Source organism: Methermicoccus shengliensis DSM 18856, from assembly GCF_000711905.1.
In the GTDB taxonomy this organism is placed as follows: Archaea; Halobacteriota; Methanosarcinia; order DSM-18856; family Methermicoccaceae; genus Methermicoccus; species Methermicoccus shengliensis.
In genome coordinates, this window is the sequence record NZ_JONQ01000012.1 from 1 (window position 1) to 55,871 (window position 55,871).

At 55.2% G+C, this 55,871-nt stretch carries 61 protein-coding genes (1 of these 61 running past the window's edge); 46 read left to right on the top strand and 15 right to left on the bottom strand.

The annotated features are described in order from the left end of the window. From BP07_RS04730 to BP07_RS08780, 3 genes are all read right to left on the bottom strand, one after another. Positions 1-833: S-layer protein domain-containing protein (locus tag BP07_RS04730; RefSeq protein WP_042686418.1), on the bottom strand; the 833-nt coding region annotated here is incomplete at its 3' end. Positions 834-1,314: 481 nt separating this feature from the next. Then, the gene (locus tag BP07_RS04735) at positions 1,315-2,340 is read right to left on the bottom strand and encodes a methionine synthase (protein ID WP_042686420.1); all 1,026 of its coding nucleotides are present in this window, start codon (positions 2,338-2,340) and stop codon (positions 1,315-1,317) included. Continuing rightward, the gene (locus BP07_RS08780; RefSeq protein ID WP_157203086.1) at positions 2,322-2,462 is read right to left on the bottom strand and encodes a hypothetical protein; all 141 of its coding nucleotides are present in this window, start codon (positions 2,460-2,462) and stop codon (positions 2,322-2,324) included. The genes BP07_RS04735 and BP07_RS08780 overlap by 19 nt, the downstream gene beginning before the upstream one ends. 64 nt (positions 2,463-2,526) lie before the next feature. On the opposite strand from BP07_RS08780, the gene cofH reads away from it, so the two are divergent. The 4 genes from cofH (at position 2,527) to BP07_RS04755 (ending at position 5,776) form a co-directional block, all read left to right on the top strand. Further along, the gene (gene cofH / locus BP07_RS04740; RefSeq protein ID WP_052353257.1) at positions 2,527-3,630 is read left to right on the top strand and encodes a 5-amino-6-(D-ribitylamino)uracil--L-tyrosine 4-hydroxyphenyl transferase CofH; all 1,104 of its coding nucleotides are present in this window, start codon (positions 2,527-2,529) and stop codon (positions 3,628-3,630) included. Positions 3,631-3,692: 62 nt separating this feature from the next. Next, positions 3,693-4,079: a hypothetical protein gene (locus BP07_RS04745; protein WP_157203087.1), complete on the top strand. Its 387-nt coding sequence runs from the start codon at positions 3,693-3,695 to the stop codon at positions 4,077-4,079. After that, positions 4,076-4,612 (top strand): hypothetical protein, encoded by a 537-nt coding sequence (locus BP07_RS04750; RefSeq protein WP_042686424.1) that lies wholly within the window; start codon positions 4,076-4,078, stop codon positions 4,610-4,612. Before BP07_RS04745 ends, BP07_RS04750 begins: the two co-directional genes overlap by 4 nt. 165 nt (positions 4,613-4,777) lie before the next feature. Further along, entirely contained in the window at positions 4,778-5,776 is a 999-nt protein-coding gene (locus BP07_RS04755) for a glycosyltransferase family protein (RefSeq protein WP_211247055.1), read from the top strand. On the opposite strand, the gene BP07_RS04760 is transcribed toward BP07_RS04755, so the two are convergent. Beyond that, positions 5,760-6,794: a glycoside hydrolase family 130 protein gene (locus BP07_RS04760; RefSeq protein WP_042686428.1), complete on the bottom strand. Its 1,035-nt coding sequence runs from the start codon at positions 6,792-6,794 to the stop codon at positions 5,760-5,762. The two genes, BP07_RS04755 and BP07_RS04760, sit on opposite strands and share 17 nt — an antisense overlap. A 53-nt stretch (positions 6,795-6,847) precedes the next feature. Here BP07_RS04760 and BP07_RS04765 point away from each other — a divergent pair, with 53 nt between their 5' ends. Further along, positions 6,848-8,191 (top strand): mannose-1-phosphate guanylyltransferase/mannose-6-phosphate isomerase, encoded by a 1,344-nt coding sequence (locus tag BP07_RS04765; RefSeq protein ID WP_245597050.1) that lies wholly within the window; start codon positions 6,848-6,850, stop codon positions 8,189-8,191. 263 nt (positions 8,192-8,454) lie between these two features. On the opposite strand, the gene hemC is transcribed toward BP07_RS04765, so the two are convergent. Both hemC and BP07_RS08785 read right to left on the bottom strand, forming a co-directional pair. After that, on the bottom strand, positions 8,455-9,390 hold the full coding sequence (gene hemC / locus BP07_RS04770) for a hydroxymethylbilane synthase (RefSeq protein WP_042686433.1): 936 nt from the start codon (positions 9,388-9,390) through the stop codon (positions 8,455-8,457). Positions 9,391-9,429: 39 nt separating this feature from the next. Then, positions 9,430-9,573, bottom strand: coding sequence for a hypothetical protein (locus tag BP07_RS08785; protein ID WP_157203088.1), 144 nt, complete (start codon positions 9,571-9,573; stop codon positions 9,430-9,432). Between the two features lie 84 nt (positions 9,574-9,657). Here BP07_RS08785 and BP07_RS04775 point away from each other — a divergent pair, with 84 nt between their 5' ends. From BP07_RS04775 to BP07_RS04820, 11 genes are all read left to right on the top strand, one after another. Beyond that, positions 9,658-10,551 (top strand): DNA integrity scanning protein DisA nucleotide-binding domain protein, encoded by an 894-nt coding sequence (locus tag BP07_RS04775; RefSeq protein WP_042686435.1) that lies wholly within the window; start codon positions 9,658-9,660, stop codon positions 10,549-10,551. After that, complete coding sequence (locus BP07_RS08790; protein ID WP_157203089.1) at positions 10,548-10,712, top strand: hypothetical protein; 165 nt, start codon at positions 10,548-10,550, stop codon at positions 10,710-10,712. The genes BP07_RS04775 and BP07_RS08790 overlap by 4 nt, the downstream gene beginning before the upstream one ends. Before the next feature lie 9 nt (positions 10,713-10,721). After that, a complete protein-coding gene (locus BP07_RS04780; protein WP_042686437.1) occupies positions 10,722-12,311 on the top strand; it encodes an ABC1 kinase family protein in 1,590 nt (529 codons plus the stop codon). A 47-nt stretch (positions 12,312-12,358) separates the two neighbouring features. Further along, positions 12,359-12,775, top strand: coding sequence for a 6,7-dimethyl-8-ribityllumazine synthase (gene ribH / locus BP07_RS04785; protein ID WP_042686439.1), 417 nt, complete (start codon positions 12,359-12,361; stop codon positions 12,773-12,775). Next, on the top strand, positions 12,776-13,933 hold the full coding sequence (locus BP07_RS04790) for a pyridoxal phosphate-dependent aminotransferase (RefSeq protein ID WP_042686441.1): 1,158 nt from the start codon (positions 12,776-12,778) through the stop codon (positions 13,931-13,933). Further along, positions 13,930-14,403, top strand: a complete 474-nt coding sequence (locus BP07_RS04795) for a metallophosphoesterase (RefSeq protein WP_042686443.1) — start codon at positions 13,930-13,932, stop codon at positions 14,401-14,403. The genes BP07_RS04790 and BP07_RS04795 overlap by 4 nt, the downstream gene beginning before the upstream one ends. 51 nt (positions 14,404-14,454) lie before the next feature. Then, positions 14,455-15,405 (top strand): nucleoside recognition domain-containing protein, encoded by a 951-nt coding sequence (locus BP07_RS04800; RefSeq protein WP_042686446.1) that lies wholly within the window; start codon positions 14,455-14,457, stop codon positions 15,403-15,405. A gap of 143 nt (positions 15,406-15,548) precedes the next feature. Continuing rightward, entirely contained in the window at positions 15,549-17,270 is a 1,722-nt protein-coding gene (argS, locus tag BP07_RS04805; protein ID WP_245597051.1) for an arginine--tRNA ligase, read from the top strand. Between the two features lie 79 nt (positions 17,271-17,349). After that, a complete protein-coding gene (locus tag BP07_RS04810; RefSeq protein ID WP_042686448.1) occupies positions 17,350-17,826 on the top strand; it encodes an Hsp20/alpha crystallin family protein in 477 nt (158 codons plus the stop codon). A 396-nt stretch (positions 17,827-18,222) separates the two neighbouring features. After that, positions 18,223-18,423 (top strand): hypothetical protein, encoded by a 201-nt coding sequence (locus tag BP07_RS04815; protein WP_042686449.1) that lies wholly within the window; start codon positions 18,223-18,225, stop codon positions 18,421-18,423. A 16-nt stretch (positions 18,424-18,439) separates the two neighbouring features. Beyond that, positions 18,440-19,249 carry a metallophosphoesterase gene (locus BP07_RS04820; protein WP_042686452.1) on the top strand — a complete coding sequence of 270 codons (810 nt, stop codon included), beginning with the start codon at positions 18,440-18,442 and terminating at the stop codon, positions 19,247-19,249. A gap of 20 nt (positions 19,250-19,269) precedes the next feature. Here BP07_RS04820 and BP07_RS04825 read toward each other — a convergent pair whose 3' ends face one another. Genes BP07_RS04825 through BP07_RS04835 form a run of 3 tightly spaced genes read right to left on the bottom strand, consistent with a single transcriptional unit; the run spans position 19,270 to position 24,502 of the window. Then, positions 19,270-20,280 (bottom strand): methyltransferase domain-containing protein, encoded by a 1,011-nt coding sequence (locus BP07_RS04825; RefSeq protein ID WP_042686454.1) that lies wholly within the window; start codon positions 20,278-20,280, stop codon positions 19,270-19,272. A gap of 1 nt (position 20,281) precedes the next feature. Next, positions 20,282-20,860 (bottom strand): Kae1-associated kinase Bud32, encoded by a 579-nt coding sequence (locus tag BP07_RS04830; protein ID WP_042686456.1) that lies wholly within the window; start codon positions 20,858-20,860, stop codon positions 20,282-20,284. A gap of 15 nt (positions 20,861-20,875) precedes the next feature. Next, entirely contained in the window at positions 20,876-24,502 is a 3,627-nt protein-coding gene (locus BP07_RS04835) for an LAGLIDADG family homing endonuclease (protein WP_042686457.1), read from the bottom strand. 158 nt (positions 24,503-24,660) lie between these two features. Here BP07_RS04835 and BP07_RS04840 point away from each other — a divergent pair, with 158 nt between their 5' ends. Genes BP07_RS04840 through BP07_RS04905 form a run of 14 tightly spaced genes read left to right on the top strand, consistent with a single transcriptional unit; the run spans position 24,661 to position 35,336 of the window. Further along, positions 24,661-25,092 carry an NADH-quinone oxidoreductase subunit A gene (locus BP07_RS04840; RefSeq protein ID WP_245597052.1) on the top strand — a complete coding sequence of 144 codons (432 nt, stop codon included), beginning with the start codon at positions 24,661-24,663 and terminating at the stop codon, positions 25,090-25,092. After that, a complete protein-coding gene (locus BP07_RS04845) occupies positions 25,089-25,613 on the top strand; it encodes an NADH-quinone oxidoreductase subunit B (protein ID WP_052353258.1) in 525 nt (174 codons plus the stop codon). Before BP07_RS04840 ends, BP07_RS04845 begins: the two co-directional genes overlap by 4 nt. 11 nt (positions 25,614-25,624) lie before the next feature. Then, positions 25,625-26,269 (top strand): NADH-quinone oxidoreductase subunit C, encoded by a 645-nt coding sequence (locus tag BP07_RS04850; RefSeq protein WP_052353259.1) that lies wholly within the window; start codon positions 25,625-25,627, stop codon positions 26,267-26,269. After that, positions 26,269-27,378, top strand: a complete 1,110-nt coding sequence (locus tag BP07_RS04855; protein ID WP_338045900.1) for an NADH-quinone oxidoreductase subunit D-related protein — start codon at positions 26,269-26,271, stop codon at positions 27,376-27,378. Before BP07_RS04850 ends, BP07_RS04855 begins: the two co-directional genes overlap by 1 nt. A gap of 9 nt (positions 27,379-27,387) precedes the next feature. After that, the gene (gene fpoH / locus BP07_RS04860) at positions 27,388-28,473 is read left to right on the top strand and encodes a F420H2 dehydrogenase subunit FpoH (protein WP_042686464.1); all 1,086 of its coding nucleotides are present in this window, start codon (positions 27,388-27,390) and stop codon (positions 28,471-28,473) included. An 11-nt stretch (positions 28,474-28,484) separates the two neighbouring features. Continuing rightward, a complete protein-coding gene (locus tag BP07_RS04865) occupies positions 28,485-29,030 on the top strand; it encodes a 4Fe-4S binding protein (RefSeq protein ID WP_042686466.1) in 546 nt (181 codons plus the stop codon). Next, positions 29,027-29,302 (top strand): NADH-quinone oxidoreductase subunit J, encoded by a 276-nt coding sequence (locus BP07_RS09135; RefSeq protein ID WP_042686468.1) that lies wholly within the window; start codon positions 29,027-29,029, stop codon positions 29,300-29,302. Before BP07_RS04865 ends, BP07_RS09135 begins: the two co-directional genes overlap by 4 nt. Continuing rightward, positions 29,295-29,594, top strand: a complete 300-nt coding sequence (locus tag BP07_RS09140; protein ID WP_052353260.1) for an NADH-quinone oxidoreductase subunit J — start codon at positions 29,295-29,297, stop codon at positions 29,592-29,594. The genes BP07_RS09135 and BP07_RS09140 overlap by 8 nt, the downstream gene beginning before the upstream one ends. Next, positions 29,591-29,893, top strand: a complete 303-nt coding sequence (nuoK, locus tag BP07_RS04880; protein WP_042686470.1) for an NADH-quinone oxidoreductase subunit NuoK — start codon at positions 29,591-29,593, stop codon at positions 29,891-29,893. The genes BP07_RS09140 and nuoK overlap by 4 nt, the downstream gene beginning before the upstream one ends. A gap of 1 nt (position 29,894) precedes the next feature. Further along, complete coding sequence (gene nuoL / locus BP07_RS04885; protein WP_042686472.1) at positions 29,895-31,871, top strand: NADH-quinone oxidoreductase subunit L; 1,977 nt, start codon at positions 29,895-29,897, stop codon at positions 31,869-31,871. After that, on the top strand, positions 31,871-33,310 hold the full coding sequence (locus BP07_RS04890; protein ID WP_245597053.1) for a complex I subunit 4 family protein: 1,440 nt from the start codon (positions 31,871-31,873) through the stop codon (positions 33,308-33,310). Before nuoL ends, BP07_RS04890 begins: the two co-directional genes overlap by 1 nt. After that, positions 33,307-34,779 (top strand): NADH-quinone oxidoreductase subunit N, encoded by a 1,473-nt coding sequence (locus BP07_RS04895; protein ID WP_042686474.1) that lies wholly within the window; start codon positions 33,307-33,309, stop codon positions 34,777-34,779. Before BP07_RS04890 ends, BP07_RS04895 begins: the two co-directional genes overlap by 4 nt. Positions 34,780-34,788: 9 nt before the next feature. Then, the gene (gene fpoO, locus BP07_RS04900; protein WP_042686475.1) at positions 34,789-35,133 is read left to right on the top strand and encodes a F420H2 dehydrogenase subunit FpoO; all 345 of its coding nucleotides are present in this window, start codon (positions 34,789-34,791) and stop codon (positions 35,131-35,133) included. Further along, positions 35,130-35,336: a hypothetical protein gene (locus BP07_RS04905; protein WP_042686477.1), complete on the top strand. Its 207-nt coding sequence runs from the start codon at positions 35,130-35,132 to the stop codon at positions 35,334-35,336. The genes fpoO and BP07_RS04905 overlap by 4 nt, the downstream gene beginning before the upstream one ends. A gap of 30 nt (positions 35,337-35,366) precedes the next feature. Here the strand turns inward: BP07_RS04905 and BP07_RS04910 are convergent, their stop codons facing one another. Beyond that, positions 35,367-36,386 (bottom strand): PAS domain-containing protein, encoded by a 1,020-nt coding sequence (locus BP07_RS04910; protein WP_084174117.1) that lies wholly within the window; start codon positions 36,384-36,386, stop codon positions 35,367-35,369. A gap of 174 nt (positions 36,387-36,560) precedes the next feature. Between BP07_RS04910 and BP07_RS04915 the strand changes: the two genes are divergently transcribed. Further along, a complete protein-coding gene (locus BP07_RS04915; protein ID WP_042686480.1) occupies positions 36,561-38,036 on the top strand; it encodes a DUF2193 domain-containing protein in 1,476 nt (491 codons plus the stop codon). A 68-nt stretch (positions 38,037-38,104) separates the two neighbouring features. Beyond that, positions 38,105-38,854 carry an MIP/aquaporin family protein gene (locus BP07_RS04920; protein WP_042686483.1) on the top strand — a complete coding sequence of 250 codons (750 nt, stop codon included), beginning with the start codon at positions 38,105-38,107 and terminating at the stop codon, positions 38,852-38,854. A gap of 261 nt (positions 38,855-39,115) precedes the next feature. On the opposite strand, the gene BP07_RS04925 is transcribed toward BP07_RS04920, so the two are convergent. After that, positions 39,116-41,389: a DEAD/DEAH box helicase gene (locus BP07_RS04925; protein ID WP_042686485.1), complete on the bottom strand. Its 2,274-nt coding sequence runs from the start codon at positions 41,387-41,389 to the stop codon at positions 39,116-39,118. Between the two features lie 153 nt (positions 41,390-41,542). Between BP07_RS04925 and BP07_RS04930 the strand changes: the two genes are divergently transcribed. The 11 genes from BP07_RS04930 (at position 41,543) to BP07_RS04980 (ending at position 49,532) form a co-directional block, all read left to right on the top strand. Beyond that, positions 41,543-42,973, top strand: a complete 1,431-nt coding sequence (locus BP07_RS04930; protein WP_042686487.1) for a nitrite/sulfite reductase — start codon at positions 41,543-41,545, stop codon at positions 42,971-42,973. Then, positions 42,974-43,228, top strand: coding sequence for a sulfurtransferase TusA family protein (locus BP07_RS04935; protein ID WP_052353261.1), 255 nt, complete (start codon positions 42,974-42,976; stop codon positions 43,226-43,228). Beyond that, positions 43,215-44,834: an FAD-binding protein gene (locus BP07_RS04940; protein WP_052353262.1), complete on the top strand. Its 1,620-nt coding sequence runs from the start codon at positions 43,215-43,217 to the stop codon at positions 44,832-44,834. Before BP07_RS04935 ends, BP07_RS04940 begins: the two co-directional genes overlap by 14 nt. Beyond that, positions 44,834-45,130, top strand: coding sequence for a 4Fe-4S binding protein (locus BP07_RS04945; RefSeq protein WP_042686489.1), 297 nt, complete (start codon positions 44,834-44,836; stop codon positions 45,128-45,130). Before BP07_RS04940 ends, BP07_RS04945 begins: the two co-directional genes overlap by 1 nt. Continuing rightward, the gene (gene sat, locus BP07_RS04950; RefSeq protein WP_052353263.1) at positions 45,127-46,329 is read left to right on the top strand and encodes a sulfate adenylyltransferase; all 1,203 of its coding nucleotides are present in this window, start codon (positions 45,127-45,129) and stop codon (positions 46,327-46,329) included. The genes BP07_RS04945 and sat overlap by 4 nt, the downstream gene beginning before the upstream one ends. Beyond that, a complete protein-coding gene (locus BP07_RS04955) occupies positions 46,313-46,543 on the top strand; it encodes a sulfurtransferase TusA family protein (protein WP_211247056.1) in 231 nt (76 codons plus the stop codon). Before sat ends, BP07_RS04955 begins: the two co-directional genes overlap by 17 nt. A gap of 4 nt (positions 46,544-46,547) precedes the next feature. Beyond that, a complete protein-coding gene (locus BP07_RS04960; RefSeq protein ID WP_042686492.1) occupies positions 46,548-46,958 on the top strand; it encodes a DsrE/DsrF/DrsH-like family protein in 411 nt (136 codons plus the stop codon). A 63-nt stretch (positions 46,959-47,021) separates the two neighbouring features. Beyond that, positions 47,022-48,239: a threonine synthase gene (gene thrC / locus BP07_RS04965; protein ID WP_042686494.1), complete on the top strand. Its 1,218-nt coding sequence runs from the start codon at positions 47,022-47,024 to the stop codon at positions 48,237-48,239. Beyond that, the gene (locus tag BP07_RS04970; protein WP_169736246.1) at positions 48,227-48,502 is read left to right on the top strand and encodes a ubiquitin-like small modifier protein 1; all 276 of its coding nucleotides are present in this window, start codon (positions 48,227-48,229) and stop codon (positions 48,500-48,502) included. Before thrC ends, BP07_RS04970 begins: the two co-directional genes overlap by 13 nt. A 2-nt stretch (positions 48,503-48,504) precedes the next feature. Continuing rightward, the gene (locus BP07_RS04975) at positions 48,505-49,305 is read left to right on the top strand and encodes a HesA/MoeB/ThiF family protein (RefSeq protein ID WP_042686497.1); all 801 of its coding nucleotides are present in this window, start codon (positions 48,505-48,507) and stop codon (positions 49,303-49,305) included. Next, entirely contained in the window at positions 49,302-49,532 is a 231-nt protein-coding gene (locus BP07_RS04980) for a sulfurtransferase TusA family protein (RefSeq protein WP_042686498.1), read from the top strand. Before BP07_RS04975 ends, BP07_RS04980 begins: the two co-directional genes overlap by 4 nt. Here the strand turns inward: BP07_RS04980 and BP07_RS08380 are convergent. From BP07_RS08380 to BP07_RS04995, 3 genes are read right to left on the bottom strand one after another with little or no spacing between them, the layout of a single operon-like run. Further along, positions 49,497-50,540 carry a DUF169 domain-containing protein gene (locus tag BP07_RS08380; protein ID WP_052353265.1) on the bottom strand — a complete coding sequence of 348 codons (1,044 nt, stop codon included), beginning with the start codon at positions 50,538-50,540 and terminating at the stop codon, positions 49,497-49,499. The two genes, BP07_RS04980 and BP07_RS08380, sit on opposite strands and share 36 nt — an antisense overlap. After that, a complete protein-coding gene (pscS, locus tag BP07_RS04990) occupies positions 50,489-51,676 on the bottom strand; it encodes an O-phospho-L-seryl-tRNA:Cys-tRNA synthase (RefSeq protein ID WP_052353266.1) in 1,188 nt (395 codons plus the stop codon). Before pscS ends, BP07_RS08380 begins: the two co-directional genes overlap by 52 nt. Before the next feature lie 4 nt (positions 51,677-51,680). Then, a complete protein-coding gene (locus BP07_RS04995; protein ID WP_084174119.1) occupies positions 51,681-51,929 on the bottom strand; it encodes a thioredoxin family protein in 249 nt (82 codons plus the stop codon). Positions 51,930-52,105: 176 nt separating this feature from the next. Here BP07_RS04995 and BP07_RS05000 point away from each other — a divergent pair, with 176 nt between their 5' ends. Continuing rightward, positions 52,106-52,903 (top strand): sulfite exporter TauE/SafE family protein, encoded by a 798-nt coding sequence (locus BP07_RS05000; RefSeq protein WP_042686502.1) that lies wholly within the window; start codon positions 52,106-52,108, stop codon positions 52,901-52,903. Positions 52,904-52,931: 28 nt separating this feature from the next. On the opposite strand, the gene BP07_RS08795 is transcribed toward BP07_RS05000, so the two are convergent. Then, positions 52,932-53,081, bottom strand: coding sequence for a hypothetical protein (locus BP07_RS08795; protein WP_157203092.1), 150 nt, complete (start codon positions 53,079-53,081; stop codon positions 52,932-52,934). A 232-nt stretch (positions 53,082-53,313) separates the two neighbouring features. Between BP07_RS08795 and BP07_RS05005 the strand changes: the two genes are divergently transcribed. Continuing rightward, entirely contained in the window at positions 53,314-54,534 is a 1,221-nt protein-coding gene (locus BP07_RS05005; protein WP_245597058.1) for an inositol-3-phosphate synthase, read from the top strand. Between the two features lie 15 nt (positions 54,535-54,549). After that, positions 54,550-55,871, top strand: the 5' portion of a protein-coding gene (locus BP07_RS09145) for an NTP transferase domain-containing protein (RefSeq protein ID WP_042686504.1). Its footprint extends 19 nt past the window's final position; only the first 1,322 of its 1,341 coding nucleotides appear in the window; it begins with the start codon at positions 54,550-54,552; its stop codon lies off the right edge, out of view.

The window sequence follows — 55,871 nt, forward strand, 5'->3', positions numbered from 1 at the left end:
GCAAGAGTTGCGCCCACGAATGGGTCGGTGGCTCCAACGCTAAAGCCAGCCACGTCGAAGTTGCCAAAGGTGTCCTCGCTCTCAATCTTCAGCACATTGTCGCTCCTGAGGAACACGTACTTGAGCTGCACGATGTTGGACTCCACGCCCCTGAACACTGCATCCACGTAGCAGTAGAATATTGCGCGGTCATCGCTGTCCTCATAGACGTACGTCTTGCTCATCGGTGTCGCTCCCGTGGAGGTGTCTATGATGCCAGAGTCCACCTCAACGCCATTCTTCTTGAGCTGCAGCCACACCTTGTTGCCGTCGAGGTCTATCTGCTGTGGCACGAGGCTCCAGCCCTCACCGAGCTCCCACTCCTCGCCAGTGGAGAGAGTCTTCTTGTCAGAGGCACCGAACTCTATGAGGAGCTTGGCAAGCTCGTCAGGGTTGCCATCGAGGGCGATGTACTCATCGCCAAAGAGGCCCATCTTGTAGTAGTTCGCCAGGTCGGCATCCTCAGGCTTGAAGGGAGCTCCGAACGCCTTGCCAATCTCTGACTGGACCTTCTGGGGCTTGCTCACATAGTACATGTCGCCCTTGGCGATGGTGTCGTCGAGATCGAGCCTGTTGTCACCCTGGTTGTTGTCGATGTATACCAGCTCGCTCGACTTGCCGTCATCCACGTCATACCAGAATGCGGCAAAGTCGTCGGCTGTGATTGCGACATCACCAGTTGGGTTGGAGTATACGCTGCTGCGTATCTTGAGTTCTGTTGCCGCACTTGCCGCGGATGCTACCCCTACGAGTAGCAACGCTGCCACAAGTACGAGTGTAATCTTCTTTATCATGTCTTATCCTCCTCCTTAGCTTCGGGATGATGATGTGCCCTCTCCGTCCCCCAAGGGCGCGTGCCCTCTGGGACGGCAGCATTGGCATCTGGCAACCAACTTTCGTTGATTGTCGAATGCCATTTCACCCTCTCAATCCACAAAGCTGGATTACTGTTCCCCCTATTACAAACTCCCTTTTTAAATCTTTTGTGGTCGAAACGCCCAATAGAACCATGGAGAGCGTGATTTGCCATTCCAGATGACGTGCACGTAGCCCCCATCGACAATTAGCCACAATCGACAATTCAGTGAACTACCCCGCCCCCACCGACGGAGCTTCGTGGGGAGTTTGCTCTTTACGAGCCTCATCCTCACAGGCCTGTTCACACCGCCACTAGCCACTACTCCCTACCAGAGGTTCGGGAGCTACTTTAGCTACTTTACTTAGCATGTTCACTGCTCCGTTAACATCAGTTGCCACCGTCTTCGGGTAGTTCACTCACTCTGTATTGCGCCATACATCCACCGCCCTTCGGACATTGGACAGCAGGGCTGCGGCAATCCTCTGGGAGGGCCATGCACCAAGCCCGCAGTCTGGCCCAACATAGCGTATCCTGTCGCCAAACATGCGGTGGGCACGCTCGAGCCTTGACAGAATTACCTCTGGTGTCTCCAGCTCACTTACGAGCTTTTCGAGCAGCTCTGGCACCTTCCACACATTCGCCCCATATCTCTCGCTGAGCTGTGCGGCCATGGAATGAATATCTGTTCTGGCAATCCCCACCCTGAGGTATGTGTCCGTGTGCTCCAACACCGCGCGGTCAATCATCTCGAGGCTGGAGGGGTCAGAGGCGCACTCCACTCCCACCACGTCCACAGAGGACATGCAGCCAAGCTCATAGTAGAGGGGGGAATGAAGATGTATCTGCACATCAGCCCTGCATCCCTTCACAGCCCTGTCCAGTGCATCGAGGATGTCGTCCTCTGCGAGCATTATGCTGGGATTGAGCCCGAGGCTGGGCTCATCGAGGCTCACCACCTTCACGTCCAGACGATGAGCAGTACACGCATGCCTTATGAATGCCGAGATGCTTCTTGCCAGCTGGAGCAGCACGTCGGGGTAGTTCGATGGGCCAAACAGGGCAAGGTATAGCTCCACTGGCCCCGTGATGCACACCCTCACTCCAAGGGTTTTGCCCTGCTCCCTCCTCCATCTTCGAGCCACCCGCTCCACTGCCTCAAGCTCCAGTATGGCGGCGCTCTCATCATTCACCGCGAGAGGCTCGGTGCACTTCGAGGGGTCCTCTATGATATCGAGAAACATCCTGTTCATGTCCCTGAACTGGGGGTATGTGGGTACCTCCACGCCCGCACACACCTTCATCCACATCGCCTGCTCCACGACGTCGAGATAGCGCTGCACTGCAGCTGGGTCATCGGTGTTCACATCCACCCTGCTCATCCCCTCGGGCAGGGGAAAGCTTCCCACATCATCGAACAGGGGAGTCAGAAGGGCTTCATCCATGCTCCCATCTCCTCTTCACTCGCCCTCTGATACACATGCGCATTGCCATTGGCGTCTGCCTCCATGGCTGTCCATATCGGGCAGTGATCAGACCTCGTCCTGCGAGCCACCACAGCCACCACACATACATACCTCTCGACAGTTAAGCTTATGTGTGAGTAGGTCGCCCAGTATTAAAAGCGTTCAATGCCACAATCACGCAGTATACTGGATGAAATCCCCCCACTGGATGAAATCCCCCCACTGGATGAAATCCCCTCACGCACCCACATCAGCGTAGGCGATGCCCTCAAGCTGGCTGACCTCGATTTGTTCACCCTTGCCACCACTGCCGACCACCTGCGAGAGAGGGCGTGTGGGGATGTGGTGAGCTTCGTGGTCAACCGCAACATCAACTTTACCAACGTGTGCGTGGGGGAGTGCGCGTTCTGCGCCTTCTGCAAGCTACCCCCCTTCGAACTCACGTTAGAGCAGATACTCGAAAAGGTGGAGGAGGCGAGCAGGATGGGCGCCACCGAGATATGCATTCAGGGCGGGCTCCACCCCAGGATGGGCACAGAGGACTACTGCGAGATTCTCGAGACCATAAGGAGCCACTATCCCCGCATGCACCTGCACGCCTTCTCACCCATGGAGGTGGTGCACGGTGCCAAAAACAGCGGCATCACGATACGGGAGGCGCTGACCGAGCTCAGGAGGAGCGGCCTTGGCTCCATGCCAGGAACCGCTGCCGAGATTTTGGTGGATGAGGTCAGAAGGAGGATATGTCCCAAGAAGCTTTCCACAGCGCAGTGGGTGGATGTGATCACCACTGCCCACGCCCTCTCCATACCCACCACCGCCACGATGATGTATGGGCACGTGGAAAGCTGGAGGGATAGGATAGAACACATCCTTCTCATACGCAATATTCAGCAAAAAACCCATGGGTTCACCGAATTCGTGCCCCTGCCCTTCATGCCCCACAACAGCCCGCTTGGCGAGCGGGTGAGGTTTGCCACTGGGGGCGTGGAGGACCTGAAGGTGTACTCCATCGCCAGAATACTGCTGTTCGGGCTCGTGAACAACATACAGGCGAGCTGGGTCAAGCTCGGACACAAGCTGGCGCAGGTGGCACTGCTGTGCGGAGCAAACGACCTCGGGGGCACGCTCATGGAGGAGAGCATATCGAGCAGTGCTGGAGGAACTGCTGGTCAGTACACCTCTCCAGAGCACCTCAGAAAGCTGATAACAGAGATAGGGAGGGTGCCAAGGGAGAGAGACACACTGTATAGGCTGATAGGGGACTGAACATTTTACTGTCTGGTCGCTGAAGCACGCGGAGACGCACAGGAAAAATGGGAGGAAACAGGTTGGCACGCACTAACGCCGTTCAAATCGTGCTCTCAGTACTGCTGGCAGTCCTCGTGGTGGCAACGGTGCACTATGGAGTGTCGTTTCTGGTGGAGACCCTTGTGAAAGGACACAACGTGGAGGCGTACGCCCTCAGAGACTACACGGCAGCCCTCTCACTCGTGGCTGGAGGGGCGCTGATATCGGTGGGCGTGCAGCTCTACAGAGGGACTAAGGTCATGGGCTTGGGGCTTGCCATGCCCGGACTGTTCCTCGTGGCATCCTCCCTCCTCACGCTGCTAATGGGAAGGCCAGTCCTGCTCAAGCTGGCCACCCTCACAACCGCCACCCTCATCCTCGCCTACCTCATATACCGCTACCGCCACGTGCTGGAGGGAGAAGAGTGAAGGGGGGCGTGCTCATCACGGTCGTGGTTGCCGCCCTGCTGTGGGGGGCGATAGTATGGGCGATGGTGCACGAGGTGAACGAGATGGATGCCAGCCTCGCCCTCGCCAAGGAGCAGCTTGAGAACCGCCTCGAGGGGTTTACCGTTGATTACACATCGGTGCGCCCCTCTCAGGAAGGATACGAGGTAGGCGTATCCGGGCATGTGCTCAGGAACGGCACCTATGTGAGCGTCCACTTCAGCGCGACTGTGGATTCTGGAGTGAGCTGGACGAACGAGAGCAGGGCACTGCTCATCGCCCTCGCCTCGGAGGAGCTGTGGGCAGAGCTGGACGAGGGCGACTATTATGTTCATGCAACGAAGGTGGGCGATGAGTGGGTGGTGGAGGTGGAGAGCACAGGAGTCGGGCAGAAGAGTGTGAGGATAGTGGTAGACATCGAGAAAGGCGAGGTGGAAGAGATCGGGGTGGTGAGCGCCCAGGAACGCTCCAAGTATCCCATCCCCGTCATTCCAGAGCCCGTCCCCGTCTCCTGAGCCGTGGGCGTTCACCCAAAGCTTCACTTCGAGCTCATACACCCTTCGGGACGGTCAGAAGTTTCGAAACATTTAAGCTTTTGAATAGTGTTTGAACCCTCAGGAAGTGATGAGATGTATTCCATCGGCATAATCTCGAGATGGAACGCTACCTGTGGAGTGTCAATGCACGCACAGCTCATATGTAACGAATTCCTGAAAATGGGGCACAGAGTTAAGGTGTTTGCTCCATACGTTCAGTCTGCAAATCGCTGGTGGCACCACAAAATAATAAAGAAAGATGAGGACTTCGTCATTCGATGTTACAGTGAGCTCGATCCTGAGACGAAGAGTGGTGGCAGTATCGAGGAAGACGAAGTGCTCTCAGAGGGACTCGATGTTCTCATAGTAGAATCCTACGCCAGCCTGCCCTATGATGACATTGAGAGGCTCGTTCGCAGAATTGAGGCAAAGACAATCGCAGTAATCCACGAAGGATGCAGGGATGACATACGGTACACTCTCGATGCGTTCGATGCCATCGTTGTCTTCGACGAGCGCTATCAAAGAGAGGTCGTGTACGGCTATGAGGAGAAGACGAGGGTAATCCCCTATCCCTGCCATCCGGTCAGGAGAGGGAACAGAAGGTTTGCAGAAGATGTTTTAACTTTCTTCAGCTTTGGCAGGCAGCCCGTGGAAGAGTACCATGATTTTCTTAGGGCCCTCGATGGAATATCTTCAAAATACGATTTTGTCTACAGGGTTGTAAGATCTAACGGCCTGTTGCCTTTCACCAGGCCATGGCTGGAGCAGGAACAAAAAAGACTCTCCAACGAGGAGATATATGAGTACCTGCATCCGTCAGACGTCCACCTCCTCCCCAAGGGGAATACAAAGTATACGGTGGTCTCCTCAACACTCTTCCTGTGCATGGGCTCCCTCGTTCCGACAGTGGTTCCCAATACCAGGCACTTTGAATCCCTGCCAGAGATCAATGGCATAACACCGGCAGTGATATACTCAGATGTCGATGATCTCAAAGAAAAGCTAATCAGGCTGATCGAGGACGAAGATTACAGAAAGGGAGTGTTGAAGGCGGCAGAGGAGTACGTTGAGGAGAACAGAAGTGATAAAATAGCGGCGGAGTTCGTAAAGCTGTTTGAAGATCTCACTCAATCCTGTTAGAGTCGAGCAATGACACTAGCTCACTCACATCGATCTCCCCTATCCCCACCGCCGAATCTGCAGCTCCGTACGAGATGAGAAGGGCGTCATCAACAAGCTGGGCTCCACACGGAAACACCACGAAAGGTCTGTCGCCGTAGATCTCGTAGTTTTCCTTGGGCTCCATGATGTAGTGGGGCGTAATGGCCGTGATGTTTTCGTCGTCCATGAGCACGGCAAAGACCTTGTAGCTTTTTGTTTCAGAATCCACGGCATGGAGCAGCAGAAGATATTCACCTCCCACTTTAACGGGAGGGGTTCCCCAGCCTATCTTCTCCTCGAACTCAGCCGGCTCCATCACAAGAACGGTGTTCTGTACGCTTATATCTGAAAAGCCGTCTGGCAGGGACTCGACATCGCTTATCGCAAGGCAGAACTTCTCTTCAGTCTGGTTTTTTACATGGGGCCTGTGGAAGAGCTTGAGTCCACCCTTGGTTTCAACGAGAAAGGCATCCTTATCACTTACTTCAAAATTCCTCAGCTCTGGGGGCATTCTGAAAACGCAAAGCTTTTTCCAGCCATCCCTCTCTCGGACTGCCGTAACGGGGAGAGTTCTTTCCATCCTAACATGGGAGTCGAAGTAGTTGACAGTCCTTCCACAGTACGTCATGTACATCTTACCATCAATTTCGTAAACTCTCGGGTCCTCAACACCCCATATGTCGAACTTGTTATCCGGATACACAACAATCTCCGCAGCGTAGTGCTCATGGCAATAGCAGTAAATATCCTCCAAATTCATCCCTATCTCCGCTACAGCACTCGCATACGTGAAGTATCCCAGAACTATCCTCCCGTAAATTTTTATTTCATCACCATCAACTACCATCGAGGCATTGAAAATTGAAACGGGATCTGACGGAAATCCTTTTATGTGAACTCGCTTTGCGGTGATTACCGTCTTTCTCCTGACAATATCTACGGTTTTTTTCTCCCTTATAGCAGAGACCATATCAGAATTGCACATGGGTCTGAACATGCGTGAAGCTCGCACCACTTCCTTTATATCCCTTACTGAAGCAAAATTAAGTTATGAGCCTCAGTGCAGACCATCCCCACATGAAAGTGCTCATACTCGCTGGAGGAGACGGAACGAGTTTGTTTCCACTCAGCAGGGAGCAGCATCCAAAGCAGTTCCTCAGGTTCAATGCCCACTCTCTTTTTCAGATGACTGTCAAAAGGGCTCTCGAGATAGCTCCACCTGAGGACATCCATGTGGTGACGAGCAGGAATCAGAAGTTCATGGTGTTTGATCAGCTTTCCGAAATTGGCGTTGAGGCAGAGGTCATCGTGGAGCCAGAGCAGAGGGGCACACTTCCCGCTGTTTACTTTGGATTGAAAGAGGTCGCTCCATCAAAAGTGGCAATATTTCCATCGGACCACGTTGTAAATGGAGAGTATATCGAAGCCCTCGAGAGAGCAGAAAAGCTTTCCAGCGATTATCTTGTGGCCCTCGGTGTTAGAGCCAGAAAGCCCCATCCAAAATACGGCTACATAAAGCCCGGCGAAAAACTGAACGGAGGGTATAAAATAGATAAATTCGTAGAAAAACCAGAAAACGCAGATGAACTGTATTCCATGGGCTATATCTGGAATACCGGAATATATGTTTTTGATTCTGGGATTTTTTTTGATGAATGTGAAAAATTCTCCCCAGATATCGCTGAAACGCTTGAAAATGAGGATTACGAGAAAGTGCCCAGGGCGTCGCTTGAGAGGTGCATAATGGAGAAGACCGAGAGGGGGGCCGTTGTGCTGGCAGACTTCTTTTGGAATGATGTAAGTTGCTTTGATGACATTTACGAGCTAATTGAAAAGGATGAGCATGGCAACGCCGTGAGGGGTGAGTGCATAGGCGTAGATTCAGAAAACAACATCGTAATTGGAGATAGGCTCATTGCAACAATCGGACTGAGGGACGTGGTGGTCGTGGACACGAGAGACGCAACACTCGTATGCCCACGCTGCGAGGCTGAGAGGGTCGAGGAGATTGTTGAAACACTGAAGAGTAGGGGGGATGAAAGAGTCGAGTTCCACACAACGGTCTGCAGGCCATGGGGGTCATATACTGTACTGGAGGAGGGACCTCTCTACAAAATAAAGCATATAACAGTTAAACCCGGTAAGAGACTGAGTCTTCAGATGCATTACCACCGAAGTGAGCACTGGGTCGTCGTGAGGGGGACTGCGAAGGCTACGGTTGGGGAGAAGAGCTTCATACTCAGGAGTGGCGAGAGCACTTTTGTTCCGGCAGGAATGAAACACAGACTCGAAAATCCCGCCTTGCTACCACTGGACGTCATAGAAGTTCAGATAGGCGAATATCTTGGAGAAGACGACATAGTCAGATTTGATGATGACTTCGGGAGGAGCTGACCGATGGCTGCAACTTCTTCCACTGTGTGTTCCACAACAATTGTGCCTCCTTATTATTTAGCCACTATTACACCTTAAGCGGACGCATCCCCGCTGTTAAAGTTATAGTTTCGTATATATTCTTTTTCAGAGGGCTGCTCTGACCCAGCCCGATGACACCAACCGAAGCCGATGAAGCCGTCGTGAGACGGATGCGAGCCGGTTCTCCTATGGAGAACCCTCGCTCTTTAGAGCGGGGAGGGGGTCAGTTTATGGGTGGCAGTTCATCCCTCTACCCCTTCTTTGGCAAGCTCTATGAGTCGTGCACCCCCAGCGTGCGCAATCTCTTTGGCGAGCTCTTCAGCCATTTTCAGCTTGTGTTCTCTCTCGGTCGTGGTGGGTATGAGCACTTCCCTTCGTGTGTGCTCTCTTCCATCTATAGAGAGCACCTCGGCGCTCAGCCTGATACCCTCTGGCTGGCTCTGGGCGAGCACACCCATGGGCACTAGGCACCCTCCACCCAGCACCTCCATCACCCTTCGCTCCAGCTCGGTCTCTGTGTGCGTAATGGGGTGGTCGATGCGGGTGAGCAGCTCGTGGGCATCGGAGTGCTGCATGCACACGCACGCTATCACTCCCTGATTGCACGAGGGCAGGAAGTGCTCACACGGGAGCACCTCCCTCTCGATGCTCCACCCCATGCGGATGAGCCCCGCCTCTGCGAGCATGATGCCATCGCACACACCCTCCTCGAGCTTTCTCAGGCGTGTGGTGATGTTTCCCCGCATTGGGATGACTGAGAGCTGGGGATGAGCCCTTCTCAGCTGAGCCACCCTCCTGAGGGAGGAGGTTCCGATGACCGCTCCAGGTGGGAGTCTGCTCAGGGGTGTGCCATCCCTCGTGATTAGGCAGTCATAAGGCGACTCCCTCTCGAGCACGGCAGCGGTGATGAGCCCCTCTGGCCGAATCGTCGGGATGTCCTTCATGCTGTGCACTGCGAGGTCTATCTCTCCTCGAAGGAGGGCTTCGTCGAGCTCTCGGACGAACACTCCCACACCCTTCATGGCGTGCAGCGCCCTGTCTCTCACGATATCTCCAGTGGTCTTGATGACCACCTGCTCGAGCTCAAGCTCGGCATCGAGGCGCATGAGCTGCTCCATCACCTTCTTCGTCTGGGCCAGAGCGAGGGCACTACCCCTCGTGCCTATCCTGAGATGCATGCCCCCCCATAGGTGAGCATGAGTATATGGGCTTTGGGGCTATGCGCTTGCTGGTGAAAAATGGCTCTTTATGGCAGCCTCCACCACGATTTGCTCTGATGTGAGGGGCACCACGACAACGAGCACATGTGGGTGTGTGGGAAGGCTTTGCACACTGGGATAGTATTTGTCCCGCCGGCTCATCCACATACACCACCTCAAAATGTTTATATTACACACTGTGGAATGTGTATGTGGACTTGGCATTTTTGCTGTTAGGGTGAGGAAGTGGACAGGAAGGAGGCAGTGTACAGGGCTGCAGTGGAGCTTGCAGAGAGCGTGAGTGCCTGCGCCATCCTGCTGCTCACAGAGGTGCCCGTTGACACTGCCCCCACCTCAGTGCCCGTGCTCATCTGCTCAGAGGGTGGTGGCCTCTCTCCAGAGCACCAGCTATCGAGACGCCCCTCGATAGACAGGTGTGGGAATTCTCTCATGGACGTGGCAAGGGACGACGTGCTGGCCATGGGCAGAAGCGCCATGTCTGCCGTGTCCACGGTCGCAGATGTGGCTGCACTGATAGGTGCCATTGAGGAGGGGCTCGTGGTGGGCATCATGGCGACCCATTCGAGCGAGGCAATCGTGCTCTATGACCTCTCTGAGAGTGCCATCCTTCGGGCGCTGGAGGAATGCACCGAGAGGGTGGATAGGGATGTGCTCAGAAGTGCCATAAACTTTGCAATAACTCTTGGATACGAGGGCAGGGAGGGAAAACGGGTGGGCACCATGCTGGTGATAGGCGATTCAGAGGAGGTGCTCAGGCGCTCCCATCAGCTCATTCTCAACCCCTTTGAGGGGCATCCAGAGCAGGAGAGAACAATCACCAACCCCAAGAACTGGGAGACCCTCAAAGAGTTTGCGCAGCTGGACGGAGCCTTCATCCTGGATGAGCGCGGCGTGGCGCTTGCGGCTGGCAGATATCTGGATGTGGATGCGAGAAGTGTGACCGTGGCCAAGGGATTTGGCGGAAGGCACGTCTCGGCAGCGGCCATCACGCGAGACACCAACGCCATTGCAGTGGTGCTCTCTGAGAGTGCTGGCAGGGTGAGGGTGTTCAAGGATGGGCACATGATAATCGAGATTCCGCCAAAGAAAATAGAAAAATGTGGGCAGGTGAGGGTATGAGAAGGAGCATGCTGGAAAGGATAGTGCTGCTGATAGCCGCCATCATCATAGCATTGGTAGCCCTCAAGATTCTCACCAGTGTGTTCTGGGTGTTGGCGTTCTTGGTGCTCGCGTATGTGGCCTACAGGGTGCTCGAGGGCTGGGCATACAGGCGGCATTGAGGTGGCGTCATGCTTGACCTCGTGTTCAGGCTGATTCGCATCGTCTACGTGGTGATAAGATACAACCTCATTCTGGTGGTGCCCCGGCTGGTGGCGAGCAGGAATGGGATGCAGTGTAATCCACCCCAGAGCGTGCTGAGGGATGTGAGAACGCTGAGCACCGCCCTGTGCGAGCTGGGTGCCACCTTCATCAAGGCTGGCCAGCTGCTAAGCTACAGGTCGGACATAATCTCTCCTCAGCTTGCCATGGAGCTGTCCAAGCTGAAGGACAACGTGAAGCCCCATCCCTTTGAGAAGGTTACGAGGCAGGAGAACTTCAGATGCACGTGCCCGGTGGGCAAGATGAGCCCCACATGCTACAGGTGCAACTCCATTGAGAGCATGTTCGAGGAATTTGAGAGAACACCAATCGCCAGCGCCTCCGTGGCTCAGGTGTATCGGGCAAAGCTACAGGGCAGAGAGGTGGCTGTAAAGCTGCTAAGGCCCAATGTGAAAAAGCAAATCGAGACCGACCTTGCCCTGCTCTCGTGGGTGCTGCCCGTGGTGGCAAGGCTCACGGGCATCTCCAAGTCCCTCGATGTTGAGGGATTCCTGTCGGAGCTTTCCAGCGTGCTCGTTCGGGAGACCGACATGCTCGCCGAGGCTTTTAACATGGAGCGGTTTGGCATGAGCATGGGGGGATGGGATGCGGTAAGGATTCCGAGGGTGTGCTGGGAGTACACCACGGAGGAGGTGCTGGTCATGGAGTACATTCCATGGCTGAAGCTGAGCGATGCTCAGACAATGAGCGCCGAACACAGGCAGATGTATGCGAGCCTGATTGCCGAGATATTTTTGAAGATGGTCTTCGTGGATGGGCTGTTCCATGGAGACCCGCATGGTGGAAACTTTCTCCTCTGTCCGGGTGAGAAAAGGGTGGCACTACTGGATTTTGGAGCCACGGGCGTGCTTAGCCCTGAGCTCAAGAGCCTTACATTTAGGCTTTTCTATGCCGTGTATCTGAAGGACACGGAAGAAGCGCTCAGAATCCTGCTGAAAATTGCCCGTGCCCACCCGTCTGAGGTGGACGTCCATGCACTGTATGCCGAGCTGGACGAGCTCGTTGCCAAGTTTCACATGAATGTGCACGAGTCCAGCCAGGCCGAAAACTTCGCAAGGATTGCGCTGAAATATGGACTCAGCTTTCCACCCCAGCTAACGCTGCTGGAGCGGGCAATTCTCCTCGTTCAGGGGGTGTGTAAGGAACTCGACCCCGATTTTGACCTAAAAAGAAGCATAACCACCTTCGTGGAGGACTTTCCAGAGGTGGTGGACACGCACGGTCCGACTGGAAGGCTTAAAAAGAGCATGAAGGAGTATTATGAGCTCGTGGCAGAGCTGCCCCCCCTCATGAGAAGGGCGCTCGAGCGAACGATATCTCATGCTCCAGCTCAATCTCGGGCCAAGGGGCACAACCCTTCTTTCTCGCTGGTCATCCCACCCACGCTGGCACTGCTCTCGGCATGGCTGATATATGCCGCCCCCACTGAGATTGCCCTGTGGACAGGTGTGCTGGGTTTTGTGCTCAGCATCGCTCTGGGCTACGTTGCCATGAGGTAGCGGGATATATATATACCTGTCCCACTTAGGTGAGCAGGGGATTGCACATGGAGATAAGACTGGGGCTTGTGGTCTCGGAGTTCAACCGGGACATCACATATCAGATGGAACAGCTCGCAATGGAGCATGCCGAGTTTCTCGGCGCACGCGTGGTGAGGGTGATGTATGTGCCGGGCGTGTTCGACATGCCGCTTGCGGTGAAGCACATGGCATCTGACCCTGAGGTGGATGCGGTGGTCACCATAGGGTGCGTGATAGAGGGCGCCACCAAGCATGACGAGGTGGTGGTTGCACAAGCATCGAGAAAGATTGCAGACCTCGCTCTCGAGTACGACAAGCCCATAACTCTCGGGATATCCGGGCCTGGGATGACGAGGCTCGAGGCTCATGAGCGGGTGGGCTATGCCAAGCGGGCGGTGGAGGCAGCGGTCAAGATGGTACGAAGGCTAAAGGGTGAGCACTGAATGTCTGCTCCGAGAGTGTCTGCGAGAGTGAGCGGCATCGAGGAGTCCGCGACCATACGCATAGCCAACCTCGCCCGCAAGCTCAGGGCAGAGGGAAAGGACGTCATCAGTCTGAGCCTTGGAGAGCCGGACTTCGACACCCCTGCTCACATCAAGCGAGCGGCATGGGAATCGCTTCAGCAGGGTGAGACGCACTATACTCAGAGTGCGGGCATCCCCGAGCTTCGGAATGCCATCGCCAAGAAGCTCAGGGAGGAAAATGGGCTCGATGTCGTCCCTGAGCAGGTGATAGTGACGCCGGGAGCCAAGTACGCGATATTCGAGGTCGCGTGCACCCTTCTGGAGGAGGGGGATGAGGTGGTGCTGATTGGCCCTGCGTGGGTGTCCTATGAGGCGTGCATCAGGTTCTCTGGGGCACGCACCACGTGGGTGAACACCTCCCTCGAAAACGGATTTGTGCCAGAGCCCGAGCAGATAGCAGAGCAGGTGGGAAGCAGCACGAGGCTGCTGATACTCAACAGCCCATGCAACCCCACGGGTGCGGTGTATCCAAAGGATGTTCTCAGGGCGGTGGCGGATTTAGCGTGCGACCACGACTTCTTTGTGCTCTCGGACGAGATATATGAGAAGATAATCTATGGTGGAGAGCACGTGAGCATAGGCGCCTTCGAGGGGATGCAGGAGAGGACAATCACAGTCAACGGGTTTTCTAAGGCGTATGCCATGACAGGATGGAGGCTGGGGTATGCGGCGGCTCCCGAGTGGATTATAAGGGGCATGCTAAAGATACAGTCCCACTCGGTGAGCCATCCGACATCGTTTGTCCAGAGGGCTGGAGTGGCAGCCCTCAGCGGCGACCAGAGCGAGGTCGAGCACATGAGGGCACAGTTCGAAAGAAGGAGGGACGTGCTCATAGAGGGGCTCTGGCGCCTGGGCATGGAGTGTCCCAAGCCAGAGGGGGCGTTCTACGTGTTTGCCCATGTGGGTAGGTGGGGCACCGGGGATGAGGTGGCAGAGAGACTGCTCAACGAGGCACTCGTTGCCCTCACACCCGGTACAGCGTTTGGGAGTGCGTACAGGGATTATGTGCGGATATCGTATGCCGCCAGCATCGAGCAGCTTCAGGAGGCGCTGAAGAGGATGGAGGCTGTGCTGTGATAGGTGCCATTTCAGATACCCACGACTGCATCGAGGCTGCGCGCGCTGCCGTGGAGCTGTTCAATGACGAGGGTGTGAAGTACGTGCTGCACGCTGGAGACGTGGTGTCTCCCTTCATGGCAAGGCCCCTCTCTGGGCTTGAGTGTCCTCTGTATTTGGTGTATGGCAACAACGATGGGGACAGGCTCGCCCTCAAGCAGTTCTTTGAAGGGGCGGGCTTCTTTGTTCTTGGGGAGTTTGGTGTGGTGGAGGGCATAGCCCTGCTGCATGGCACAAATCCAGAGCTACCAGCAGCCCTCGCAGCCTCTGGAATGTATCGGTTCGTGGTGTGCGGGCACACCCACCGGCCAGAGGTGAGAAGGATTGGCACCTGCACGCTGGTCAACCCCGGAGAGTGCTCTGGCGTGCTCACGGGAAGGCGTACGGTGGCGCTGATATCCGAGGATGGGGCGAGAATAGTGGAGATATAGGCAGCCCTCCAAGCAACACCTTTATTTCGTGTTTTTTCTGTGTAGCCTGCCATGCTCGAACTCGCCGTGGAGGCCCTCGTTCAGACGGCTGTGTTTCTTGCAAGGGTGGTGCCCTTCATGGCAGGGGGCATCTTCCTGATGGAGGTGCTGGTGGAGCTTGGCTGGATAGACAGGATGGCGAGGCTCACACTCCCCCTCACGAGGGCGGCCCACCTGTGCGATGAGGTTGGTGTGAGCTTTCTTACGGCGTTTGGCTCTCCATCTGCCGCAAACGCCATCCTCAGAAGGATGTACGATGGAGGCCACATAGACGAGAGGGAGATGATGGTGGGCGCGGTAATGAACTCGTTTCCAAGCGTGGTCACCCACTGGAGGACGATGATTCCCGTGCTTATTCCGCTCCTTGGGTGGCATGGGCTGGTGCTCATACTGCTGCTCACCATTGCGGGCCTCATGAAGACATCGATAATCATGCTGTATGGAAGGCTCACGCTGGTGGGGAGAGGAAGGTGTACACCCCCATCCAGCAGTCAGAGGCGCAGCCTCGATGGCAGGGAGGCTGCGGGAGTGGCCCTCGCACGAACGATTTCCGCCCTGCGCCGCATTCTCAAGCTCATGGTGCCCATCAGCATCCTCGTGTTTTTCCTCATAGGGGCTGGCATCTTCAATATGCTCTCTGAGAGCTTGCACTTCGTCCAGCCCTATCTTCCCATACCCAACGAGGGGTTGCCCATAGTGGCAACCCAGCTCGCAAGCCAGTTTGGTGCATATATCATAGCCGGTGGGCTGCTCGACAATGGAGTGCTCACGGGCGAGGAGGTGGTGCTCACCCTTTTGGTGGGCAAGGTGCTCACAGTGGTGGGCATACTCAGGACGTACATGCCCTACTATCTTGGCATATTTGGACCAGCACAGGGAATGAAGATACTCTTGGTATCGATGGGGCTGAGGGCACTGACGCTCACGTTGGTGGCTGGCGTGTACTATGTGCTGGCCTTCTGAGCCATGTGGCTCACGTATTCGGGCATTAGCGGGCGTTCGATGGGGGCGGGGGTGCGAGGGACATGGGGGTGCGAGGGACACCTCCCTATAGCATCTCCAGAGATTTTCCCAAGGCTTTTTAAGTGCACCCTCCATAGGCTGCCATGGCGAGTGGCATGTACCTGACGGTGAGAAAAGAGATTGCAGGATGGCTATACGATGCGGCATGTGGGCTTATTGGCAAGGAGCCGATATCAGCGGATGAGGTGCTCATGGGGCTTGGCCCATCGAGATATGCAGACATCTCCAGCTCGCTGGCGTTCAGGCTGTCCAGGCCACTTGGGGTAAGTCCTGCAGAGGCGGCCAAAATGCTGCTCTCACACGTTGGGGAGAGACTTGAGGGCAGCCCATATGTGGAGCGTGTCGAGGCCACGGGTCCCTATATCAACATCCACCTCTCCATGCAGTACTGCACCGCCGTGCTCGAAAAGGTGCTAAAGGAGCGGGAGCATTATGGTAAGGGTCTTAGGGAAGGAAGGGTGATAATAGAGCACACATCGGCCAACCCCAATGGGCCGCTTCATGTGGGGCACATCCGTAACTCCATCATAGGCGATACCCTCGCCCGCATCCACAGAAGGCTGGGCTATGATGTGAGCACGATGTACTATGTGAACGACATGGGACGGCAGATGGCCATCGTGGCATGGGCTCTTACACGGCTCTCCCTCGATGATACCAAAAAGCCAGACCATGCGGTTGCCGATGTGTATGTCGAGGCCAACAGGCTGCTCGCCAGCGACCCCTCGCTCGAGAGCGAAATAACCGAGCTGATGATAAGAAACGAGCAGAACGACCCCGAGGTCAGAGAGAGGTTTGAGAGGGCTGTGGAGCTCGCAGTTTCTGGCATCCGCCAGAGCCTTGCGCGAATGAACATCCACATCGATACGTATGTGCATGAGTCCCAGTGTGTGGACTCGGGGGCAGTCGACGAGGTGGTTCGCAGGCTGGAGCGCAGTGCGCACACGTATGTGGAGGATGGGGCGCTGATGGTGGACCTCACCCACATGGGCATCGACAAACCCCTCGTGATAAGGCGGAGGGATGGCACCTCCCTGTATACCACGAGAGACATCGCATACCACATATGGAAGGCGAGGCGGTGCGATAGGATGATAGACGTGCTGGGTGCCGATCACAAGCTGGTGTCCACCCAGCTCAAGGCGGTGCTCGAGATGCTGGGGGAGAAAAAGCCAGAGATAGTGGTGTTCGAGTTTGTGTCCCTTCCAGAGGGCTCGATGAGCACTCGGATGGGCAAGTTCATATCCGCGGACGAGCTGCTGGATAGGGTGGTGGAGCATGCCCGAAGGGAGGTGGATGCCCGAAGGGGGGACATGGAGGAGAGTGAGAGGCGCACAATAGCCGAGGCGGTGGGCATCGGGGCAGTCAGATATGATGTGGTGAAGGTGTCTCCTGAAAAGGACATGGTGTTCGACTGGAAGAGTGCGCTGGACTTTGAGAAGCTGGGAGCCCCCTTCATACAGTATGCCCACGCGAGGGCGTGCAGCATCCTCAGGCGGGCGGGAGAGCAGACCGAGAATGGCGAGCTCTCTCTCTTGGTGGAACCCTCAGAGCAGGAACTCATAAAGCGTATTGGGCAATTCACCCACGTGCTCGAGCAGTGTGTGAGCGAACTCAGGCCCCACTATCTTGCCCAGTATGCCCGCGAGCTTGCCGAGGCGTTCAACCAGTTTTACAGACAGTGCCCTGTTCTGGGTGCCCCATCCAACCTCAGGGCGCCAAGGCTCACCCTCGTGAGGGCTGCCCGTTATGGGCTGGCTGCGTGCCTCGAGACACTGGGTATTGCGCCCTTGGAGGAGATGTAGGGTGCTTTAGCGAAAACTTTATATTTTAGTAAACACGATGTTGTAAACAGTAGGTTGTTAACCTTGAGGAGGTGATGAGATGGAGAGGTGGTCACCGTTCAGAGAATTCAGAAGGCTGCAGGAGGATTTCGCCCAGCTCATGAGCGAGCTTGAGAGAAGCTGGCTTCCAAAAATGCGCATGGGTGAGCCTGCTGAGAGGTGGTCAAGAGCCCCAGTGGCTGAGTCCTCTGAGATGAGAGAGCCCCACATGGACGTGGTCGAGAGGGAGGACGAGTTCGTGGTCAGCGTGGAGCTGCCTGGTGTGAAGAAGGAGAACATCGAGCTCACCATGGTGGACAACGTGCTCAGGGTCAAGGCCAAGCGTGAGGAAGAGGTGGAGAAGAAGGAGGGGAACTACCTCTACAGGGAGCGCACGTACAGGGGATACCATCGGTCCATCCCGCTGCCCGTGGATGTGGATGCCGACAGGGCAGAAGCCACGTTTAAGAATGGTGTGCTCGAGGTGAGGCTGCCCAAGGTGGCTGCAGAAAGGATGAGCAGGATAGAAGTGAAGTAATCCTCCCATTTTTGTTTCAGCACGGGGAACGGTGGATGCCCCAACATTTGTGCCCGAGTTGTGCTCTTGGCAGCATCCTACCTTAAATGGTGTATGAGGAAGACATAAAAAGCAGGAGCTTCTGGGACTGGATAAAAGCACATACATCTTTTAAAACTTTGCATAGATATGATGGAGTTTTGGAACTCACTGTTATGGAAAGGATGTGAAAGAGAAAAAGGATTTCAAGTAGATGAATAATAGAGGCTGGAGAGCATCAATGTGGGTATGTCGTATAGCACTCCCTCATGGGCAGCATTCGAGCAAAAGCATGAGAACATGTTCCTCCATAGTCTTAAATACATTTTTCCTCTGATGTTTCCTCTGTGTGTTGATATGGGAGGTGGGTCACCAGCGTTGAACATTAGAATAGTTGCCCCCCTCGTGGGGCTTGCGATTGCCTACATTGGACTCTCACTCCTGCTGATTACAGTGCTCCTGCTGGACATTTCGGAGCTGTTTTCTGGCGTTGCCTTTGCGTGGTTCGTCATGAGTGTTGTCCTCGCAATTGGGCTCGCAGTGATGATATACACAATTCGCAAGAAAGAGGCAGTGTAGCCTCCACCCTGGGATTATGTCTCTGCCAACTCTTGATGAGCAGGTTGAGCTGATAGAGAGCGCCACCCGCATTCTGAGCAGAATGCCCAACTTGGTGGAAAGAAGTGCCCACCATGTGCTTATTGTGGGGGATGTTCATGGAAGCCCCACTACCTTAAAGCATCTGGAGTGGCTGCTGGAGGAGCACAATTTCGAGCTGGTGGTGTTCCTCGGCGATTACGTGGATAGGGGGAGCGCCCAGATAGAGGCAGTGGACTTCGTGCTGAGGCTGCTCATAGAGTGCCCCCATCGTGTGATACTCCTGAGGGGAAACCACGAGCTCCCCTATCTGAACTACAGGTACCACTTCTTTCGAGCGGTGCTCGGTGCATACCCTGAGCACGTTTGGCACCTCTTCAATCAGTGCTTTGCCCAGCTGCCCTACTGCCTCGTGCTCAATGGAGAGGGCATCCTGATGCATGGTGGGATTTCCAAAGACATCGTGCACATAAGAGCCCTCAACACACATCCAAAGGGCATGCTCGAGCCACCAGATGAGGTGCAGCAGCTGCTGTGGAATGACCCATACGACTTTGAGGGCACGTTTGCTCCAAACGTGTTCAGGGCAGGGTTCTGGTTGTTTTCGAGGACCGCCCTCGAGGAGTTTTTAGAGGCGAACTCGCTATGCTGGCTCATCAGGGCACACGAGCCAGTGGCTGGTGGCTACGAGCCTCGATGGGACGGACTTCTCACCACGGTGTTCTCCTGCCCAGAGGGCTCCCCAGATGGAAGGGCGGCGGTGCTCGTGCTCGAGGACGAAAAGCGCACGGTGGTGCATATCGGATGAGGGTGATGGCTAACTCATGCTCATGCAATCAGCTTTAGCAGCAGCACCTCGTCATCTCTCAAAAATGCATGGAACACCTCATTCCCATGGATGCCCCTCTCGAGGGCACCCCTCACCCCCCAGTACTCTCTTGGAGAAAGGGAGCCCCGAATGAGCACTCGCTTTGCCCTCTCTTTCAGAAGCTCGTTTGCCCTCTTTATGGCATCACCTCCCTTCAGATGTGCCACGACCAGAAAGGAGTGAACGAGAAAGGGTGAGTGGAGCATGTGCTCTGATGTGAGAAGACACCGCTTTTCGTCCCACACAAGTATCCTTAGCGTCTCTTTGAGCACGTGGGCGAGCCTTCTCAGCAGCCCCGCCTTTATGAGGGCAGGGTCTGGCTCAAAGCAGAGGGGGCTCACGGCATCCACTATCTCCACCTTGCCCTCCCCACCTGAGCACAGCCTGCTTTCATGGTCGGAAAGGCTCACGCACGACCTCTCACATTCCATCAGCTCTCCAAAGTACAGCGTTAGCCTGTTGAGTGTGCCATCTAAGCTGAGATACTCCCTCTCGCACCTTAGGGGAACTCTATCGGGCGCAAGCTGGGGCGGAGCCTCGATGGCAAGACCCCTGCACACCCCCTTGTATAGAGAGAGCAGCCTTGTTGGGCTGGGGTTGAGGCTTTCCAGTGTTCTCGTGGGCTCGGCAGGGGCTCTTGTGGGGTCGCAGAACACGTAGTCCACCTCCTCGATTGTGGAGGCGAACTCTTCTGAGGCGCCATCCGCCACGAAGAACTCCACGTTCTCAACGCCCGCCCTTCTGCAGTTTCTTTTGGCACACTCCACCTTCACGGGGTCTATGTCCACCGCCATCACCCTCTCGCACGTGCGGGCAAAGGCGATGGTCTGCCCTCCAATGCCACACCCTATCTCGAGAAGCGTTGCGCACGAAAGCCTTCTTGCACGGTAGGCTGCCACCCTCTCTGGGGTGGCAAACCTCATCCCATCGGCATCGTGCTCCATCGGCAATGAGAACTTTTTTCTCGCCATATCAGAGGTACCTTGCCCGTCTCTCTATCTCCTTCACCCTGTCCATCACCTCATCGAACAGGGGGCTCGCACTCCTGTATCCTTTGAGAAATGCCGATGTCAGCGCCTCGTCGGCATGCGTTGCCCTCACGCTTTGCAGATATAGGTGCACGTCCACCCCGAACCCCTCTATGCTGCTGTCGAATGCCGCGAGCCCGAAGTCTATCAGATAGAGCCTATCGTGGCGGTCGAGCAGCATGTTGGAGGTAGTAAGGTCGTAGTGCACGATTCCTCCTTTGTGCAGAGTGGCAGCCATCTTTCCAGCTCTCATCGAGAGCGCCTCATTGAGGCATTGCTTGAGCGAGATACCCTCGATGTACTCGAGGACGAGGTCGAACTCGTCCACATCGTACACGATTGGCGTGGGCACGCCGCACCTTCGTGCCATGCTGGTGAGCTTTGCCTCGAGTCGAGTGCGCTCCCTTCTTATTCGCTCGTCGAGCTGTGGGATGCGGTATCCTTTGCTGAGCCTGTGCTTGATTACCCTGTCCCCCTTTCGGATTATTATGGCCTCGGCTCCCCTTCCAATTATCTCGCTCATCGGTACACCTCTTGCTCATCGGTACACCAGCCTGTAGAAGCCAAGATGAGGTCGGTAAACCTCGCCCTCTATGCGCAGCTTGTCCAGTAGCTCCCTTGCCCTCCCCTCTTCAATACCCTGCTCGGATGCTCGCTGCAGCACCTCATCCTCTGGGGCACCCTCCTTGTTCTGGGACTGCAGCTCCTTGATGATGTCGAGCAGAATCTTTATCTTGTCCCTCTGGGTCTTGCTCTTTCCCACCGTCAGGATATCGGCATCCAGCTTTCCAGTCTCTGGATCACGGGCCACCTGATTGAGGGATGCCGAGACGATTTGTATCGTGCGCCTCGCATCTTCCCGGGTCACCCTGTGAGAGAGCCTCATGCGCGCCGATGCCTCTGCGAGCCTCACGAGTGCCTCGAGCTGTCTTGCGGTGACGGGTACTGGGGTGTTCTCGTCAATACCTTCTGCCCTGAGTCCCACGTAGAAGTTCTCGAGTTCCTCCATAGCTTCGCGCTCCATCACGGGGAACACCTCCCTTCTCGCATAGGCAATGTACTTGCGAAGCAGCTCTGGCTCGATGTCTGGCTTTATCTTTTGTAGCGCCCTTTCCAGCTCCTCTTGGGGAATGGTGCTATCTGCCACATTCTTCTTCCTCTCTATGAGCTCTCCAGCATAGTGGGTGCCGAGGATGTGCCTCGAGATGCGCTCGTCGCGCTCCCTTTGTGGCCTGTCCTTCATCACGAAGATGAGGTCGAACCTGGAGAGCAGGGCAGGTGCCATGTTGATCTGCTCTGGGATGGGCACGAACTCGTCGAACCTTCCAAGCTTGGGGTTGGCTGCCCCCAGCAGGGCACACCTCGACTTGAGGGTGGCGAGTATTCCTGCCTTTGCCACGCTAACAGTGTTGTGCAATATCAGCCCGTGGCTTATGAACGTGTGTGTCGGCTCCACGGTAACATCGTACACCCAATCAGTTCTGTATTCACCTTCGTTGGGAACGATCTCGACTTCTTTTATTCTCAGCCACCTGAACTTCTCCATCGCTTTGATTTTCTCCAAGCTTTCTCTGACCTCGGAAATTACCTGTTTGATTTCAGTTCTCAACTTCTGAAGTAAGGTCTTTCTTTCCTCTTCAGAATAACCTCCTCTCTCAGCGTAATCAATTGTGCTCCTCGTGACACCTATCAGCTCTGCTGCTCTCTGCTGGGAGTAGCCCAGCTTTTCTCGCAACTCTTTAAGAGATTGTGCATCTATGCGTTCAATTTCCCCAATCCGCCTTTCAATTGCCTCTATATACCTCCCTACAACAATCCTGTTTACGCCGTAGTTGCCAATCAAGTGCTCGTGGAAGTATCCGTCATACTTCATTCCGAGCTTTTTCAGACAAGCCTTAATCAGTTCTCCAACGTATGGCGGTAAAACGTCATGCGTTCTCAGGTTTCTTTTGTTCCTTTCGATGAGCCATTTTACTTTCTCGTTCTGTCCCTTATCCTTAAGAACAATCTCAACAAACCTTTCAACACAGTCTCCCGTAATATACACCTTGTAGGAGTTTGTTGAACTGTCAACTGCTATCCTCGAATGGATGCTTAGGGTCAGGAGCAAATCCTGATAGTCTTCTGCCAATCCCCTCGATGAGGTTCTGTAGCATAAAGCTTCACTTTCAATGCCACCATCGCCCATAAACGCTGCTCTCAAAAAAGCCACTCTGGTGTCCACATCTGCAGACAAAATACTTCCCGGAATTCTCTTCCCTTTACTTTTTCTCATGAGTTCTGGGAAATTGATGTGCATAAACTCGTAAACGGGCTTTGAAACGAGCCTCAACGTCCTGTTCACGCTTGTGTAGTCGATTGGTTCAACTCCAAATGACTTCTGCATGGCTTCTCTCATCTCAGGTATGACTGCCGGGTTCGTATTCGACAAACCAACCTCCATAGATGACCCTGCGAAGCTGTAACCCTCGGATGCGAAGCCTGAAGTAGCGAAGCATTCATCGACGCTATCTGGAAGGGTAACTTCCTTTTTACCTGATACGTGTTTCTCTAACTCACTGCGACCTTCAAACTCACAGCTTATCACAGCCGGAGCGAAATCACCCACCTCACCCTTTGAAGCTTCAACGGTCGTTATCTTTCCATCTCTGAACACGAAAACGGGATGTTCCGGAGTAACCAGAATTTCCCTCCCGTTGGAGTACTTTATCCTCACAAAGTAGTCCGGTGCTTTATGCCTGCTGACCCTATCTACTTTTGTCTTAAATACTCTGCCGAAGTCCGTTGTGAGTATCTCTATCCCCAAATCGTCGGTTCTCAGAATTTCGCAGTCAATGCCTTTTACCTTTCTTTCGGGGAATTTCGCGAAAAGACCATCTACAAACTCACCTATTTTGTGTTTGGAGCCATCCGCAAGTGTTATCTCGAATGAGGGGTGGTAGCTCTGCTGCTCCATCGCCTCGTGAAGGGCACTTCTGTCTTCAGGGCGCATCTTGTCCAGCTCATCCACTGCGGCGATGCCCTTGTCCGCCATCACGAGTGCACCAGCCTCGAGCGTCCACCTGCCATCCCCGAACTCGTCCTTCACGGCGGTGGCGGTGAGTCCCGCCGAGGTGGTAGACTTGCCGCTGGTGTATATCCCACGGGGCGCGAGCCGCTTCACGTACCTCAGCAGCTGGCTCTTGGCAATTCCGGGATCGCCCACCAGCAGGATGTGGATGTCTCCCCTGATGTGCGCCCCATCTGGGAGCAGCTTGCTCACGCCAGAGAACAGCTGGAGGGCTATCGCCTCCTTGATATCCTCGTATCCGTATATGGAGGGGGCTATGCTTCGCGTTATCATTCCACTGATGTCTGGGTGGCTTGCAAGCTCCTTTATTTTCTTTATATCCTCGTCGAGTATCTCGAGCTCCTCGAACTCCTGCTCCATCACCTCGATGGAGTTTCCCTCCAGCATCAGGTCAAACAGGGGAGACTTTCTCTCCCGCTCACCTCGCTGACGGATTCTGAGAATGCCCACCACAACCACCCTGTCCCCGGGGTACACCCTGCCGGCAAGGTCATCCTCGCACAGCACATCGAGCGTCTGGGGCTGCTCTCCCCCCTCGAGCTCCTCTGGAGCCTCCTGCACCCGAAGCTTCTGCGTGTCCACAAACTCGCTTTTTTCTGCAAGGAGCGTAAACTCTCTGGAACCACAGTCCTCACGTGGGCACACTTTTGGCTCTTTGAGCTCTGGCTTGTTCTGAGAGATGGGGATCTCCTCATCACACCTGTCGCATCTGAAAACTGCCCTTACCACCCTTGGTCTGACCTCTGTAATCTTTCGTATGAGCCCTGGAACGGCAATCAACCTTCCTATGTGCTCGCTTCTTAGCTCCTTTATCATATAGTGGGAGCTCTTTGGAAGCCCGATGATGCGCACATGCCCTCCCTTGAGGCTCTTTCCCATGTGACCGAACTTTGAGAGTGCGGCAGTTGCATCTCTCAGCACAGACTCAGGATGGAGCAGCAGCTCGTCTGCCAGCTTGGGGTCAAAGCTCTCCAGCTTTCCGAACTCCACATACAGGCTCTTTTTCTCTGGAAAGTGGGCCAGCAGCTCATCTATCTTTGGCTGGTAGTACTCGTGGAAGAACTCTTCCCATCTGGTCTCAGAGGATGCGCCCATGTTCACTTCGCAGGTATCCTCTGTGCAACTACTAAATACTTCCTCACGCTCGATGGTTTTTAACCACACATATCTTGAATGAAAAAATATTATAGATTGAGGGGCTCCACGATAAGCTTTTTTGATGTGATGAACACAATATTTTTATACATAATCACATGTCCCTGTATCGAGGCGCTGGTGATACCATGGCAGGCATGGCAGGCTCAATCTTGGACAACTATGTGCCCATAGCTGTTTTCCTCATATTCGGCTTTCTCGTTCCGATAGGAGCCCTCGTGTTTGTGAAGCTGGTGGGCCCAAGAAGACCCTCTGCGGCGAAGTGCAGCACATACGAGTGCGGCTGGATTCCCTATGGCACTGCAAGGGTCAGGTTCAACATCGAGTACTACCTGTATGCCATCGTGTTTTTGGTGTTCGATGTGGAGGTGCTGTTTCTTTACCCGTGGGCTGTATCGTATCGCAATCCACTGATCACCGTTCCTGGCTTTACCACAATTGCAGCCATTGAGTTGCTGATATTTGTGCTGGTCCTCATCGTGGGGTACGTGTATGCGTGGAAGAAGGGTGCACTGGAGTGGATAAGATGAGCAAGGAGGCGTGTGTGCCAGAGGTGGTTCTCACAACAAAAGAGGCAATAGAGGACTTTGTGAAGAAATCCAAAGTGAAAGACCTGGTGGGGTGGGCTCGCAGGAACTCCCTGTGGTTTTTGACCCAGCCGATGGGGTGCTGTGGAATCGAGATGATAGCCTTTGGATGTCCTCACTACGATTGCGACCGCTTTGGCATAATACCCAGAGCAACTCCAAGACAGGCAGACGTGATGATTGTGAGCGGATATGTGACCAAGAAGTATTATCGAGCTATAAAGAAGCTGTGGGAGCAGATGCCAGAGCCCAAGTGGGCAATAGCGATGGGGGAGTGTGCCATAAGTGGAGGTCCATGGTGGGAGTCGTACAGCATGATTGCGCCCCCCGAGAAGCTGATACCCATCGATGTGTACATTCCCGGATGTCCCCCACGCCCAGAGGCACTGATTCAGGGCTTCCTGGAGCTTCAAAAGAAGATCAAGGAAAGGCAGGACAGGGTCTCGAGGGAGCACATTCACTGAGGGGATGGAAAATGGCAGAGGAAGGCGAAAGGAGGGAGAGACCCCCAGAGGGGCTCACGAAGGAGGAGCTTCGGGAGTGGGCGAGGAGGAAGGCAGCCGAGAGAAAGGCTGCCAAGGCAAAGGCTGAGGCCGGTGCACCAAAAGAGGAAGAAAAGCCACAAAAGCCAGCATACACCAACCCCCTTGCAGACAGGCTCAGACAGGTGCTCTCTGATGTGCTCTCGGATATATCCGTTGACCATCCCACGAGGGTGAGCGCACGCGTTGAGCCAGAGAATGTACGGCACGCTCTCTCCGTGCTCAAGGCTGAGCTTGGACTCGAGCAGCTCATCGATGTGGCCTGTGTCGATGCCCTGAAGCTTCCGGGCGCAGACCCAGATACGATGTGGGTGGTGTACCATCTCGGCTTTTACGATGACCCCACCGTGCTTGCTCTCAAGGCTGTGATTTCGAGGCGGAACCCGCGGATACAGTCGGTGGTGGACATATTCTGGAATGCCAACTGGTACGAGCGGGAGATATGGGAGATGTTTGGCGTCCACTTCGAGGGCCACCCCGACCTGAGGCCTCTGTTCCTCACTGCAGAGCTCGCTCGGGAGCATCCATGGCGCAAGGACTATCCGGGCTATCCCAACCCATACAACACACAGAGGTGATGGCAATGGCAGGGCAGCTCGAGGATTCCGAGATGATTGTGCACATAGGACCTCAGCACCCCTCACTTCCAGGGCCCTTCATGCTCGACCTCAAGCTGAAGGGGGAGGTGGTGCAGGATGCATACCTCAACATGGGATACATCCACAAGGGCATAGAGAAGCTACTCGAAAACCGCACGTATCTTCAGTGCATACCCATCACCGACAGGATGTGCTATCTGTCCTCCCTGTCCAACAACGAGGTGTTCTGCTCCTGCGTGGAGCGCCTGCTCGGTGTGGAGCCGCCAGAGAGGGCACAGTACATCAGGGTGCTCGTGCAGGAGCTCTCCCGTATCCAGAGCCACCTGATTGGAATGGGTGAGTTCGCTGAGTTCATAGGTTTCATGAGCATGTTCATGTTTCTCGTCAGGGAGAGGGAGTCCATAATTACACTCATAGAGATGATCACGGGTGCGAGGCTCACCCACACGTATGGAAGGTTCGGTGGCGTGAGGCACGACCTTCCCGATGGGTTCGTGGACAGGGCACGAAAGCTGCTACCAGCGTTCGAGAAGAAGATGCGCGAGAATGTGGACACGCTGGAGAGCGACGAGGTGTACTTAGAGCGCACGGAGGGCGTTGGAAAGGTGAGCCCTGAGGTGGCAAAGCAGGTGGGCGTGACGGGCCCAGTGCTCAGGGCAAGCGGCATCGAGTATGACATCAGGCGCGTAGAGCCGACGCTCGTGTACCCAGACCTCGACTTCAAGGTCATCACAGACAAGAGGGGCGACGTGTTTGCCAGAGTGCACTGCAGGTTTGAGGAAATCTTCGAGAGCTTGCACATAATAGACCAGTGCCTCGACCAGATGCCCGCAGGCGAGGTGAGGGCCAAGCTTCCCAAGACCATCAAGCCAGAGGGTGAGGCCTATTGCCGGGTGGAGGACCCAAGGGGCGAGATGGCGATGTACGTGGTGGGCGATGGCTCGCCAAAGCCCTATCGCGTGAAGGTCAGGGACCCCTCATACGCCAACCTTCAGGCACTGCCCCCAGTACTCAGAGGTGTGTATGTGGCCGACGTGGTGGCAATTGCTGGCAGCATGGACACGTGCATCAGCGGGGTGGACAGGTGAGGTGATACCATGTCGTTGCTCGCAAGCTATCCGTTCATCAAGCCGCTTGTGATTGGGCTCGTGGGAGCAGCCGTGCTCACTGGGCTTCTATATCTTGGCGGTATGTTCGTGGTGTGGCTGGAGCGTAAGTTCACCGCGGACATGCAGAGCCGCTTTGGTCCAAATAGAGTGGGCAAGTACGGGCTGCTGCAGCTCATTGCCGATGCCCTCAAGCTGCTCACAAAGGAGGACATAGTTCCAAGAAGTGCTGACCAGCTGCTGTATCTCGGCGCTCCGATAGTGGCGGTATCCTCTGCCCTGCTCATGGCTGCGGGGATGCCATATGGCTACATACGGCTTCCCGACTGGAGCATACTGGGGGTGTCGCTCCAAGGCACGCACCTTCTGGCTGTGAGCAACCTCGATGTGGGCTTGCTGTATGTGGAGGCTGTGTCTGCAGTGTCTGTGGTGGGTATATTCATGGCTGGATGGGCGTCCCCCAACAAGTATGCCCTCATCAGTGCCTTCAGGAATGTGGCGAGGATGATAGGCTATGAGGTGCCGCTTGCCATGAGTGTGGTGGGGGTTGCGGTGATGGCGCACTCCCTCAACTTCGTGGACGTGGTGAACATGCAGAGCTCGCTGTATGAGCTGTTTCCAGTGCATCCATTACTTCGATACATCCCTGCATGGTTCATAATTCTTCAGCCCATTGGGTTTGTGGTCTTTGGTGTCTCGATGCTTGCAGAGCTGGGAAGCAAGCCCTTTGACCAGATTGAGGCTGAGGAGGAGATCGTGGCAGGATGGGGCGTGGAGTACAGTGGCATGCGTTGGGCTCTGATATATTTCTCGGAGTATTTCCATCTGATTTTGGGCTCGCTGTTCATGGTGCTGCTGTTCTTCGGGGGCTGGACGCTTCCATTTGACTACCCCATTTCCCTCTCGCCGCTGGTGCTGCTCGCCAAGGTCATACTCGTGATAATGGGGGTGCTGGTGGTCAGGTGGTCGCTTCCGAGGTTCCGAATAGACCAGGTGCAGACCCTCGGATGGAAGCTGCTGCTGCCCCTCTCCCTCATCAATCTGGCATGGGCTGGTGCCCTGGGGATGGTGCTGTAGGAGGAGTAGAAATGGTGCTCAAGAATCTCAAGCTGCTGCTGAAGGGGCTAAAGGAGGAGGAGGTCACCCGCGTATATCCCGATATAGCTCCGCCGGTCGAGGAGCGATGGAGGGGACTACAACAGCTCGACCCACTGAAGTGCATAGGATGTGGAAGCTGTGTGAGGGCGTGTCCCAACTATGCGATAGAGCTGGTGGAGCTGAGATATCCGTACAAGAACCCCAAGAACAAGAAGGGGTATCCCAAGATAGACCTTGGCGTGTGCCTGTTCTGTGGGCTGTGTGAGGAGGTGTGCCCCGTGAATGCCCTGAGGATGGGCACTAAGTGCGATCTGGCAGAATGGACGCGTGAGGACCTCATCTATCCCCCAGAAAGGCTCATCCCAGGGGACTTCGAGGAGACCCACAGGGAAGAGATAGAGCAGCTCAGGCAGAAGATGGAGGAGAAGAGAGCGCAGAAGGCCGAGGAGCAGCCAAAAGAGGTGCAGCCCAAAGAGCCCCCAGAGGAGCAGGCAGCCAAGAAGAGGGCTGCCAAGCAGAGGAGGGAAGAGAAATGATAGACCCCTATGCCTACCTCTCCCTCGACCTGTTGGTGTTTGCCATAGTGGCCCTCGCAATAGTGCTGTGCTCTCTGCTGGTGGTATTCGCCAGAAGCATCGTGCACAGCGCCCTCTCGCTCATTGGTGCGCTGTTCGGGGTGGCAGTGCTGTACGTGCTGCTCTATGCTCCGTTCGTTGGCCTCGTGCAGGCGCTGATATACATTGGTGGCGTGGGCACTCTCATACTGTTTGTAGTGATGCTCACGAGAAGGAGGGAGAGCGGTGCGTAAGATAACATGGGAGCACGTGAAGCTGGCGGTGTTCTGGCTGCTCAACCTGTGTGTGGCGCTGATATTCCTGCTGGCTATGGCAGTGGGAATAGGGGTCAACAGGCAATGGTATGTACCGGTGATGCAGCCAGCATACACGGACACGGCGTTCGAAAGCGGCATCGTGCACATTGGCAGAGAGCTCTTCACCACGTACGTGGTGCCGTTCGAGGTGCTCTCTCTGCTCCTGCTCTCTGCGCTGGTGGGGGCGATATACCTTGCCAAGAGAGATGTCGGGGGTGATTTGCAGTGATACCCATCGTGCTCGTGCTGCTGCTCTCAGCAGTGGTGTTCGCCATCGGTCTGTTTGGATTGTTAATACAGAAAAGTGGCATCAGGATGCTGATGTGCATAGAGCTCATGCTCAACTCAGCCAATATCAACCTGGTGGCATTCTCTGGGATGCATGGCAACGTGCAGGGCCAGGTGCTCGCGCTGCTTGCCATTGCCGTTGCAGCTGCCGAGACCGTGATAGGGCTTGCAATACTGCTCGTGATATTCCGGCACAGGGGTGAAATCAATACGGACAGGTTAAACGTTCTGAGGTGGTAAGATGCAGGAATCTACGCTCATGCTCTTTGCGGTGCTCGTGCCCCTGCTCCCCGTATTCGGGTTTGTGCTCACGCTGTTTGCTGGCAGAAAGCTTCCCCATGATGGGGCACTGATACCCATTGTTGCGATTGCTGGCTCCACCGTGCTCTCGGTGGTGTTGCTGGTTGCCATATACCCCACTGGGATGGCGTTGCACTACTCGTGGCACTGGTTCTCGTTTGTGAACATAGGCGTGCTCGTCGACCCCCTTTCGGTGGCGATGATATGCATGGTCTCCTTCGTGTCCCTGCTCATCCACATCTATGCAGTGGGCTACATGAAGGGCGACCCGGGTGGGGCGAGATACTTTGCCGAGACCTCACTGTTCACCGCTGGCATGCTCGGCGTGGCGCTCGCAGACAACCTGTTCCTGTTCTTTTTGTGCTGGGAGCTCGTGGGACTGTGCTCCTACTTACTCATAGGTTTCTGGTACAGAAAACCCTCTGCAGCCTCTGCTGCCAAGAAGGCGTTTTTGGTCACGAGAGTGGGGGACATGCTCTTTCTGGCGGGCATATTCGTGCTGTATGCCAACATGGTGAACGTGGCTCCACAGAGCCCGTATCCCCTCGCGCTCACCGAGGTGTTCAGGTATGTTTCGGCCATCCCGCCAGACCAGCTCACCCTGATTGCACTGCTGTTCTTTGGTGGTGCGGTGGGTAAGAGCGGTCAGTTCCCCTTGCACATATGGCTGCCGGATGCGATGGAGGGTCCCACTACGGTGTCTGCCCTCATACACGCAGCCACAATGGTGACCGCTGGTGTGTATCTCGTTGCCCGCACCTTCCCCTTGTTCATTGCCGCCCCCCACGCCCTCACGGTGGTCGCCTACGTCGGGGCATTTACCGCATTCTTTGCGGCCACGATGGGTCTGGTGATGAACGACATCAAGCGGGTGCTCGCCTACTCCACCATCAGCCAGCTGGGATACATGATGCTCGCACTGGGTGCGGGTGCCGTCGTCGGGGTGGTGGCCGTGGGCATCGCCCTGTTCCATCTGATTTCGCACGCCTTCTTCAAGGCGCTGCTGTTTCTGTGTGCTGGAAGTGTGATTCACAGCACTGGCACCAATGACCTGCGGCTCATGGGAGGCCTGTACTCTAAGATGAAAATAACAGCGATAACGATGCTCATAGGGGCTGCGGCGCTCGCGGGTATCCCGCTCTTCAGTGGCTTTTACTCAAAGGATGCCATCATAGAGGCTTCGCTCGAGTATGGGCTCGTCTCCTATCACTTCCTGCCATATCTGCTGGGCATCATCACGGTGCTGCTCACTGGCATCTACATCTTCAGGCTGTGGTTCATGGCGTTTACTGGCACGTGCAGGCTCCCAGAGGAGCAGGCTGCCCACGTGCACGAGTCTCCTGCAGTGATGACGGTGCCCCTCGCCATTCTGGCGCTGTTTGCCCTGCTGTTTGGAGGGGTGGTGAACTCGTGGCTTGCCCACAATGCCTTCGTGGACTATGTGAGCAGCACCTTTGGCACCAACGTACTCTCCCTCGACATCGGGAGCCTTGCGGCAATTGGGGGGCACGTGCTGGTGCACGAGCGTGCGGTGAGCACTGCAGTTGCGCTGCTGCCGGCTGCCCTCGCCCTCCTCGGGCTGTTCATCGCATGGCTCATCTATGGAAAGAGGGTAGTGGCACCAGAGAGCATCATCTCACATCGCAACAGCCTGTATAGGCTGCTCATCAACCGCTACTATCAGGGCGTGGTGTGCGACATAATATCCATGGACGTCATCTTTGGGCTCGCTCGGCTCGCTCGCTGGCTCGAAGGGACTCTCATAAACGGCTCCATATGGCTAATCACGGTGCTGGGCTTCTTCTTTGGAGAGCTGCTGCGCCGTGTGCAGAGTGGCGTGGTGAGGAACTATGCCGCCGTGGTGGCACTGGGCACTGGGCTTCTGATCCTTGGGCTTGAGCTTTGGAGGTGGCTCTGATGTACGTGGCATCGGCGATCATGGTATGCTTTGCAGGCGCCCTCGTATCGTATATGGCGAAGGGACATGCAAGGGCGGTGGCTCTCATCTTCAGCCTCGTGCCCCTTGCGCTGTTCGGATACATGTATGCCCTTGTTGGTACGGCATACACAGAGGCACATCCATGGATAACTCCGCTCGGAATCCAGCTCAGCTTTGCCATCGATGGGCTGTCCATGGCTCTGGTGCTGCTCACAGCGATACTGTTTCCGCTCACGATTGTGTATGCATGGAACCATGACCAGAGACCGGGGCTGTTCTTCTCTCTGCTGCTTCTGCTGGAGGCAGCCCTGATAGGGGTGTTCACTGCCACCGACTTCATAGTGTTCTACATCTGCTGGGAGCTCACCCTCATTCCGCTGTACTTTGTGGTGGGGCTGTTCGGTGGCGAGCGCAGGGAGCATGCCGCCATCAAGTTCTTCATATACACGCACGTGGGGAGCCTCGTGATGCTGCTTGCCATCTTTGCCCTGTACTTTGCCAGCGGGCTCTCCACGTTTGACATGCATTCTCTCATGGGTGCGTATGCCCAGCTTCCACCAGCCCTGCGGGACCTCATATTCGCAGGGCTGCTCGTGGGCTTCATCGTGAAGCTTCCCGCCGTGCCTTTCCATGGCTGGCTTCCAGATGCATACGGGGAGGCTCCGACTGCGGGCACGGTGCTCATCGCTGGGCTGCTCTCCAAGATGGGGGCTTATGGACTCCTTCGGATATCGCTGCCCATGCTGGGTGTGACCCACTCCGTGGGGCTGTTCACAACGCTGCTCGCCGTGCTCGGCGTGGGCGGCATCGTGTATGCCTCGCTGGTCGCCCTTGCCCAGAGGGACCTCAAGCAGATGGTGGCATACTCCTCTGTGTCCCACATGGGCTTTGTGCTGCTCGCCGTGGCCTCCCTCTCGGCGGTCTCGGTATCTGGGGCGATGTTCATGCTGTTCTCCCATGGGCTCATCATCGCACTGCTGTTCATGGCAGTGGGTGTGGTGCACGAGAGGGCTGGCACGAGGCTCATACCAGAGCTTGGTGGCATTACCCACAGGATGCCGGTGCTGGCGTTCCTCGTGATGGGCGGCTTCTTGGCATCGCTGGGTCTGCCCGGCATGAGTGGGTTTGTTGCCGAGTTCCTGACCCTCACGGGGGCATATCCCAGCCTTCCCACGTTTGTTCTGGCAGCCCTCTTTGGGATGATCATCACCGCCTCGTACTACATCTGGGCGATGCAGCGAGCGTTCTTTGGACCATACAACGAGAGGCTGGGTGAGGTCATGGACGTTGGAGCCACTCAGGCAGTGCCCATGGCGGTGCTGCTTGGACTGGTGGTGCTGCTCGGGCTTTACCCAGCCCCCTTGCTTGGCATGCTTGAGAAGGTTGCGACCAGCCTCGTGATGGGGGTGCTGCTATGAACTACATGCTACTGTCACCAGAGATTGTGCTGATGCTCGCCGCACTTGTGGTGCTGCTTCTCGGTGTCACACGAATCGAGCAGAGGGTGCTGGGCTGGCTCTCGCTCGTCGCTCTCGCAGCAGCCACCGCCCTCACGCTCTCGCTCGCTGGAGCGGGCGGTACGCTGCTGTTTGGAGCCCTCACTGTGGATGCATTCTCGCAATTCTTCAAGCTGGTGTTTCTGCTGGTTGCCATGCTGGTGGTAATCGCCTCCCTGTCCTACTATGGAAAGAGCCGCCATCAGCACGAGTACTACTGCCTGCTGCTGCTCGCCACGGTGGGCATGATGTTCGTGGCGTCTTCCAGCGACCTTGCCACGCTGTTCGTGGGCTTTGAGCTTGCGAGCATCTCCACCTATGCACTGGCGGCGTTCGACCGTGAGGACATGCGCAGCGTGGAGGCGGGCTTCAAGTACTTCATCATCGGTGCCCTCTCCTCCGCTCTGATGCTGATGGGCATCTCTTTCGTGTATGGATTGACGGGCACGACCAACCTTCAGCAGATAGCCCACATCGTGGGCGAAGGCATTTCTGGCTCGATGACCCTTGCTCTCGTGCTGCTCAGCGCTGGTTTTGGGTTCAAGATGGCCCTCGTGCCCTTCCACATGTGGGCTCCAGACACCTATCAGGGCGCTCCGAGTGTGGTGTCCTCCCTGCTGGCGGCTGGCTCCAAGAAGATGGGCTTTGCCGCTGCCTTCAAGGTGTTCGTGCTCGCACTGCTTGCCATAAGGGCTGAGTGGTACGTGCTGTTTGCAGTGTTCGCAGTGCTCACCATGACGTATGGCAACCTCGTGGCCCTGAGCCAGAGAAGTCTCAAGCGCATGCTCGCTTACTCGTCGATTGCGCAGGCGGGCTACATCGCCATCGGATTTGTGGTGATAGCGTCCATCACCGACGTGGCTTCCCCAGAGGGGCTCTCGGTCGCAACGTTCGCCCTTGGCAGCAGCCTGTTCTACATACTCTCGCATGCGTTCATGAAGGGTGGGGCATTCCTTGCAGTGGGAGCGGTGGCGTACATGGTGCAAAGGGACAAGAGCCCCCTGCTCGACGAGGACGACATAGAGCACTTTGCGGGCCTTTCCAAGAGCTCACCGCTCATGGCGCTGTGCATCAGCGTGCTGATGTTTGCCCTTGCGGGAATACCGCTAACAGCGGGCTTTATGAGCAAGCTGCTGGTGTTCAGCTCGGCAATCAATGCGGGACTCGCATGGCTTGCCATCGTCGCCATTCTGAACAGCGCTCTCTCCCTTTGGTACTATGCGAGGGTGGTGAAGGTGATGTACTGGAGAGAGCCCCAGATGGAGCTTGGCAGCGTCCCCATGGGCTTTGTGGTGGCGGTAGTGCTGGCAACACTGGGCACGGTGGTGCTCGGTGTGTATCCTGCGCCGTTCATCGAGCTTGCGATGCATGCTGCCGAGGCGCTGATGTGAGGTGGTAGAATGGCAGACTGCGATTTGTGTGGAAGAAGCGAGCCCACCCTCGTGCCCGTGAGGGTGCGTGTGCCGAGGTACAGGGACTCCTATCCAGAGGGCATGTGGAGGGGGCTGTGCAAGAGCTGTCTGGAGTGCGCCCACGAGGCGTTCAGGAGCAAGGAAAAGAAGGTCGTGCAGGGAAGATGCGCCCTCTCGCTCGTCCATGGCGATGTGGTCGAGTTCGATGTGCGCATCCCCTCCTTTACACACGGCGTGAGAATGGAGGTCCGCCATCTCACACCAAAGGTGCTCGAAAGCTGTAGCATCACATACGAGCGGGACCAGAGAGGGGAGCTTCCACCATACGAGTGAGCGATGGCGAGGACGGGCATCGAGCGTGCACTGGAGGGGCTGGCAGGCCATCGAGCATATCGAATCGGGTGCTCTCAAAGACGCTCGAGCAGCTCTTTGGAACTGGTGCTGCAGGACCCTACTGTTGTGCAGTGAGGATGACGTTGACGTGTTGGGCGCCCTCTGCAGCGCCCTCTGCAGCGCCCTCTGCAAGTACTGCGTAGCCAAACAGGGATGAACACTCACGAATCCTCTTACTCAGCTCGACTTTGCTTGGCCTGCCTTTGCAGCTTCTCTTCCATCTCCTTCTGTTCGGTGATGTCCTCCACGATGCATATCCCGCCAACTACCTTGCCATCCACCTTGAGGGGTGCAAACCACTTATGATAGTATCTCGTTATGCCACCCGCGGTAATTGTGCATGGGCCACGGTACTCGCACATATTGCCATTGAGGCATTTTCTGTACCAGCTCTCCATCCTTTCGTCTATGGAGTCCCTGAACACGTTTCGGTTCATCAGCTCCTCGGGGGTGCACAGAAGCTGCTTTAAGAAGACCTCGTTAAAGCTTGTGACGTTACCTTCCTTATCGAAGGTGATGATGCCAAGGGGTGCGTTCTGCACTATGCTTTCGTTGAACTGTTTGAGATAGGCTATCTTTTCCTCTGCCCTCCTGTGCTCAGTGACATCGCTCGCCACACCCACTGCCTCGACTACCTTTCCTTTGCTCATTATGGGGGTGATGTAGAGATGCAGATACTTTGTGTTGTTGTTCTCATCTATGAACCTGTACTCTTCGTCCACTCTTCTGCCATTGGATAGTCTCACGAACATGGCCTTCATGGTGTCCACATCATCTTCGTGCACGAAATTGGTGATGTTTTTCCCTATCACTTCGTTGGGGTGCTTGCCAAGATACTCGTATATCATCGGATTTACATAGGTGAAGTTGCCACTCGGGTCTGTGGAAAACACGAGGTTGGGGATGGTCTCAACGAGAGTTTTGTACTTCTCCTGAGCCCGTCTGAACTCCTCGATTATCCTCTCAACACGACGGATGGCTCTCTCTTGCATCCTTTGAGTGGTCTGTATGAGGTGGTGCATCTCGGCTGATACGGAGTCTATGTCCTCAATCTCTGGCGCACGTTCCACAAGCCCCATCGCCGCTTCTTCTATTACATCGGAGACGGAAATCCCCCTTTCCTTTGCGATTTTCTTGAGCATCTCATAGACTGGGGTCCTTATGGTTGTGCTCGAATAACCATTTACTGGCATGGTAGAGCGAATGAATCTCTCATGACTATAAAAACATACGTGTCCTATTTTTGAGTCCAGTGGTAAGCCAAACGTCCTACGGTAAGATAAAAAATTTTATGGTAAAATTGACCATAAACTATTTATACTGAATTGTTAACATATGATTGTAAACAAACCCACGGGGATAGCTGTATGAAAGAACTCTACGATAAGATGGCGACAGAGGCTGTGAGTGCCCAGAACGCCGTCATAAGGACCATAAATGCGAAGAGGGGAGCCACGTTCAAAGTGACGGACGCCAAGCCATACGTGGACGCCGTGAACCAGATGAAGCCCATGGGAGAGCAGTCCAAGGAGGTATTCGACCTCCACATAGAGTCTGTGAACGCCCACTATGATATCCTCACGGGGCTCACAGACACCGTGAGACCGGAGGATGACCCATTCGTGGAGCACTACCAGACGCCGCCCATCATGGAAATACTCTACGATGAGGACCCATCCTTCAGGAGGTCTGTGGAGGTGTTCATAGACGCCATAGGCAAGTCAGAGGCTCTCATAGGCAAGGAGTCCATCAGAAGATACGGCGGTTTCTATGGACCCACGTGCGTCGTGGACTTTGCCTTCTCTCCTGGGAGCACGAGTAATGTGGTGAACAGGATTCTTCAGACCATCGACATCCCACTCGAGCACAAGCGAGCCATTCTTTCTTCGAAGTCATGGGGCATGAACACCTCCTATGGCATAGGTGCGAAGTTCCAGATGGCAATCGAGGATGGCAAGACAGTGTCGGAGGCAATCGAGGAGGAGGTGAACATGCTCAAGATGGTGTACGACACACCGTGCGAGGCACAGGCTCTCCTCATGGACGAGGCTGGACACACCTCCTTCGATGTCAGAGAGTACATGAGCAAGTACAAGAGGAAGATGGAGAAGAGCGTCAAGGCGGCGATGGATGCCGGGGTGTTCTATGGCAATATCGTCACCGTTCCCGCATACTGTGTGGGCGATGTGGCACACCACATTTCCCAGTCCATGTTCAACATGGTAAAGGACGATGTGGTCATGGAGATACTAAACGCAGTGTCTGGCGTGCTGGAAAGCACGCTGAACGGAGCCAAGGGCAAGTTCAAGAACGAGTACTCTGTGCTCACCGTTGCCACTGGTGCGACAGCAGCAGCCACCACGAAGATTCTCTGGATGGATGGCTTCACCACCATGATGGTGCTCGACCTGCTCGTGAAGAGGTTCCACAACCTCGTGCTCACCAATCCAAAGAGAGGTGCGGCAGCCGAGCTGCACAACGTGGATTTCATGGACATGATAGAGAGGGGAGAGCGCATCATCGACCATCCGCCGAGGGGGGCTGGATGCAAGGTGCAGGGCATACCGATTGACCTGACCCCCGTCGAGCAGAACGAGGTGCTGAACAACCCGCAGTGGTACACCTATCCAGCATGTGCCATCACTGTGAGGTTCTCTGCGCTCATGAGGCTTGCAGACTTCCCCTGTCTGCTCACGAGCGAGCCGGTCACAGCCACGCTGATGACCAACATCATCGCTCTGCACAAGACTGAGCCTCATTCCCCAGCGAGGGTGTGCAAGTTCTGTGCAGCCAACTACTTCGACTACAAGTGCGATTACTGCAACTGGTCGGAGGCGGTGTGATACCCTGGTGTCCTGGTGTGTCTGGTCTCAGACGCACCTTTCACACATTTTTTCTGTGAGGTGAGGAAATGGCAGAGATAAGTCTTCTTAAGCGCTCTGTTGCCGAGCTTGTTGGCACCTATGTGCTCGTGTTCTTGGGCACTGGGGCCGTAGTGACCACTGTGCTACTCATGAGGGGATGGACACCCTATGCTGGCAACAGCTTCAACATAGGAATAAACATCTCGGCTTGGTTTGCGATAGGCATGGCATTTGCCATCGCTGTGGCGGCCATGATATACACCTTTGGGCACATCTCTGGAACACACATCAACCCAGCGGTGACCATCGCCCTCTGGGCAACCAAGCGCTTTCCCACAAGGGACATGGCGTGGTATATCGTGGCGCAGCTCATAGGTGCAACCCTCGCATCGCTCACCATTGTGGGCATACTCGGCTCTCGTGCGGTTGATACAGGTCTTGGTGCGACCGCAATGTTCGCAGGGGTAAGCTATGGTCAGGCGATTTTGTGCGAGGCGGTGGTCACATTCTTCCTGATGCTCGCCATCATGGGCACTGCAGTGGATAAGAGAGCCCCAGCGGGCTTTGCTGGACTAATCATAGGGCTCGTGGTGGCTGCAGACATTACAGTCGTGGGCAACATCACTGGCTCGTCGCTCAACCCTGCCCGTACGTTTGGACCCTATCTCGTTGACTTTCTGTTTGGAGGTGCAAACCTCTGGTGGCAGTTCCCCATCTACCTCATAGGTCCGATAGTGGGGGCACTCGTGGCAGCCTTCCTCTACGACTACATAGCAGACCTAAGGAAGGTGGATTGAGAGCATATCTCTTTCCCCTCTTTTTTAATACCGCAAGAAGACCACCCAATTCCTTGCGGGCTGGAAGCCTCTAAGGGGAGGAAAGCCCGCTTTTTCCGAAACATTTTTATTTTCAGCCATGTAAGCACCCCTTAAGAGGGTTGCTCTGACCCAGCCCGATGACACCAACCGAAGGCAATGACCCTGCTGTGAGGCAGATGCGAGCCGGCTCCCCCACGGCTCCCCTATGGGGAACCCTCGCCCTTCAGGGCGGGGAGGAGGTCAGCCTTTATACTCACTTCCCACCACCTCTCTTATCAGGCGGGCGGTCTTCTTTCCGATGAGGGGTACCTGTTGAAGCTCTTTCTCAGATGCGTTGAGCACTGCCTGAATGCTGCCAAAGTGCTTAAGGAGGTTGCGGGCAGCCTTCTGCCCCACGCCGGGAATGGAGGAGAGTACGTACTCCTGCTGCTCGGGCAGGGTCCTCGCGCTCTTCTTGCCACGAATGATGGGCTTTTCTCCCCTCTCTGATTGCTCCCTTCTTGCGAGGATGGCAATGAGCTCTGCTGTCTCCCGCTCATCCCTCGTGAACAGGAGGGGTATTGAAAAGTCCACTGCTATGGAGGCAAGCAGCCCCCTTATGGCATTGGGGTGCACCCTTCGCGCCGTGTACACGTCCTCACCCTCCACCACCAGCAGGGGGCGGTCATAGGAGCGTGAGAGGTCTGAGAGCTGTAGGAAGAGGTCCCTCTCTCCATCGATGAACGAGCTCAGCAGGTCAGGTGTGGTCTTTCTCTCTATCGCCACCCGCTCGCTGACCACGTAGTCCCCGACCTCCATGGTGTCCACTCTGATATCCATCCCCAGCTCCTCGAGCACCTTTACCACCTGGGATCTCAGCTCTCTGGAGTCCACGTACACTATTGGTGTGCTCCCACTTGGTGTGCTCCCGCCAAACTCGCTCAGCGCTCTCTGGGGCCTTGGGGGCCTTGCTTCGTTGTCCTTTTCCCCCATCTCATTCTGGGCTACGTGCTCCAAGCCCCTCATCTGCTGGCTCATCTGCCTCTCCTTTCTCACGCTCGACCAATAGGCTCCCACATCCCTCGTTCCCTTTGCGATGAGCACGACCACCCTTCCCACCCTTGCCCTTCCAGTCCTGCCCTTTCGCTGGATGGAGCGTATCTCAGAGGGTACGGGCTCATAGAACACCACAAGGTCGGTGGATGGTATGTCCAGCCCCTCCTCGGCGACCGAGGTCGCCACCAGCACGTTGAACTCTCCAGCCTTGAACCGCTCGATGATGTCTATCTGCTCTTTCTGGGATAGCCCCCTGTCGTCCTGCCTGCTCGTCTGCCCCACGAACCTCGTGGCTCGTACCCCCTCGATGGCGGATAGCGCCTCGGCGACCACCACTGAGCTGTCCCTGTAGTTGGTGAACACGATTATACGGGAATCTGGATTTCTTGAAAGTTCCTCCTTTACGATGTCGCACACTTTTTTCAGCTTGGGATGCTCCACCTTCACGCCTTCCAGCAGAAAAAGCGCCCTCTTGAAGTGCACATCCTCAATGAGCCGTCGTGCAGCCTTGCTGGCTTTTGAGGAGAAAGCCTCTCTCCTGAGTCGCTCGGCATACTTTCTGAATGCCGACATTCCCTGCGACTCCACGAGCTCCACCCCATGGCTGAGCTTGAGCATCTCCGCTACAAGCGATACCGCTCTGTACACCCACGGCTCTGGGGAAAACCTCAGCTTTACCATCAGCTTTTTTTGAACGTCGAGCAGCTGTTTTCTGGTGGGCCTTCGACTCACCTCAACTCCCAGCTTTCCCAGCTCACTTAGCCTGTCCTCCATCACCTTTTCGAGCTCATTGCGAAGCTGCATCATCTCCTTTGGCACGGGCACCTCTATCCATTCGATGTCCTTTCGATGCACGTATCTTCTCACGTCTGGGTCATGCTCGCTCTTGGTGTACACGGCCCCCACCCCCAGTCCCTCACACACTTCCTTCACCCTCTCCTCGTTCGCTCCAGGAGAGGCGGTGATTCCGAGCACGAGGGGATGCTCCGCCTGCTCGTGGTATTTCTTTGCGATGTAGGTGTATGCATAGCTGCCCACTGCCCTGTGCGCCTCGTCGAACACGACGAGCACCACATCCTCGAGTCCGAGGCGCTTTGCCACGAGGTCGTTCTCAATCACCTGCGGTGTGGATACGATCACTCTCGCATCTCTCCAGAGCTCTGCCCTCTTGGAGGGTGGCACATCGCCAGTGAGCATCACGACCTCATCGTCCAGCGTGAGCACCCTCTTGAGGAAGGATGTGTGCTGGCTCACAAGGGGCTTGGTGGGCGAGAGCATGAGCACCTTACCCTCTTGAAACTGTGTGAGTCTTGCCACCATCGCGAGCACAGCCACCACAGTCTTTCCAAGCCCCGTGGGAAGCACCACGAGGCTCGAGCCCTCGAGGGCACGGCTTGCCAGCTCCATCTGATAGCTGCGATAGGCAAGGCTGTTCTCCTTTAGCATTGGGTGGGTGAAATACTCTGGCTCGCGCGACATCACCCAACGTGTATACTGATTGATATTTATCCTTACGTGAGGACACACCACCTCTCGAGAGAGCAAGGCTCACCTCAAACAGATGGATAACCTTCTGTTGTTAACATCGTTAATTTTAATTATCAGGGGGTATGAGTTGGAAGGGGTGGTTTGATGGACATATCACTAGATGTGGGGGAGTATGCGAGGTTCATTGGGAGGTTCTCGCTTGGAAGGGATAGCGGAATGGGCTCTCTTCACTTTGTCAGGCTCAAGGTTCCAGCCGGTATACTGAGTGCAGATAGGCTCAGAGGGGTGGCTGAACTCTCGCGGGAGTTTGGAAGGGGCTATGCCGAGATTACCGACAGGCAGGACATACAGCTCCACTGGATAGAGGCAGACGACGCCCTGAAGCTTTTTTCGAGGATGGACGAGCTGGGATTTACCACAGATATGTGTGGGCAGGCATTTTCTGGTGCTGGCCATGGAGATGTGAGGAACGTAGTGGTCTGCCCACTATCTGGGAAGGTGGGTAGAGGTGTCCACAATCATGCAATTGAGCTCACACGCTTCTTCTCTGGCAATCGGGAGTTTTTGGATATGCCAAAGAAGTTCAAGATGGCATTCACGGCGTGCGGCACTGACTGCGTGAGGGTAGAGATAAATGACCTGTCGTTTGTGGGCGTGAACCATGAGGGGGAGGAGGGATATGCCCTCATGGTCGGTGGTGGGGCTGGAAAGACTGAGCCTGGCCCCCGCATCGCAGAGCCCATGGGGGTGTTTGTGCCAGAGGATAAGGTGTTTGACGTTGCACTTAGCCTTGTTAGGCTGCATCGGGACAGAGGATGCAGGGAGAGCAAGTCCAAGGCGAGGTTCAAGTATCTCGTGGACACATGGGGGCTGTCGAGGATAAGGACTCATCTCGAGAGTGAGGTGGGCCCCCTCGAGGAGATTGCCGAGATGCCAGCGCTCTCCTCCAATGTGCACGAGGGGGAGGGCATTCAGGACGATGGAAGACACTACCTCACCCTGCCACTGCCCGGAGGGGTTACATCGGCTGAGCAGCTTGAGACCATTGCCGCCCTATCAGAGCAGTATGGCAGTGGTGAACTCAGGCTGACACCCTCTCAGAACATCACTTTCGTGGATGTGGATGAGCCAGATGCCCTAAGAGGGGCTTTATGGGCCAGAGGGCTGTGGAAAGACGTTACCCCCTCATACTACACCTCGATTGGATGTGCGAGCGACTTTTGTGGTAAGACGAGGGAGGTCCATGCCAAGGAACTAATGAGACGGGTGGTGGGGTTGCTGGAGAGAGAGGGTGTGCACACGAGAGTGTTCGTGAGTGGATGCCAGAACGGCTGCTGCGCCCACCAGCTCGCCCCCATAGGCTTTATGGGACGGGGCTCCACGTATGACCTTTTCGTAGGCGGGCGTTTGGGTATGGGCAGAATGGGAAGGCGAGTGGCCACAGGGCTCACCCCAGCCCAGTGCGTGGATGCCGTGCGTGAGCTCGTGGAGCAGTACAGAGAAGGGGGGTACGATGGCTTTGAGGATATGCTGGAGCACATTGCACGCACAGTCGAAGTAGAGAAAGGTGATTAGATGGAGTTGAAGTTGAGGATGGTAGAGGATGGCCGCTTTGAGCTGGACGTCAGGGACAGCGTGTGCCCATTTCCCCAGCTCTTTACTGAGATGGCGTTGGGCAAGGTGGGCAAGGGTACGCTGGTGGTAATCACGAACAACCCTCCTTCTGCGAGGGATATACCCATGGTGCTTCGGGAGAGAGGGTATCGTGTGGAAGTGGAAAAAGAAGGGGGTATATTCAGAATAGTGGTGAGGATTGATGGACATCATTGACACCGATGTGGCAATCATAGGCGGTGGGACAGCGGGATGCATGGCAGCTCTCGAACTCAGGAGGGCAAATCCTCACCTTCACATCACAGTGCTCGAAAGGTCCAGCCTTAAGAGGGGAGGCTGCCTTGCCCCGGGTGTGAATGCAATATACACATACCTCCACGAGGGCGAGAGACCAGAGGATTTTGTGGAGTGGGTGAGGTTTCAGGGAATGGGGCTTGTTCGCGATGACCTCGCTCTCACCATGATTGAGCACACCCCGTATGCGGTCTCCATTCTTGAGGAATACGGGCTGTACATGGAGAGAGAAAATGGGAAGCCTGCAAGGCAGGGAAGGTGGGGTGTGCGGGTACGTGGGGAATACATAAAGCCCACACTCGCCAAGATGGCGATGGAGCATGCAGATACGATACTCGAGGGGGTGTATGCCCTCGATGTACATGTGGAGGATGCCGTGTGTGGGGTGTACGCCCTTGATGTGAGTACAGCAGAGCCATACTTTGTGAGGGCAAAGAGCGTGCTGGTGGCCACCGGAGGGGCGAGTGGGCTGTATAGACCTTACTCAGTATCGTGGTATCCGCCAGGCAATGTGGGAAGTGGATATTCCCTTGGAATTAGGGCGGGTGCCGAGATGACGTCTCTGGAGGTCCGTTTCATTCCACTGCGCCTGAAGGATGTGAACGCTCCCATTGGCATTACTGCAGTGGGCTTCAAGGCTCCCCTCATAAATGCCAGAGGAGAGCAGTTCATGAAGACGAGATATGCCAATGTGGGGGGTGAGAGTGCCCCAATTTCCCTCAGGCTGTATGCACCCACGAGAGAGGTGATGGAGGGGAGGTTTCCAGTGTGCATAGACACGAGGGGCCTCACGAGAGAGCAGGCTGAGAAGCTGAAACTGCTTTACCTTAACGGATGGCCCTTGTTTGCGCTGTTCCTTGCGGCACGCGGCATAGACATCACCACAGAACCCCTCGAGGTGCAGGGCACTGAGCCCTATATCACTGGAAGCCACACCATCGCTGGGTACTGGATAGATACCGACAGGAGAACCACTCTCAGAGGCCTGTATGCAGCGGGCGATGCAGCTGGCGGTGTCCCGCTCAGTCACGTGGGCGGAGCGCTTGCAGAAGGTGTGATTGCAGCGCGTGCAATCGCTGAGCAGACCCATGGGGCGCCTTCCCCAGAGATGGGGGTGGTGGAGGAAACGTTTGAGCAGTATCTCCGCCCTCTTGAGCACGATGGAGTATCGCCCCTCAGCGTAGAGAGGCAGCTTCAGCACACCATGGACTACAATGCAGGAGGCATGAGCAGGTTCTACTACTCCACTGAGCAGAGCCTGAAACGAGCCCTCAGGGACATCCAGGGCCTTAAGAGCGAGAGGATGGGTGCCTCATCTCCAAAGGAGCTTCTCTGGTGCCATGAGGTAAGGGACAGGCTGTGGCTCGCCGAGGCAGTGGTCAGGCACATGTTATATCGAAGAGAGACCAGGATGCAGGGATTTCAGATGAGGGCTGATTATCCAGAAATAAGCAGTGATGTGAGGTTTGTGAACTCCGTGTGGAGGAGAGGCTTTGAGCTGTTCACGAGGTCAGGGGGGATGGCGTGATGCCACTCAGAGTCGAGAGGGACGTGTGCACTCGTTGTGGGAAGTGTGCCATGGTGTGCCCCTCCAACGTCATCGTGGTGGAGGATTACCCAGAGGTGATGGAGGTGGGTAGGTGCTGGCACTGCCTTGCGTGCGTCAAGGAGTGCCCCACCCATGCCCTCTCTCTCACCCTTCCAGAGCACATAGGCTCCCAGAGGTTTGAGATGAGGGCATGGCACGAGGGGAAGGATGTCGTGTTTCAGATACTCGAGAGCGGAAAGCCAATTGAGGAGTACAGGTTTCAGGTGGTGAGATGAAGGAGGTAGGACCCCATGGTGGAAGGCTGGTCGAGAGGCTGTCCCCGCCTTCCGTGCTCTCAGAGCTGGCGGGGGTTCCGAGGCTCTCGATATCGAGGGATGCCGCCCTCGATATGGAGAACATAGGGACTGGTGTGTACAGCCCACTCGATGGCTTCATGTGCTCAGAGGAGTTCATATCCGTGGTCAGAAGTGGCAGACTTCCAGATGGGGTCCCCTGGACGATACCCATTGTGCTGGATGTGGATGAGGAGCAGCTCAGAAAGCAGGATGTGAGGGAGGCGGACACAGCTTTACTTGAGCACCAGGGCGTGCCCGTGGGTCTCCTCGAGGTCGAGGAGATATATAGGTATGACCGCAAGGAGTATGCCCAGAGGGTCTTTTGTACCATGGACCACTGCCATCCGGGCGTATGCAAGGTGCTGAGTCTCAAGGATGTGCTCGTGGGCGGGAAGATATCGTTCATACAGACTGTGGATGCTCGGTTCCCGAAGTATGACCTCACACCCAGGGAGACTCGAGAGCACATAAGGAAGATGGGGTGGCAGCACGTCGTCGGATTTCAGACAAGAAATGCGCCTCATCTTGGCCACGAGTTTGTGCAAAAGAGCGCGCTGATGGTGCTCGACACACTCTATAATGGGAAAAGCGGCCTCTTTGTAAATCCCGTGATAGGCAGAAAGAAGGGAGGTGACTTCACGGATGAGGCGATTCTTGCGGGTTATGAGGCTCTGCTGTCTGCATACTACCCCAAACACAGGACGCTTCTTGGCATCTGGAAGACCGAGATGAGGTATGCTGGGCCAAGGGAGGCAGTGTTCCACGCCATTGTGAGAAAGAACTTTGGGTGCACCCACTTCATCGTGGGAAGGGACCATGCGGGGGTGGGGGATTACTACAAGCCCTATGAGGCGCAGGAAGTCTTTAAGCAGTACCCAGACCTTGGAATAGTGCCCCTGTTCTTCAAGGCGATGTTTTACTGCAAGAGGTGTGGGGGCGTGGTGAGTGAGGACATATGCCCCCATGATGAGCAGGCACACATAAAGTTCAGCGGCACGAGCATCAGGCAGCAGCTCACGAGGGGCATTGTGCCCCATGAGATGCTTCGGGAGGAGGTGGCAAGAGCCCTCTTGGGGATAGAAAACCCGTTTGTAGAGGTGGATGAACGTGGGGAAAAACCATGTGAGTATAGAGTTTGACCTCGAGCTTGACCTTGGAGGTGCAGCGTGTCCAGTTCCCACGCTCAAAACCAAAGTCGCCCTTCTACAGATGGGCAGGGGCGAGGTGCTGAGAGTGAGGGTGACCAATCCCCGTTCTGCTGAGACCATACCACGCGAGCTTAAGGAGGAGGGCGAGCTCGTGGGGTGGTATGCAGAAGAGGGCTCGTATTACATCTATCTGAGAAGAAGGTGAGCATATGGTAGGAATAATCGTACACAGTGGAGAGTGGGACAAGATTTACCACGCAATGAGCATAGCAGCACTCAACGTGGCCATGGGTGAGGATGTGGTGATGTTTTTTTCCTACTGGGCGCTTGAGAGGCTGAGACATCCCGATGATGTGGAGTGCGGAGATGCCCATAAGAACGAGCTCATAAGGAGAGCGCTTTTGGAGGGTGAGATAAAGCCCCTCGAGTATATGGCTGCCCTTGGAAGGGAGCTTAGCGAGGTCATGGATACCCGCTCTGGCAGCTTTGAGGTGATGGCATGTTCGGGGAGTATGCAGATTCTGGGAATATCGGAGGATGAGCTTCCGGAGTGGGTGAGCTCGGTTAGTGAGCTATCCGCTTTCTTTGCAAAGGCAAAGCCGCCCGTGATATTCGTCTGATATAAGATTAGTAATAATCCTCATTCAAAAAATATATATAGAGGTATAGGGGATGTAATCCCCATGAGCGTAATGGGACTTGTGTGCAGGAACTGTGGTGCAGATTACCCTCCAGAGCCGCTATACACGTGCTTTGAGTGCTTTGGGCCACTTGAGCCGAGGTATGAATGGGATGACATTGAGATATCGAGAGAAACGATAGCTCGGGGTCCACCCAGCATTTGGAGATACAGGCAGCTATTGCCAGTGGATGGAGAGGTTGTTGACCTTGGAGCGGGATTCACGAGGTTTATTCATGCCAAGAGGTTGGGGAATGCGCTGGGGCTGAGGCAGCTGTACCTCATAGACGATTCTACCAACCCCACATACTCCTTCAAGGACAGGGTGGTATCGGTTGCCGTGAGCAAGGCACTGGAGTTTGGGATGACCGCCGTTGGGTGCGCCTCCACGGGCAATCTTGCTGGAAGTCTCGCTGCTCATGCAGCAGTGGCGAATCTTCCCGCATACGTATTTATCCCAAAAGGGCTCGAGAAGGGCAAGCTCACGCAGGCGCTGGTTCACGGAGCCCACATCATAGAGGTGGATGGCACATATGACGACGCCAACAGGCTTGCCACTGAGTGTGCCGAGGAGAGGGATGACTGGGGTTTTGTGAACATAAACCTCAGACCATATTATGCCGAGGGCAGCAAGACCCTCGCATATGAGGCTGCAGAGCGTCTTGGATGGACAGTCCCCGACCAAGTGGTCGTGCCCGTGGCATCTGGTGCACTGTTGTGTGCCATCCACAGGGGCTTTGCCGAGCTGGAGCAGGTGGGATTGGTGGAGGAAGCCTCGGTCAAGTTCAATGCCGCTCAGCCAGAGGGTTTTCCTGTGGCGAGGGCTATCAAGGAGCACACAAAGGTGGAGCCCATACGAAGCTGGAGCACCCTCGTGCACAGTCTTGCCATCGGGAACCCAGCAGATGGCACGTTTGCCAAGAAGGTGGTCGAGCAGAGCGGAGGTTATGCTGAGGACCCCTCTGACCTCGAGGCGATTGAGGCCATAAAACTGCTCGCGAGCACGGAAGGTGTGTTTACAGAGCTTGCTGGAGGCATCACCATCGCCGCCCTAAAACGGCTGGTTGATGGAGGGCGCATCGACGAGGACGAGGTGGTGGTGGCATACCTCACGGGCAATGGGCTGAAGACCCCAGAGGCACTGGTGCCCCACCTTTCAGAGCCAATAAGGATAGATGGGCGCATCGAGGAGGTCGAGGAGGTGATATCGTGCTGCGCGTGAAGTTCACCTCTGTGCTCGCTCAGCTCACAGGGGAAAGAAGGGTGAAGCTCGATATTGAGGACATTACCCTGAGGGAGTTGATAGAGCACCTGAGCGAAAGGTATGGAGCATCCTTCGCTCAAAGGGTGATTAACAATGAAGGGTTAAACGAGTTTGTGAATGTGTTCGTAAACGGTGAGAGCGTCCACCACCTCGCTGGTCTTGATACCAGACTCGAGGACGGGGATGAGGTCACATTTCTTCCTGCGGTTTCGGGGGGATAGAGGTGCTCAGTCGAGAGCAGATAAAGAGGTACTCAAGGCAGATACTCGTCCCAGAGGTGGGGGGCGAGGGCCAGCAAAGACTGCTGAAATCCTCCGTGCTCGTCGTGGGAGCAGGAGGGCTCGGAAGCCCAGCAATCCAGTGCCTTGCGGGAGCTGGTGTGGGCAGGCTGGGCATTGTGGATGGGGACCTCGTGGACATCACCAACCTGCACAGGCAGACCATTCATGCTGGTCGCTTGGGCCTCAACAAGGCTCTCTCTGCTCACCACTTCGTGGAGCAGCTCAATGAGGACGTGGCCGTGGAAGCGTACCCATGTGCCCTGACCCCCGAGAATGCGAGGACACTGGTATCGGAGTATGATGTGGTGCTGGACTGTACAGACAACTTCCCCACACGGTATCTCATCAACGATGTGTGTGTGCTCGAGGATAAGCCACTGGTGCACGCCTCAGTACTCAGGCTGGAGGGGATGCTCACAACCATTGTGCCAGGAAGGGGGCACTGCTATAGGTGCATATTTCCCAGTCCGCCCCCGAGGGGGGCCATGCCCACTTGTCAGGAGGCAGGCGTGCTTGGCATCACCACCAGCGTGCTTGGAAGCCTTCAGGCGGCAGAAGCCATAAAGCTCCTCCTTGGCACAGGGAACACGTTGGTTGGCAGACTTCTTCACCTCGACCTGCTCACCATGGACATCGATGAGGTGGTTGTGCACAGGAACCCACAGTGCCCCGTGTGCTCTGACGAAGGAGCGTTCGACATCCATCTGGAGCAGTATGCTCAACAGGGGTGTGAGCTTGAATGAGTGAGGGAACTCAATTGCTCGATTTGAGAGGCGAGGTTTGCCCCCTTACGTTTGTGCTGACGAGGCTTGCCCTCGAGCAGATGGAGAAGGGTGAGGTACTCGAGGTTCTCATCGACCACGAGCCTGCCCTCGTGGATTTGCCAAGGAGCGTACAGATGGAGGATGGGGAGGTGCTCGAGATAAGTGAGCTATCACGCGGTGTTTGGAGGCTGGTCTTGAGAAGATGACCTCTTCAGCACTGCCTTCCTGAGCTTTCTTTCTGCCTCCAACATCCCCTCTATTGCCCTCTTTATCTCCTCCTCAAAGTACTCCTTTCTGCATGCCCTATGGAGGGGCTCGTGCATGCTCACCACGAGGGCTATGTCCACCCAGTTCTCTCTCCTTCTGAGATTAATTTCCATTCCAGTTGCACTCTCAATGGCTCTTTTAGCCTCCTCCTCACTTCCAAACCTCACGGGTAGATGCAGAGAAAACTCACTCATATCATCGTCCTTTAGCACATGAAGCCTCACGATGCTGTTGCCAAAGTAGCCCATGAAATGGTCAGTTGCCTTCTCAAACCCCATGCTCACGAGCTTGTCCACGAGCGGCTTTGGGATATCGTCCATCAGGCAGCCACACAGCGCTCTCGTAATCGAGTCCTCCACGATGGTGGCTGATAGCCTCTCGAAGACTTCAAGGGGCATTCCGAGCACCACCTCGTTCTCTCTGTATCCTGCAAAGAACCTTGCCCCGCTGCACAGCATCGAGAGATTGGGAGTGCCCTCTATAAAGGGGGTGGCAGTGGCCTCGCCACACACGGCAGCATCCCCACTGAAGCTCGCCTCTATGGGCCCCTCTATCTTGGAGTAGAGTTCTGCAATCCTCATGATTCTGGAGGGGGTTGCCACGATGAGCACCACATCGGCCTCATCCATTTTCTGGAGGGGTGAGAGGAGCACACCCTTCGTCCCCGATAGCCTTGCCTCCCCAAACAATGGCTTTGAGAAACCAAGCGCAACCTCTGCTCCCCCACATGTCAGCTCTCTCTCGGTGAGTACCAGCTTCTCCCCATAGAGGGCGCTCCTTCTCACACCCTCACAGTAGCGCATCCGTTTTCCACACCCCTCTAATGGCTTGGTTAGGAGCCTGACACCCACGATGTGGTGTGGAAGCTCGAAGAACCTCCTGAACCTTTGAACGTTTAGCTCTCTATCTCGAGCCCGCTCTTCTCTGCTATGTCCCTGAATGCCCATATCACCTTCTCCAGCTCCTCATTGGTGAGTCCATAGGTGTTTACCTTAAAGCTTTTGGTCATTCCCGGATATACACCCACAACTCCCCTCTTCTTCAGCTCACTATACAGGAAATACCCCCCTCTCTTGTGCTTTTTGGCAATGCTATGAAAGGGAAGCGTTTCGAAGTTGTTCAGTGTGTGCTCGGTTGGTCGCATGCCAATCTGGTGCACTCCTACAATCTTCTCCATCTGGGCGACGAAGTACCTCGCCTTCTCGACCTCCTCGTCCCAGTGCATCACCCGCTCCACCACTCGCGGGAAGGATGCCATGAGGGTTATGAGGGGAAGCCCATACACTGGAGCACACCCGAATAGCGGAACCTCCTTTTTAAAGAAGCCCCTTCCACTCCATTCTCCCCTGATCTTGGACTTCCTGAACAAACCTTCACAGAACTCGTAGGTGGTTGCAAGGATGCCCATCGGTGCCGTGGCAGCCCAGCTCTTGTGTCCACTTCCCACGACGAACGTGGCCCTGAGCTTTCTGCCATCCACTGGCATGACTCCAGAGCTGTATGCCGTGTTCAGCAAAAGGGGAATCTCGTAGTCTTCGCACACCCTACCCACTGCCTTGGCATCAGCAACGTTCCCATACCTGTAATCCACGTGGGTCAGCAGGGCAAGGGCTGGCATCTTCCCGTACTCCTCTCTGACCCTCTCAAAGGTCATGGCATACGCCTCCGGGTCCACCTTGAACTCAGGGTAGCCCGTATTTGGCACCTCCACCACCTTCAACCCCGATAGCTCGGCTGCGAGATATGAGGTGTAGTGGGCAAGGCTATCCAGTACCACCACCTCCCCCCTTTCAAATGCGCTCATCACCACGAACATGGCGTGCCTTGCACCTGCCGTGAACCTGACATCATCCATCCCCAGAAACTCTGCGACATCCTGTTTGAACTCTACAATTGGGGGCTTCTTTATGGTGTCCACCCTCCCTTCAAAGCACAGGTCACACACAGAATACCCATCTGCCCACTCGAGCAGCACTTTTCTGGCCTCTGGTGTGAGAATGCCACCTCTCTGTATGGGATGGATGTTGATGTATCCAGAGGAGGGTCGCTTCAGATTGTCTGGGTGGTATCTTTCGAACCTCAACCCTTTACACCCCAATCAACTCGAGTACTCTCTCCATTTCTTTTCTTCCTGTAATCCCCTCTGCGAGCAGCTTTCCATCGACGAGCACTGCGGGTGTGGAGACGATTCCGTATCTCTCAATGAAGCTCTCTCCCTCTGGGCTCTCGGCGTTGATCTCTCTGAAGTGTATGTGTGCTGGAAGTCTCGTGAGCAGCACCTCTCTGACAAGGGCACATGCACCGCACGATGGCTGGTACACCATCTCCACTATCATGTGGGGGTAGTGGCGTTGTGTAGTATATAAATTATTCTAAATGGGCATTTTTGTTATGGTCGTGGAAAATTGTCAGAATAAATAAGATTAAATACTAACTATATACGTTATAGTTTATGTCAAGTGAACAAAACATAACTAATACGCATTAAGAAGTGTATGGGTAGGTTGGGCAGATGGACATAATCTTTGTGCTTCTTGGCTTCTTGATAGGGACGCTGGTGGGCATGACGGGAATGGGTGGAGGAGCTCTCATGACCCCAGCCCTCATATTCTTTGGGATACCGGCCAGCGTAGCCGTGGGCACTGACCTGCTCTATGCCACAGCCACCAAAGCCCTGAGCTCTCTGCTGCACATGAGGAGGCGAAATATAGACCAGAGGCTCGTGGGCAGTCTGCTTGGGGGAAGCATTCCGGGAAGTGTGCTGGGAGGATATTTAATAGGGTTTGGTGGGGGTGCATTTGGTGAGGATTTGCTGAATAAGTACACCTCGCTCGCCCTTGGAGTTGTACTGGTTATTATATCCATACTCATGCTCATCCGCGTGGTAAGGGGGGAGGAGTTCCATGCCCGTGAGCCGCACAGTGTGAGCCTTCCCAGCGTTTGGAAGCTAATAACAGTGGGTGTTACAGTTGGGTTTTTGGTGCAGTTCACCTCGGTGGGCAGTGGCACCCTCGTGCTGTTCTTTCTCCTTGGCTTTACGGCGCTTTCCCCCAAGAGAATTGTGGGCACCGACCTGTTCCATGGGTTTTTGCTCACCACGATCGGGAGCCTGACTCACCTCTGGTTTGGCTATGTGGACTATGGAATTGCCCTATTACTCATAGCCGGAACCATTCCCGGCGCATATATGGGGGTCTCTTTGAACTCAAGGATACCCTTGGCACCTTTGAGGGTGGTTCTGATTCTGGTGTTGATGCTTGCGGGCATCGTGCTTCTTGGGGAATGGTTGGGAGTCCTGCTTTCTCCTTAGTTATTTCCCCCATGGCTGAATGTGTACTTCACGGCGTCCTTCCAGCTCGCCTTTGTACCCCACATGAGGGCTGGAGCTCGTACGCCCTCTGCAGCACCCACATGCGCTGCTGCACAACTGCCCAGCTCCCATCCTCGCTCATTAGAAGCAGTGGTGGTATAGCGCGAAGTGTATGCATGCGTTTGTTTTTAAGCGTTCATGCTCTGGCTTTTGCAAATGTTGCTTACTTCGTAATGTTGACCCGGTAATCAACACCCCATGACGGCTCGCACAGCCCAGAGAACTGCAAAAAGCTTTTTAATGTAAGTGCACGAAAGAGAATGAATTGAGGTTTCTGTTTCACCATCACGATGTCTTAGTCTGGGTGAAACATTTTGACTTAGAAGAATTCTGGAGGTGGTAGTGTGAAGATGTGGTTGGTGGGTGCTTATGGAATCGTCTCTACTACTGCGATGCTGGGTGCAAAAGCCATTGAGAATGGGTCTCTCTCGGACACCACGGGGCTGGTCTCTGAGCTCCCCATCTTCGAAGAGGTTAGAAAGTGCACTCCCCTCAGGTTTGAGTTTGGTGGACACGATATAAGAAGTCTGCCAAGTGCATACGAGGCCACTCTCGAGCACTGGGAACACAACAGGCACTTTGATGGTGGGCTCTTAGAGGCAGCTGCACAAGACCTCAGGAAAGTGAAGGCCGCCAAGGGGACTGCGTTGAACTGTGGAAGCGGTATAAAGGAGCTCTCCCACTCGCTGAAGGTCGAGAAATCACAAGGCGGTGTTTCGGTGGGGCTCCAGACCCTCGAGGATGAGGGGCTCACCCTGAGGGAGATAGTCGAGAGGCTGTTGGACGACATGGCGAGGTTCTCTGACCGAGAGACGGTCGTCATAAACCTGGCATCCACTGAGCCCATGGTGGGGTATGAGCCCAAGTACCACGAAACGCTGGACAGGTTTGAAACGATGCTCGACGAAGATGTGAGGGAGTGTGTGAGTGCAAGCATGCTGTATGCCTATGCCGCCCTGAAGAACGGGCTGCCATATGTAAACTTCACACCAAGCACAGGCTCAAACATTCCCGCACTCAGGCAGCTCGCTGAGGAGATGGGGGTACCTCATGCTGGGAATGATGGCAAGACTGGTGAAACCCTTGTAAAGACAACACTCGCTCCGATGTTCTCATATCGTAACCTCAAAGTTCTCGGATGGATGGGCTACAACATCCTTGGCGACTACGATGGCGTGGTGCTCAGTCATTCGGATAACAAGCAGAGTAAAGTGAAGAGCAAAGATGCGGTGCTTGAGAAGATGCTGGGATATCCCCCGCACACCATCACAGAAATAGACTATTTCCCGAGTCTTGTTGATAACAAGACAGCGTTCGATTTCATACACTTCAAAGGTTTCCTCGGTACCACGATGAAGATGTACTTCATATGGGATGCCATCGATGCCATTGTAGCGGCCCCCCTCGTGATAGACCTTGCGAGGTTCATGCTCTTCGCAAAGAGTAAGGGGTGTAGGGGAGTGATAAAGGAGCTCGCCTTCTTCTTCAAGAGTCCCATGGATACCCGCATTGTAAATACCCATGCCCAGTACGAGATGCTCAAGGGATGGTACTCAGAACTGGCTGACTGACTGGGTGTGGAAGACATGAAGGTGTTGATACTGGCCGCAGGCATAGGGAAGCGAATGTCCGGGAGAGAGATACACACTCCAAAACCTCTCCTTAAGCTCTTTGGTATCCCGCTGATTGAGCACACACTAAGGAAGCTGTTGGCATATGGCTTTTCCTCCTCTGATATTGTGGTCGTTTACCACTCAGATGAGGTTGGGGAGTTTCTGAGGTCCAAGTTCCCCAGTATCGGTCTAATACACAACTCCTTACCAAAAAAGGGGAATGGATACAGCCTCTTTCTCGCCAGAGAGAGGATAGACGAGGATTTTGTTCTCCTGATGTCTGACCACTACTATGCTGATGGCTTCTTCGAGATCCTTACTGAGGCCATTTCTGGCAGCTGCAGTGAGGATGAGAGCTCTGAGACGTACTCCACCATCGTCTTCGTGAGCAGGGAATGCACGAGCCCAGAGGAGGCGACCAAGGTAAGGGTGGATGACGATAGGGTCGTGGAGATCGGAAAGGAACTGAAAAGATACGACTACTACGATACGGGTTTTTTCATCTGTAAAAAAGGTATCTTCGATTATATTGTAAATTTAATAAATAATGACGAAATACAGCTTTACAGTGTTATGAACGAAGTTGCGAAGGATGGAAAGCTGAGCTATGTATGTGTTGACGATTTCTGGATAGATATAGACACTCCAGAGGATGCCGCGCAGGCGAAAAGGCTACTGAAGTCCGGGTTGCAGAAGGCCGATGATGGGTGTATCTCCAGACATCTGAACAGGAGGCTATCCACAAGACTTACCGAACAGCTCTCAAGGTTCGACTCCATCACACCCAACCACCTCACGATTCTTTCGTTTTCCATAGGGCTGTTATCTTCGGCGATTTTCTTCTCGGGAAATGTCCTTCTTGGAGGTGTGATGGCGCAGGTGTGTTCTGTAGTGGATGGTTGTGATGGCGAGCTTGCCAGACTCAAAAGCATGAAAACCCGGTTTGGGGGGGTTTTCGATGCGGTAACCGACAGGTATGTGGATGTGTTCATATTGTTGGGCATGCTGTGGGCATATGGTCTGGACTGGAAGGGAGTGGCGGCGTTCTTCCTTGCGGTAACAGGCTCGGTACTTTTCAGCTATACATGGCATCAAACAGGGATCAGGGTACCCTTTGCTGGAAGAGACGTGAGGCTCTTCATAATAATGGTCGGAGCCCTGCTCTCTCAGTGCATCGGATACCTCTCCACCAGTGGTGGTGCAGAGACCCTGAGCACAGGGGTCATTCTCCTCACGATGCTCTCGATAGGTCTTCTGACACACACGGGTGTCGTGGTCAGCCTTGTCCGCCTTAG

What these genes read in the sequence shown, in the direction of transcription:
- BP07_RS04735 (WP_042686420.1), bottom strand. Translation starts at nt 2,340, where the DNA reads ATGGATGAAGCCCTTCTGACTCCCCTGTTCGATGATGTGGGAAGCTTT.
- cofH (WP_052353257.1), top strand. Translation starts at nt 2,527, where the DNA reads ATGCCACAATCACGCAGTATACTGGATGAAATCCCCCCACTGGATGAA.
- BP07_RS04755 (WP_211247055.1), top strand. Translation starts at nt 4,778, where the DNA reads ATGCACGCACAGCTCATATGTAACGAATTCCTGAAAATGGGGCACAGA.
- BP07_RS04760 (WP_042686428.1), bottom strand. Translation starts at nt 6,794, where the DNA reads ATGTTCAGACCCATGTGCAATTCTGATATGGTCTCTGCTATAAGGGAG.
- BP07_RS04765 (WP_245597050.1), top strand. Translation starts at nt 6,848, where the DNA reads ATGAGCCTCAGTGCAGACCATCCCCACATGAAAGTGCTCATACTCGCT.
- hemC (WP_042686433.1), bottom strand. Translation starts at nt 9,390, where the DNA reads ATGCATCTCAGGATAGGCACGAGGGGTAGTGCCCTCGCTCTGGCCCAG.
- BP07_RS08785 (WP_157203088.1), bottom strand. Translation starts at nt 9,573, where the DNA reads ATGAGCCGGCGGGACAAATACTATCCCAGTGTGCAAAGCCTTCCCACA.
- BP07_RS08790 (WP_157203089.1), top strand. Translation starts at nt 10,548, where the DNA reads ATGAGAAGGAGCATGCTGGAAAGGATAGTGCTGCTGATAGCCGCCATC.
- BP07_RS04780 (WP_042686437.1), top strand. Translation starts at nt 10,722, where the DNA reads ATGCTTGACCTCGTGTTCAGGCTGATTCGCATCGTCTACGTGGTGATA.
- ribH (WP_042686439.1), top strand. Translation starts at nt 12,359, where the DNA reads ATGGAGATAAGACTGGGGCTTGTGGTCTCGGAGTTCAACCGGGACATC.
- BP07_RS04790 (WP_042686441.1), top strand. Translation starts at nt 12,776, where the DNA reads ATGTCTGCTCCGAGAGTGTCTGCGAGAGTGAGCGGCATCGAGGAGTCC.
- BP07_RS04800 (WP_042686446.1), top strand. Translation starts at nt 14,455, where the DNA reads ATGCTCGAACTCGCCGTGGAGGCCCTCGTTCAGACGGCTGTGTTTCTT.
- argS (WP_245597051.1), top strand. Translation starts at nt 15,549, where the DNA reads ATGGCGAGTGGCATGTACCTGACGGTGAGAAAAGAGATTGCAGGATGG.
- BP07_RS04810 (WP_042686448.1), top strand. Translation starts at nt 17,350, where the DNA reads ATGGAGAGGTGGTCACCGTTCAGAGAATTCAGAAGGCTGCAGGAGGAT.
- BP07_RS04820 (WP_042686452.1), top strand. Translation starts at nt 18,440, where the DNA reads ATGTCTCTGCCAACTCTTGATGAGCAGGTTGAGCTGATAGAGAGCGCC.
- BP07_RS04825 (WP_042686454.1), bottom strand. Translation starts at nt 20,280, where the DNA reads ATGGCGAGAAAAAAGTTCTCATTGCCGATGGAGCACGATGCCGATGGG.
- BP07_RS04830 (WP_042686456.1), bottom strand. Translation starts at nt 20,860, where the DNA reads ATGAGCGAGATAATTGGAAGGGGAGCCGAGGCCATAATAATCCGAAAG.
- BP07_RS04835 (WP_042686457.1), bottom strand. Translation starts at nt 24,502, where the DNA reads ATGGGCGCATCCTCTGAGACCAGATGGGAAGAGTTCTTCCACGAGTAC.
- BP07_RS04840 (WP_245597052.1), top strand. Translation starts at nt 24,661, where the DNA reads ATGTCCCTGTATCGAGGCGCTGGTGATACCATGGCAGGCATGGCAGGC.
- BP07_RS04845 (WP_052353258.1), top strand. Translation starts at nt 25,089, where the DNA reads ATGAGCAAGGAGGCGTGTGTGCCAGAGGTGGTTCTCACAACAAAAGAG.
- BP07_RS04850 (WP_052353259.1), top strand. Translation starts at nt 25,625, where the DNA reads ATGGCAGAGGAAGGCGAAAGGAGGGAGAGACCCCCAGAGGGGCTCACG.
- BP07_RS04855 (WP_338045900.1), top strand. Translation starts at nt 26,269, where the DNA reads ATGGCAATGGCAGGGCAGCTCGAGGATTCCGAGATGATTGTGCACATA.
- fpoH (WP_042686464.1), top strand. Translation starts at nt 27,388, where the DNA reads ATGTCGTTGCTCGCAAGCTATCCGTTCATCAAGCCGCTTGTGATTGGG.
- BP07_RS04865 (WP_042686466.1), top strand. Translation starts at nt 28,485, where the DNA reads ATGGTGCTCAAGAATCTCAAGCTGCTGCTGAAGGGGCTAAAGGAGGAG.
- BP07_RS09135 (WP_042686468.1), top strand. Translation starts at nt 29,027, where the DNA reads ATGATAGACCCCTATGCCTACCTCTCCCTCGACCTGTTGGTGTTTGCC.
- nuoL (WP_042686472.1), top strand. Translation starts at nt 29,895, where the DNA reads ATGCAGGAATCTACGCTCATGCTCTTTGCGGTGCTCGTGCCCCTGCTC.
- BP07_RS04890 (WP_245597053.1), top strand. Translation starts at nt 31,871, where the DNA reads ATGTACGTGGCATCGGCGATCATGGTATGCTTTGCAGGCGCCCTCGTA.
- BP07_RS04895 (WP_042686474.1), top strand. Translation starts at nt 33,307, where the DNA reads ATGAACTACATGCTACTGTCACCAGAGATTGTGCTGATGCTCGCCGCA.
- fpoO (WP_042686475.1), top strand. Translation starts at nt 34,789, where the DNA reads ATGGCAGACTGCGATTTGTGTGGAAGAAGCGAGCCCACCCTCGTGCCC.
- BP07_RS04910 (WP_084174117.1), bottom strand. Translation starts at nt 36,386, where the DNA reads ATGCCAGTAAATGGTTATTCGAGCACAACCATAAGGACCCCAGTCTAT.
- BP07_RS04915 (WP_042686480.1), top strand. Translation starts at nt 36,561, where the DNA reads ATGAAAGAACTCTACGATAAGATGGCGACAGAGGCTGTGAGTGCCCAG.
- BP07_RS04920 (WP_042686483.1), top strand. Translation starts at nt 38,105, where the DNA reads ATGGCAGAGATAAGTCTTCTTAAGCGCTCTGTTGCCGAGCTTGTTGGC.
- BP07_RS04925 (WP_042686485.1), bottom strand. Translation starts at nt 41,389, where the DNA reads ATGTCGCGCGAGCCAGAGTATTTCACCCACCCAATGCTAAAGGAGAAC.
- BP07_RS04930 (WP_042686487.1), top strand. Translation starts at nt 41,543, where the DNA reads ATGGACATATCACTAGATGTGGGGGAGTATGCGAGGTTCATTGGGAGG.
- BP07_RS04935 (WP_052353261.1), top strand. Translation starts at nt 42,974, where the DNA reads ATGGAGTTGAAGTTGAGGATGGTAGAGGATGGCCGCTTTGAGCTGGAC.
- BP07_RS04940 (WP_052353262.1), top strand. Translation starts at nt 43,215, where the DNA reads ATGGACATCATTGACACCGATGTGGCAATCATAGGCGGTGGGACAGCG.
- BP07_RS04945 (WP_042686489.1), top strand. Translation starts at nt 44,834, where the DNA reads ATGCCACTCAGAGTCGAGAGGGACGTGTGCACTCGTTGTGGGAAGTGT.
- sat (WP_052353263.1), top strand. Translation starts at nt 45,127, where the DNA reads ATGAAGGAGGTAGGACCCCATGGTGGAAGGCTGGTCGAGAGGCTGTCC.
- BP07_RS04960 (WP_042686492.1), top strand. Translation starts at nt 46,548, where the DNA reads ATGGTAGGAATAATCGTACACAGTGGAGAGTGGGACAAGATTTACCAC.
- thrC (WP_042686494.1), top strand. Translation starts at nt 47,022, where the DNA reads ATGAGCGTAATGGGACTTGTGTGCAGGAACTGTGGTGCAGATTACCCT.
- BP07_RS04980 (WP_042686498.1), top strand. Translation starts at nt 49,302, where the DNA reads ATGAGTGAGGGAACTCAATTGCTCGATTTGAGAGGCGAGGTTTGCCCC.
- BP07_RS08380 (WP_052353265.1), bottom strand. Translation starts at nt 50,540, where the DNA reads ATGGGCATTCAGGGACATAGCAGAGAAGAGCGGGCTCGAGATAGAGAG.
- BP07_RS04995 (WP_084174119.1), bottom strand. Translation starts at nt 51,929, where the DNA reads ATGATAGTGGAGATGGTGTACCAGCCATCGTGCGGTGCATGTGCCCTT.
- BP07_RS05000 (WP_042686502.1), top strand. Translation starts at nt 52,106, where the DNA reads ATGGACATAATCTTTGTGCTTCTTGGCTTCTTGATAGGGACGCTGGTG.
- BP07_RS08795 (WP_157203092.1), bottom strand. Translation starts at nt 53,081, where the DNA reads ATGCATACACTTCGCGCTATACCACCACTGCTTCTAATGAGCGAGGAT.
- BP07_RS05005 (WP_245597058.1), top strand. Translation starts at nt 53,314, where the DNA reads ATGTGGTTGGTGGGTGCTTATGGAATCGTCTCTACTACTGCGATGCTG.